Origin of the sequence: Aestuariibacter sp. GS-14 (genome assembly GCF_006494365.1) — a bacterium.
In the GTDB taxonomy this organism is placed as follows: domain Bacteria; phylum Pseudomonadota; class Gammaproteobacteria; order Enterobacterales; family Alteromonadaceae; genus Alteromonas; species Alteromonas mangrovi.
Genome location: NZ_VHIP01000009.1, coordinates 115,343 through 173,013 on the forward strand (window position 1 = coordinate 115,343; position 57,671 = coordinate 173,013).

At 47.5% G+C, this 57,671-nt stretch carries 43 protein-coding genes, 1 tRNA gene and 1 pseudogene (2 of these 45 running past the window's edge); 20 read left to right on the forward strand and 25 right to left on the reverse strand.

Going from position 1 to position 57,671, the window contains the following annotated elements; genetic code table 11:
- From FJ444_RS14955 to FJ444_RS14985, 7 genes are all read right to left on the reverse strand, one after another.
- Positions 1-695, reverse strand: partial view of an NADH:ubiquinone reductase (Na(+)-transporting) subunit B gene (locus tag FJ444_RS14955; protein ID WP_140959510.1) — the 5' portion only. Its footprint begins 508 nt before the window's first position; 695 of the gene's 1,203 nt are visible here — the first part of the coding sequence; the start codon lies at positions 693-695; its stop codon lies beyond the left edge, outside the window.
- Between the two features lie 3 nt (positions 696-698).
- A complete protein-coding gene (locus FJ444_RS14960) occupies positions 699-2,039 on the reverse strand; it encodes a Na(+)-translocating NADH-quinone reductase subunit A (protein ID WP_140959512.1) in 1,341 nt (446 codons plus the stop codon).
- Between the two features lie 483 nt (positions 2,040-2,522).
- Entirely contained in the window at positions 2,523-3,701 is a 1,179-nt protein-coding gene (gene fabV / locus FJ444_RS14965; protein ID WP_140959514.1) for an enoyl-ACP reductase FabV, read from the reverse strand.
- 97 nt (positions 3,702-3,798) lie between these two features.
- Positions 3,799-4,893, reverse strand: a complete 1,095-nt coding sequence (locus FJ444_RS14970; protein WP_140959516.1) for a TRAP transporter substrate-binding protein — start codon at positions 4,891-4,893, stop codon at positions 3,799-3,801.
- 10 nt (positions 4,894-4,903) lie between these two features.
- A complete protein-coding gene (locus tag FJ444_RS14975) occupies positions 4,904-6,286 on the reverse strand; it encodes a TRAP transporter large permease subunit (RefSeq protein ID WP_140959518.1) in 1,383 nt (460 codons plus the stop codon).
- A 1-nt stretch (position 6,287) separates the two neighbouring features.
- Entirely contained in the window at positions 6,288-6,818 is a 531-nt protein-coding gene (locus FJ444_RS14980) for a TRAP transporter small permease subunit (protein WP_140959520.1), read from the reverse strand.
- Positions 6,819-7,111: 293 nt separating this feature from the next.
- Positions 7,112-7,732, reverse strand: coding sequence for an FKBP-type peptidyl-prolyl cis-trans isomerase (locus FJ444_RS14985; protein WP_140959522.1), 621 nt, complete (start codon positions 7,730-7,732; stop codon positions 7,112-7,114).
- Between the two features lie 244 nt (positions 7,733-7,976).
- Between FJ444_RS14985 and ppc the strand changes: the two genes are divergently transcribed.
- Positions 7,977-10,598, forward strand: a complete 2,622-nt coding sequence (ppc, locus tag FJ444_RS14990; RefSeq protein WP_140959524.1) for a phosphoenolpyruvate carboxylase — start codon at positions 7,977-7,979, stop codon at positions 10,596-10,598.
- A gap of 99 nt (positions 10,599-10,697) precedes the next feature.
- Here ppc and mdh read toward each other — a convergent pair whose 3' ends face one another.
- Entirely contained in the window at positions 10,698-11,636 is a 939-nt protein-coding gene (gene mdh, locus FJ444_RS14995) for a malate dehydrogenase (RefSeq protein WP_140959526.1), read from the reverse strand.
- Positions 11,637-11,961: 325 nt separating this feature from the next.
- On the opposite strand from mdh, the gene argR reads away from it, so the two are divergent.
- Positions 11,962-12,426, forward strand: coding sequence for a transcriptional regulator ArgR (gene argR, locus FJ444_RS15000; protein WP_140959528.1), 465 nt, complete (start codon positions 11,962-11,964; stop codon positions 12,424-12,426).
- A gap of 214 nt (positions 12,427-12,640) precedes the next feature.
- On the opposite strand, the gene FJ444_RS15005 is transcribed toward argR, so the two are convergent.
- Complete coding sequence (locus FJ444_RS15005; protein ID WP_140959530.1) at positions 12,641-15,769, reverse strand: TonB-dependent receptor; 3,129 nt, start codon at positions 15,767-15,769, stop codon at positions 12,641-12,643.
- 532 nt (positions 15,770-16,301) lie between these two features.
- Here FJ444_RS15005 and FJ444_RS15010 point away from each other — a divergent pair.
- Both FJ444_RS15010 and FJ444_RS15015 read left to right on the forward strand, forming a co-directional pair.
- Entirely contained in the window at positions 16,302-17,120 is an 819-nt protein-coding gene (locus FJ444_RS15010; RefSeq protein ID WP_140959532.1) for a hypothetical protein, read from the forward strand.
- Positions 17,117-18,088 carry a hypothetical protein gene (locus FJ444_RS15015; RefSeq protein ID WP_140959533.1) on the forward strand — a complete coding sequence of 324 codons (972 nt, stop codon included), beginning with the start codon at positions 17,117-17,119 and terminating at the stop codon, positions 18,086-18,088. The genes FJ444_RS15010 and FJ444_RS15015 overlap by 4 nt, the downstream gene beginning before the upstream one ends.
- Positions 18,089-18,134: 46 nt before the next feature.
- Here the strand turns inward: FJ444_RS15015 and FJ444_RS15020 are convergent, their stop codons facing one another.
- Genes FJ444_RS15020 through FJ444_RS15030 form a run of 3 tightly spaced genes read right to left on the reverse strand, consistent with a single transcriptional unit; the run spans position 18,135 to position 23,677 of the window.
- Positions 18,135-19,160 carry a PAS domain-containing protein gene (locus FJ444_RS15020; RefSeq protein ID WP_140959535.1) on the reverse strand — a complete coding sequence of 342 codons (1,026 nt, stop codon included), beginning with the start codon at positions 19,158-19,160 and terminating at the stop codon, positions 18,135-18,137.
- A gap of 4 nt (positions 19,161-19,164) precedes the next feature.
- Positions 19,165-21,666, reverse strand: a complete 2,502-nt coding sequence (locus tag FJ444_RS15025) for a chemotaxis protein CheB (RefSeq protein ID WP_140959537.1) — start codon at positions 21,664-21,666, stop codon at positions 19,165-19,167.
- A 4-nt stretch (positions 21,667-21,670) separates the two neighbouring features.
- On the reverse strand, positions 21,671-23,677 hold the full coding sequence (locus FJ444_RS15030) for a bifunctional diguanylate cyclase/phosphodiesterase (RefSeq protein WP_140959539.1): 2,007 nt from the start codon (positions 23,675-23,677) through the stop codon (positions 21,671-21,673).
- A 410-nt stretch (positions 23,678-24,087) separates the two neighbouring features.
- Between FJ444_RS15030 and udk the strand changes: the two genes are divergently transcribed.
- From udk to FJ444_RS15045, 3 genes are all read left to right on the forward strand, one after another.
- Positions 24,088-24,711, forward strand: a complete 624-nt coding sequence (gene udk / locus FJ444_RS15035; protein ID WP_140959541.1) for a uridine kinase — start codon at positions 24,088-24,090, stop codon at positions 24,709-24,711.
- 10 nt (positions 24,712-24,721) lie between these two features.
- Positions 24,722-25,930: a NupC/NupG family nucleoside CNT transporter gene (locus tag FJ444_RS15040; RefSeq protein ID WP_140959543.1), complete on the forward strand. Its 1,209-nt coding sequence runs from the start codon at positions 24,722-24,724 to the stop codon at positions 25,928-25,930.
- A 97-nt stretch (positions 25,931-26,027) separates the two neighbouring features.
- Positions 26,028-26,867, forward strand: a complete 840-nt coding sequence (locus tag FJ444_RS15045) for an isopenicillin N synthase family oxygenase (RefSeq protein ID WP_140959545.1) — start codon at positions 26,028-26,030, stop codon at positions 26,865-26,867.
- On the opposite strand, the gene FJ444_RS15050 is transcribed toward FJ444_RS15045, so the two are convergent.
- Entirely contained in the window at positions 26,828-27,829 is a 1,002-nt protein-coding gene (locus FJ444_RS15050) for a M28 family peptidase (protein ID WP_140959547.1), read from the reverse strand. The two genes, FJ444_RS15045 and FJ444_RS15050, sit on opposite strands and share 40 nt — an antisense overlap.
- Entirely contained in the window at positions 27,826-29,001 is a 1,176-nt protein-coding gene (locus FJ444_RS15055; protein ID WP_140959549.1) for a tetratricopeptide repeat protein, read from the reverse strand. Before FJ444_RS15055 ends, FJ444_RS15050 begins: the two co-directional genes overlap by 4 nt.
- A gap of 164 nt (positions 29,002-29,165) precedes the next feature.
- On the opposite strand from FJ444_RS15055, the gene FJ444_RS15060 reads away from it, so the two are divergent.
- A complete protein-coding gene (locus FJ444_RS15060; protein WP_140959551.1) occupies positions 29,166-29,933 on the forward strand; it encodes a ParA family protein in 768 nt (255 codons plus the stop codon).
- Positions 29,934-29,937: 4 nt separating this feature from the next.
- Here the strand turns inward: FJ444_RS15060 and FJ444_RS15065 are convergent, their stop codons facing one another.
- Positions 29,938-30,576, reverse strand: a complete 639-nt coding sequence (locus tag FJ444_RS15065) for a LysE family translocator (protein WP_140959553.1) — start codon at positions 30,574-30,576, stop codon at positions 29,938-29,940.
- Between the two features lie 163 nt (positions 30,577-30,739).
- Here FJ444_RS15065 and grxB point away from each other — a divergent pair, with 163 nt between their 5' ends.
- Positions 30,740-31,396, forward strand: coding sequence for a glutaredoxin 2 (grxB, locus tag FJ444_RS15070; protein ID WP_181405187.1), 657 nt, complete (start codon positions 30,740-30,742; stop codon positions 31,394-31,396).
- A 74-nt stretch (positions 31,397-31,470) separates the two neighbouring features.
- Here the strand turns inward: grxB and FJ444_RS15075 are convergent, their stop codons facing one another.
- Positions 31,471-31,701: a hypothetical protein gene (locus FJ444_RS15075; RefSeq protein WP_140959557.1), complete on the reverse strand. Its 231-nt coding sequence runs from the start codon at positions 31,699-31,701 to the stop codon at positions 31,471-31,473.
- 152 nt (positions 31,702-31,853) lie between these two features.
- Between FJ444_RS15075 and FJ444_RS21805 the strand changes: the two are divergent.
- Positions 31,854-32,666: pseudogene (locus FJ444_RS21805) on the forward strand (nitrate- and nitrite sensing domain-containing protein); the annotation flags it as partial.
- Between the two features lie 129 nt (positions 32,667-32,795).
- Positions 32,796-33,806 carry a methyl-accepting chemotaxis protein gene (locus FJ444_RS21810; RefSeq protein ID WP_370298061.1) on the forward strand — a complete coding sequence of 337 codons (1,011 nt, stop codon included), beginning with the start codon at positions 32,796-32,798 and terminating at the stop codon, positions 33,804-33,806.
- Between the two features lie 29 nt (positions 33,807-33,835).
- On the opposite strand, the gene FJ444_RS21750 is transcribed toward FJ444_RS21810, so the two are convergent.
- The 6 genes from FJ444_RS21750 to FJ444_RS15110 all read right to left on the reverse strand — a co-directional run bounded on the left by FJ444_RS21750 (position 33,836) and on the right by FJ444_RS15110 (position 39,576).
- Entirely contained in the window at positions 33,836-34,351 is a 516-nt protein-coding gene (locus tag FJ444_RS21750; RefSeq protein WP_140959561.1) for a prepilin-type N-terminal cleavage/methylation domain-containing protein, read from the reverse strand.
- A 319-nt stretch (positions 34,352-34,670) separates the two neighbouring features.
- Positions 34,671-34,757, reverse strand: a tRNA-Leu gene (locus FJ444_RS15090).
- 63 nt (positions 34,758-34,820) lie between these two features.
- Positions 34,821-35,534, reverse strand: a complete 714-nt coding sequence (locus FJ444_RS15095) for a 3'-5' exonuclease (protein ID WP_255439208.1) — start codon at positions 35,532-35,534, stop codon at positions 34,821-34,823.
- Positions 35,531-37,363, reverse strand: a complete 1,833-nt coding sequence (locus FJ444_RS15100) for a DUF294 nucleotidyltransferase-like domain-containing protein (protein WP_140959563.1) — start codon at positions 37,361-37,363, stop codon at positions 35,531-35,533. The genes FJ444_RS15095 and FJ444_RS15100 overlap by 4 nt, the downstream gene beginning before the upstream one ends.
- Before the next feature lie 217 nt (positions 37,364-37,580).
- A complete protein-coding gene (locus FJ444_RS15105; protein ID WP_140959565.1) occupies positions 37,581-39,305 on the reverse strand; it encodes a sodium:solute symporter family protein in 1,725 nt (574 codons plus the stop codon).
- 4 nt (positions 39,306-39,309) lie between these two features.
- The gene (locus FJ444_RS15110; protein ID WP_140959567.1) at positions 39,310-39,576 is read right to left on the reverse strand and encodes a DUF4212 domain-containing protein; all 267 of its coding nucleotides are present in this window, start codon (positions 39,574-39,576) and stop codon (positions 39,310-39,312) included.
- A 255-nt stretch (positions 39,577-39,831) separates the two neighbouring features.
- On the opposite strand from FJ444_RS15110, the gene FJ444_RS15115 reads away from it, so the two are divergent.
- The 6 genes from FJ444_RS15115 to FJ444_RS15140 all read left to right on the forward strand — a co-directional run bounded on the left by FJ444_RS15115 (position 39,832) and on the right by FJ444_RS15140 (position 47,780).
- Entirely contained in the window at positions 39,832-43,263 is a 3,432-nt protein-coding gene (locus tag FJ444_RS15115) for a PAS-domain containing protein (RefSeq protein WP_140959569.1), read from the forward strand.
- A gap of 224 nt (positions 43,264-43,487) precedes the next feature.
- On the forward strand, positions 43,488-44,393 hold the full coding sequence (gene rimK, locus FJ444_RS15120; RefSeq protein WP_140959571.1) for a 30S ribosomal protein S6--L-glutamate ligase: 906 nt from the start codon (positions 43,488-43,490) through the stop codon (positions 44,391-44,393).
- Entirely contained in the window at positions 44,393-45,424 is a 1,032-nt protein-coding gene (locus FJ444_RS15125) for a succinylglutamate desuccinylase/aspartoacylase family protein (protein WP_140959573.1), read from the forward strand. Before rimK ends, FJ444_RS15125 begins: the two co-directional genes overlap by 1 nt.
- A gap of 2 nt (positions 45,425-45,426) precedes the next feature.
- Entirely contained in the window at positions 45,427-45,885 is a 459-nt protein-coding gene (locus tag FJ444_RS15130; protein ID WP_140959575.1) for a RimK/LysX family protein, read from the forward strand.
- Positions 45,886-45,960: 75 nt separating this feature from the next.
- Positions 45,961-46,812: a transporter substrate-binding domain-containing protein gene (locus tag FJ444_RS15135; RefSeq protein ID WP_140959577.1), complete on the forward strand. Its 852-nt coding sequence runs from the start codon at positions 45,961-45,963 to the stop codon at positions 46,810-46,812.
- 140 nt (positions 46,813-46,952) lie between these two features.
- The gene (locus FJ444_RS15140) at positions 46,953-47,780 is read left to right on the forward strand and encodes an ABC transporter substrate-binding protein (RefSeq protein ID WP_140959579.1); all 828 of its coding nucleotides are present in this window, start codon (positions 46,953-46,955) and stop codon (positions 47,778-47,780) included.
- Between the two features lie 38 nt (positions 47,781-47,818).
- Here the strand turns inward: FJ444_RS15140 and FJ444_RS15145 are convergent, their stop codons facing one another.
- Together FJ444_RS15145 and acs are read right to left on the reverse strand one after the other, a co-directional pair.
- The gene (locus tag FJ444_RS15145) at positions 47,819-48,466 is read right to left on the reverse strand and encodes a response regulator transcription factor (RefSeq protein WP_140959581.1); all 648 of its coding nucleotides are present in this window, start codon (positions 48,464-48,466) and stop codon (positions 47,819-47,821) included.
- Positions 48,467-48,478: 12 nt separating this feature from the next.
- Positions 48,479-50,425, reverse strand: coding sequence for an acetate--CoA ligase (acs, locus tag FJ444_RS15150; protein WP_140959583.1), 1,947 nt, complete (start codon positions 50,423-50,425; stop codon positions 48,479-48,481).
- Positions 50,426-50,701: 276 nt separating this feature from the next.
- Here acs and FJ444_RS15155 point away from each other — a divergent pair, with 276 nt between their 5' ends.
- The 3 genes from FJ444_RS15155 to FJ444_RS15165 all read left to right on the forward strand — a co-directional run bounded on the left by FJ444_RS15155 (position 50,702) and on the right by FJ444_RS15165 (position 56,625).
- Positions 50,702-51,856 (forward strand): DcaP family trimeric outer membrane transporter, encoded by a 1,155-nt coding sequence (locus FJ444_RS15155; protein WP_140959586.1) that lies wholly within the window; start codon positions 50,702-50,704, stop codon positions 51,854-51,856.
- 453 nt (positions 51,857-52,309) lie between these two features.
- On the forward strand, positions 52,310-55,138 hold the full coding sequence (locus FJ444_RS15160) for a PAS domain-containing methyl-accepting chemotaxis protein (RefSeq protein WP_140959588.1): 2,829 nt from the start codon (positions 52,310-52,312) through the stop codon (positions 55,136-55,138).
- Positions 55,135-56,625, forward strand: a complete 1,491-nt coding sequence (locus tag FJ444_RS15165; protein ID WP_140959590.1) for a chemotaxis protein CheW — start codon at positions 55,135-55,137, stop codon at positions 56,623-56,625. The genes FJ444_RS15160 and FJ444_RS15165 overlap by 4 nt, the downstream gene beginning before the upstream one ends.
- Before the next feature lie 16 nt (positions 56,626-56,641).
- Here the strand turns inward: FJ444_RS15165 and FJ444_RS15170 are convergent, their stop codons facing one another.
- On the reverse strand, positions 56,642-57,671 hold the 3' portion of the coding sequence (locus FJ444_RS15170) for an aldo/keto reductase (RefSeq protein ID WP_140959592.1). Its footprint extends 23 nt past the window's final position; 1,030 of the gene's 1,053 nt are visible here — the last part of the coding sequence; its start codon lies beyond the right edge, outside the window; it ends in the stop codon at positions 56,642-56,644.

Consider the following 57,671-nt stretch of genomic DNA (forward strand, 5'->3'; position numbering starts at 1 on the left):
CTCAGAGACGTGGCACCAGAATAACCATCAGCGGCTACCCAAACGCGGTCACCCGAGATTTGTGCAGGGTAAGCAAAGTACAGGAATGCACGGCCAGATAGAGCTGGGTTGAGGAAGTTACGGCCAGTACCGCCAAAGATTTCTTTCGCGATTACCACACCGAACGTAATACCCAGCGCAACCTGCCACAATGGAATAGTAGCTGGTAGCGTTAATGCAAACAGTACAGACGTTACGAAGAAGCCTTCGTTCACTTCGTGCTTACGTACTGACGCAAACAAGACTTCCCAGAAACCACCCACGATGAAAGTCACCGCGTAAATTGGCAGCCAGAAGCACGCGCCGTAGAACATCAGGCCCAGTGTGCCTGCGTTGGTAATGTCGCCGCCTAATGCCGTAAACAGGCCTGCCTGCCACGTATCAGGTAAGGTACCCGCGCCCGCAGCAATTGCGTCCTGCGCCTGGAAACCAATGTTGTACATCCCAAAGAACATAGCTGGGAATGTTGCCATCCACACCATGATCATGATGCGTTTTAAGTCGATACTGTCACGTACGTGAGTACCCACTTTGTTTACCTTACCCGGGGTATAGAAGATGGTCGCAGCGGCTTCATACAGCGCGTACCACTTTTCGTATTTACCACCTGGTTCGAAGTTCGGTTCGATCTTCTCTAAATACGCTTTTAAGCCCATGAATTAACCCTCTTTCTCGATAGTGGCCAAACAGTTGCGCAGAATCGGACCGTAAGTGTATTTGCCTGGGCACACATAGGTACACAACGCCAAATCTTCTTCGTCCAATTCCAGACAACCCAACGTCTGAGCACTGTCTGTATCACCAGAAATCAAATCACGCAGTAACAGCGTGGGAAGGATATCCAGAGGCATAACGCGTTCGTAATTACCAATTGGTACCATGGAGCGTTCTGAACCGTTTGTGGTTGTTGTCATATCAAACTGCTTGCTACCACTGAAGTGACCAGTGTAAGCACGCGTGATTGAGTGTTTGTCAGAACCTGGAGTAATCCAGCCAAACAGTACCTTTTCACGGCCTTCTTTCAGCAACGAAACCTGAGTGTGGAAACGTCCAAGGAAACCGTAAACACCTTGTGCGGTAGTACCATTCAGTACTGAACCAGACACGATGCGAACTTCACCGTCGGCAACTTCACCAGCAGTAAGTTCAGCCAGATCAGCACCTATTACAGTGCGAACCAAGCGAGGATTTTTAGCCGCAGGACCGCCTAGCGCAACAACACGGCTGTTGTCTAACTCGCCAGACGTAATTGTTGCACCAATGGCAATAACGTCCTGGTAGTTAACAGACCATACTGTTTTCTTAGCGCCTACCGGATCAAGGTAGTGAATGTGCGTACCAGCCAGACCGGCTGGGTGCGGGCCGTCAAATTCAGCTACATCGGTACCGCTGTCACCAGCCGACACTGTGCTGCCTGCCTTCTTGCACACATACACTTTGCCGCCAGACAGCACTTTCAGTGCTTTTAATCCGTTTGCGAAGTCGTCCTGACGTTCAGCAATAACAACCGCCGGGTCGGCAGCTAATGGATTGGTATCAATAGCGGTAACAAAGATAGAACTTGGCGTTGAACCAAGCTTTGGTGATTTACTGAAAGGACGCGTGCGCAATGCTGACCACAAACCGCTGTCGTTTAACAGCTGTTCAATGGTTTCACGGCTACTGCCAGCAATCTTATCAGCAGCAATAGCAGTGAAAGCTTCTGCTTCATTGCCTTCCGCTTTAACCACAACAGATTGCAGAACTCGTTTAGCACCACGGTTTACTTCTACCACTTCACCTGCAACCGGAGCAGTGAATTTCACACCAGGATTTTTCTTATCTTCGAAAAGAACCTGGCCTTTTTTCACCTTATCTCCAACCTGCACGTGCATGGTAGGACGCATACCCACATATTCTTCTCCCAAAATGGCAGCACGCGTCACAGACAGTCCATCCTGGATCTGTTGTGTCGGCGCTCCCGATATAGGGAGGTCGAGACCTTTTTTGATTTTTATCATACGTAATCGCACTACTCTAATAGAAATACCCTTTTGAATAGACAGTATCTTTACCGGAGAAGTAAAAATACGATTCAAAAACGTACTATGCTCACCCTACTGTACTATTGAAGGTCGTAACAAACCCTCAAAGCTCTTGTTCACTTCGCAATCAAGCTGATCTTTTATAGTTAGAATTTGCCAGTGTTAACAATTTTATTGTTGTTATTAGCGCATGGTTTTAACGCCTGTTAACTAGGCGAACGAGAAGATCTGAAAAGCTCCTCTACTTAATTTCGGAATTTTAGCATCATCCTTACAAGTTGCGCTACGCAATTCGCAGATTATGCACTATTTTTATCGGATTAAACTGTACAATCAACCTACCACCTTGGTCGTAAATTAAACCACACGGTCAAACTTCCGGCAAAATCACGGCAATTCCAGCATAAAGCAAACAAATAAGCCGTCATAAAGACGGCTTATATTAGTTATACAATGGTTTTACCAATTTACCATCGGATCGACATCGGCATCGTAATCCACACCGTTAACGTCAAAACCAAATAATCGCAGGAATTCATGGTGGTACCCGGCGTAGTCACTCAACTCATGGAAGTTGTCCTGAGTTACCTGATCCCACAGCCCTTTGATCACAGCCTGTGTAGCATCATTCGTTTCCTTGCCATCCATGCGGTAACGGTTTTGCGCATCCAGCACAGGCTCACTGCCGTACAGGCAGTCTTTGTACAAACCAGCGATTTGCTCAATACAGCCTTCATGTGTGCCTTCGTTTTTCATCACGCGATACAGCAAAGAGATGTATAGCGGCATAACCGGAATGGCAGAACTGGCTTGTGTTACCAGTGCTTTTAACGACGATACATGCGCCTCTGCTTTCAGTACCGATAACTTGCTATTGATTGCACTCGCTGCGCGATCCAGATCTTCTTTCGCTTTACCAATGGTTGCCTGACCGTAAATGGGCCAGGTGAGCTCTTTACCAATGTAAGTGTATGCTGTGGTTTTACAGCCTTCCGCCAATACACCGGCTTCAGCCAGCGCGTCCAGCCACAATTCCCAGTCTTCACCACCCATTACCTTAACGGTATTAAAGATTTCCTCTTCATTGGCTGGTTCAAGGCTCACATCGTGAACCAGATCTTTGTCGGTATCATAGGTTTTAGTGGTGTATGCCTGACCCACAGGTTTCAGCGTAGACTTATATACTTCGCCGCTTACCGGGTCGGTACGACGAGGTGCCGCCAAACTGTAGATCACTAAATCCACCTGACCTAAGTCAGCTTTGATTTTGTCGATCACTTCCTGCTTCATGTCTGCAGAAAACGCATCGCCATTAAGGGTTTCAGCATATAAGCCAGCTGCTTTTGCTTTGTTGTGAAAAGCGGCGGTGTTGTACCAGCCCGCTGTACCGGTTTTGCGATCGCTGGGTTCTTTTTCGAAACACACGCCCAGCGTTGCCGCACCATAGCCAAATGCCGAAGTAATACGCGACGCCAGACCATATCCGGTAGAACAACCCAGAACCAGTACCTTTTTAGGCCCCTGACCTAAGTCACCAAGCCCTTGAATATAATCGATTTGTTCTGACACAACTGCTGCACAACCCACTGGGTGCGCATTTGTACAAATAAAGCCACGTATTTTGGGCTGAATAACCATAGTCACACTATCCTTTATAATTTTAGCGCGTATTGTAATAAACCACCGGATGATAACAACTCTGAGCAGCTATCACCCGGTTTATATAACAATCTGATTAGCGATTGTTGTAATACGCTTGTTCTGACATGCCGTGGAATTTTTTCGCGCCGGCAAAGAAAGACTGGTAAGCATCGTAAATTCGTTTGAAGTCCGGATCAGCTTCCGCCTGCTCTGTCATCACTTTTGCAGACGCATTGCGCAGTGCCTCAAGCACATCCTGTGGTAATTCGCGTGCCGTTACACCATGTTCGTTAATGAGTTTGTTCATGGCAGCATTATTGCGCGCCGTGTATTCGTCGAGCATGTCCTGGTTAGCAGCGCGCATGGCTACTTTTACAATAGCTTGTAAATCAGCAGGCAAACTGTTCAGCGCTTGCTCGTTCACCAAAAACTCTAATTGGGTACCTGGCTCGTGCCAACCGCTGGTGTAATAGTAATCGGCAGCCCGGAATAACCCAAATGCCAGATCGTTGTAGGGGCCCACCCATTCAGTGGCATCAATGGCACCGGTTTGCAATGACGTAAAGATTTCACCACCGGTTAGCGTAACTGGAATGCCGCCCACGGCTTTGAGTACTTCACCGCCCAGGCCGGGAATACGCATTTTCAGCCCCTGAAAATCCTGCAAGCTGTTAATTTCTTTTTTAAACCAACCCGCCATTTGCACGCCGGTATTGCCGCCGGCAAACGGCACTACCCCAAACGGTTTATACAGCTCCTGCCACAATTCCAAACCGCCACCGTAGTGTAACCACCCATTCATTTCCTGGGCATTCATACCAAACGGAATCGCCGAAAATATTGGCGCAGCAGGCATTTTGCCCTTCCAGTAATAGGCGCCGGCATGCCCCATTTCCGCTGTGCCCTGAGCAACGGCGTCAAACACTTCAAAACCAGGCACCAGTTCACCGGCACCAAATACTTTTACGGTTAAGCGGCCACCCGACATTTCATTCACGTACCCGGCAAAGGTTTCCGGTGCCTGGCCTAACCCCGGAAAATTCTTCGGCCACGAGGTAACTAACTTCCATTCATAGGTTTGTTGCGGCGCAGCCTGCGCCACGCTGGTATCTGACTTGGCGTTGTCCTGGCAACCGCTCAGGCCTAACGCCATGCCCAGTCCCAGTGCTGCCAATAGTATTTTTTTCATTATTGTATCCTTAGCTGTAGAGCGTTTCAGGCAACCAGGTGGCCAGCTCAGGCCAAATGGCTAACCCTATTAATAGCACAATCTGAATAATGATGAAGGGAACAACACCACGATAGATATCAGACGTTAGTATGGCAGGCGGCGCGACCCCACGAAGATAAAACAACGCAAAACCAAATGGCGGGGTTAAAAATGAGGTTTGCAGGTTGAGCGCCAGCATGATCCCCAGCCATACAGGATCGACGCCCATCGCAAGCAGAACCGGCGCAACGATGGGCACCACTACAAACGTGATCTCAATAAAATCCAGAATAAAGCCCAGCGCGAACACCACCAGCATCACCACAAACATGGCGCCAAACACGCCACCCGGCAATTCAGTAAGGAAACCATGGATCAACTCTTCGCCACCAAAACCACGGAATACCAGTGAAAATACCGATGCGCCAATCAGGATCATAAACACCATGGCTGTCATTCGCGTGGTATCCATAGTGACGACTTTTAACTGCGCCAACGACAGTTGTTTCTTAAAGGCTGCCAGGATGATAGCGCCCGCTGCGCCAACACCCGCCGCTTCGGTGGGGGTGGCAAAGCCGCCCAAAATTGCCCCCAATACCACTACTATCAGCATTAATGGCGGAATTAATGCCGCCAGCAAGCTCTGTGATTGTTCAGACTGCCCTTGCGCTTCTGCTTTTTCGTCACTGACTTCGTTTCCTGACTGACCCGACTTCATGCCCACAATCATTACGTAAATTAAGTACAGCACTACCAGTAATAAGCCCGGCACTATGGCCCCTACGAACAGGTCACCCACCGATACTGAGTCTGGCGAAAAGATCCCCATGGATAATTGTGCTTTCTGATACGCACTCGACAACACGTCGCCTAGCAGAATAAGTGCAATCGACGGGGGTATGATTTGCCCAAGTGTACCCGTTGCGCAAATAGCGCCGGTTGCGAAGGCCGGTGAATAACCGCGCTTGAGCATGGAAGGCAGCGATAATAACCCCATGGTAACTACCGTTGCGCCCACAATTCCGGTACTCGCGGCCAGTAGCATCCCCACCAGCACCACCGACACGGCCATACCACTGCGGTATTTACCCAGCAATGATGCCATGGCCACCAGCAGCGACTCAGCTACCTTAGACTTTTCCAGCATTACCCCCATAAAAACAAACAAGGGAACGGCAATCAGGGTTTCGTTCGACACAATACCAAACAGGCGGTTTGGCATGGCTGTGAGGTAAGACGCGTCAAATCCACCGGCAACAGAGCCAATGGCTGCAAAGATCAGCGATACCCCAGCAAGCGTAAGCGCCACCGGATAACCCAATAACAACACTGCGCATACGCAGGCAAACAGAACTAATGCCAGCCATTCCATGCTATTCGGCCTCCCTGCTACAGCGCCAGCCTATAAAGCTTCGGCACAACTCACTGACCCCCTGTAATAGCAAAATACCAATGCCTATTGGGATCAGGGACTTCAGCACAAACACCAGCGGTAAGCCCCCTGGTTCCTTGGACGATTCTAACAACGCCCACGAGTCAGCCGCATAGGGCACTGAGTAATACAGTAAAAAACAACACACAGGAATGAGCAGTACCAGCGTTCCCCAGAAATTTACCCGGGCTTGTTGGCGTTCAGAGAAGCGGCGATAAAATACATCTACCCGCACATGTCCGTCGCACTGCAAGGTATAACCGAGTGCCAGTAAAAACACCGCAGCATGCAGGTAAGTAACAGACTCCTGCAGTGCAATCCAGCCCAACTGAAAACCATAGCGGAATATAACAATAAGCAGCATTACCGCCACCATTACCAGCGACAGTGCACTGCAGAGCACACAAATACGGCGGCTGAAAGTATCGATTGCCCGAATGACGGGCTCAAGCGTTGTGGAAGAAATGGCCATAACGAATAATCACGCAACAATTGAAAAAAACTTGTTAATAGTGGGCTAGACTAAAGCTATTTGGCTTCTTTGCCAACGGCTTATGGCAAGTCGCGTGGATATTTAGTGGGTTTTGTGAAAACCAAGGCTGAACAGACTGACAACAGTATGTGCCGGGGATAGGATTAGCGGGCAGAAAATAATGTTGCGCAAAGCCCGCTATAACGAGCGGGCTGGCAACAAGCACCTGATGCTGGCTGTAGCCTGAATCAGGCTAGCCAATGGATAGCCAATGGATAGCCAATGGCTAGCATTTAAGCAACGATGTCTAACAACTCAACATCAAATACCAGTGTGCTGTAAGGTGCAATCGCACCACCTGCACCTTGCTCACCGTAAGCCAGGTTGTGCGGCACGTATAAACGCCACTTCGAACCTACAGGCATCATTTGCAATGCTTCAGTCCAACCTTTGATTACGCCACCTACCGGGAACTCAGCAGGCTGACCGCGATCATAAGAGCTGTCGAAAACAGAGCCGTTGATCAGCGTACCATGGTAATGCGTGCGTACTGTGCTGCTTGCGGTTGGCTTAGCACCGTCACCGGCGGTCAGTACTTCGTACTGCAGGCCAGAACCGGTTACTACTACGCCTTCGCGCTTGGCGTTATCAGCCAGGAAGCTTTCACCCTCAGCAATAGCTTCTTTATGCTTTTCGGCTTTAGCGGCCTGCATTCGCTGATGAATAGCCCCAAATGCATCGCGCAGTGTATCGTTGTCTACCTGTGGCGCCTGGCCGGTAAACGCATCTTTTAAGCCGGCTACTACTGAATCCAGGTCAAGGCCTTCAAACGGATTCGATTGCAATTGCTGGCCCATTTGAAAACCAATTCCATAGCTGGCCTGGGTTTCTACTGTCTTAAATTGATCTGACACAGTCACTCCTGAAAGTAAATTACATAAAACGCGTAAATTTCAAACAATTTATGAAATATTCTGAAAAATTATAACACGTTCATTTTCATCGGGACGACAGTGTAACACACCCTTGCCCTGCCTGCCCGTGCCTTTGATTTAGTGAGCCTAAACGGTGCGTCGCTGTGGCATTTTATGCAAAATGTGATTAGACAAGCGCCCGCGGAAACAGTAATGTTATCGGCATTGTTATAGGGAGGGCACCATGCAATCACATTACGATGCACAGTTAAAAGACACTGTACGTTATTTAGGAAAGACCTTAGGCGAAACCATCAAGGCGCAACTGGGCACCGATTGGTTGGCTAAGATTGAAAAGATCCGCCTCGATGGCCGCGCGTCATACAAAGGCGACAACGATTGTAGTACAAGTCTGAAAGAAACTTTCAGAACCATGTCAGACAGCGAGTTACTGGTTGTTGCCCGTGCCTTCGCACAATTTTTGAATCTGGGTAACATTGCCGAACAGGAATACAATGCCGGTCTTAACGTAGAAGCCTCCATAGACTCCTTGTTTGCGCATCTGGACAAAGCAGAACTGTCTGCGCTGGAAGTAGAGCAAGCGGTTGCCAAACTGGATATTGATCTGGTGCTTACCGCTCACCCAACCGAAGTATTCCGTCGCACGCTGATTCACAAGCACAAAGAACTGGCGATTTGCTTAAAGAGTATTCACCACGAAGAACTTACAGATGCCGAGCGCAAACGCTTAGAGATTCGCATTGCCGATTTAATCAGTCAGGCCTGGCACACCGAAGAAATCCGTTCTGTGCGCCCAACGCCAGTCGACGAAGCGCGCTGGGGATTCTCGGTGATTGAAAATTCCCTGTGGGAAGCTGTGCCAGAGTTTCTGCGCGATTTAGACGAGCGCTTACAACAAGATTACAACGTTAGATTGCCGATTGACGCAGCACCTATCCATTTTAGTTCATGGATGGGCGGCGACCGCGACGGCAACCCGTTTGTAACCGCCAAGGTTACCGAAGAAGTATTGTTGCTGGCACGTCGTCGCGCAGCAAAATTGTTAACTATCGATCTCGATCGCTTACAGGTTGAATTGTCGATGAACGCGTGCAATGGCAAACTCAAGGCCGCCGTTGGTGAGCAATTAGAGCCTTACCGCGCGATTTTGCGCCCACTGGTAAAGCGCTGCGCTGATACACGCGATGGTATCTCCGACTTCTTTAATGGTCGCCCTTACGATTCAAGCGCATGGCTTCAGGACAACGATGAATTACTTGAGCCGCTAATGCTGTGTTATCAGTCGTTGTGCGAAAGCGGCCTGGAAGGGACTGCCAACGGCTATTTATTAGACACCATCCGCCGGGTTAAGTGTTTTGGTATTCATTTGCTGCGTCTGGATGTGCGCCAGGACTCACAGCGCCATGCCGATGTGCTGGCAGAAGTTACCCGTTATTTGGGACTGGGCGATTACGGACAGTGGAGCGAAGCCGACAAGCAATCTTTCCTGCTGCGTGAATTGAGTTCAAAACGTCCATTATTTCCACGTAACTGGCAGCCTTCTGCAGACGTACAGGAAGTGCTGGATACCTGTAAGGTTATCGCTAACCACAGCCGCCATGGCTTCGGTATTTATATCATTTCGATGGCAAGCGAAGCCTCTGATGTGATGGCCGTACAACTCCTGTTGCAGGAAATGGGCGTTGACTGGCCGATGCCGGTAGCGCCATTGTTCGAAACGCTGGACGACCTGAACAACTCCCCTACCGTTATGCGCAAGCTACTAAGCGTTGACTGGTATCGGGGTTACATTCAGGGTAAACAGTTTGTGATGATTGGTTACTCCGACTCAGCCAAAGATGCCGGTGCTATTGCTGCGGGCTGGGCTCAGTACGAGTCTCAGGAAGCACTGGTAGCGCTGGCAGAAGAGTTTGACGTTACGTTAACGCTATTCCACGGTCGCGGTGGTACAATCGGCCGTGGTGGTTTGCCTGCCCACGCTGCTATTCATTCGCAACCTCCTGGTTCATTGGACGGCGGTTTCCGTGTGACTGAGCAGGGTGAAACCATTCGCTATAAGTTTGGTATGCCATTGCTTGCCAAGCGCAGCCTGGGTATCTACACCAGTGCGATTATTGAAGCCATGCTGTTCCCGCCACCGGCACCTAAAGACGAATGGCGTCAGCTTATGAAAGACATGGCTGCCAAAGGCCGTGACTTCTACCGTGGCGTGGTGCGTCAGGATCCAGAGTTTGTACCTTACTTCCGTGTTGCGACACCAGAACAGGAACTGGGTAAGCTGCCACTGGGTAGTCGCCCGGCTAAGCGCAAACCGACTGGCGGCATTGAAAGCCTGCGCGCGATTCCTTGGATTTTTGCCTGGGCACAAACCCGTTTGGTTCTGCCTGCATGGTTGGGCAGTATGCGTGCCATTGATGCAGTAAGAAAAGAGGGTAACGAAGACACCCTGAAAGAAATGCTGCAAAACTGGCCATTCTTCAAGTCGCGTTTATCCATGTTGGACATGGTGTTCCAAAAAGCGGATCCGCGCATTAGTGAAGAATACGATAGTCGCTTAGTGCCCAGCGAACTCAAGCATTTTGGTGAAGCGCTGCGCGCTGAGCTAAAAGAATCGATTGCACTGCTGCTGGAAATTACCGGTCAGAAAACCATTATGGAATCAGACCCTACTGGGCGCGAGTCTATGAATATCCGCGCAGCGTACTTAGAACCACTGCATTATTTGCAAATTGAGCTGCTGTCGCGCATTCGTCAGTTAGCCGAAGATGAGCACGATGCCAATCTGGATAAAGCAATGATGGTTGCCATCAGTGGCATTGCGATAGGGATGCGAAACACAGGTTGATCTGTGTTTTCTTGGCTGGTTATCCCAATTAACTGGCCATTACCCACAAAAAAGCCGGTTTTCACCGGCTTTTTTATTGGGTTGGTATTGTATTGGCAATTACGCGTTTACAAACTCTACACCAATTTTGATATCGCCACGCAGACCTTCCAGCATGTCGTCTTTTGCTTTTTGCTCGAACGCACTCAGCGCACCATATGGCAGGATTTCTTCAACACCGTTTGCACCAAGGCGAACAGGGTGAGAGAAGAAGGCTGCGTCGTCGCTGTCGTCAGTTTGTACGTAAGTGTACTCAACCACGTTGTCGCCTTGCATTGCAGCAACCAGAGACAAGCAGAAGCGCGCTGCCGCCTGACCCATAGACAGCGTAGCTGATCCGCCACCTGCTTTAGCTTCTACTACTTCAGTACCTGCGTTTTGAATGCGGGTAGTTAATGAAGCCACTTCTTCATCGGTAAAGGTAACGCCTTCAACCTGAGACAGCAGAGGCAGAATGGTTGTGCCAGAGTGACCACCAATTACCGGAACGTGAGTGTTTGCCGGATCCAGGCCTTTCAGCTCAGCAACAAAAGTTTCTGCACGGATTACGTCAAGTGTGGTTACGCCGAACAGTTTGTTTTTGTTGTATACGCCTTTGGCTTTCAGTGTTTCAGCAGCAATGGCAACAGTGGTATTTACCGGGTTGGTAATAATACAAGTACAGGCTTCCGGGCAGTTATCAGCAATGCTTTCAACCAGCGCTTTAACAATACCAGCGTTGATATTAAACAGGTCTGAACGATCCATACCAGGCTTACGCGGTACACCAGCCGGGATCAATACGATGTCACAACCTTTCAGCGCATCTGCCAGGTTGTCTTTACCGTGACCGGTTACTTTAACTGCTGTAGGGATGTGGCTCAAATCAACAGCTACACCAGGAACAACTGGCGCAACGTCGTACAAAGACAGTTCAGAACCCGCTGGCAATTGTGTTTTTAACAATAATGACAGCGCCTGACCAATACCACCGGCAGCACCTAACACGGCTACTTTCATACCATTTCTCCTCATGGAAAGAATCACGTTTAATAACGGCTCGACACACTAATTCATGTCGACAAAAAACTCAATCACCTATTGGTCTTATGGAAGAAGATTGGGTGAATCACAGAGTTATATTCAAAATAACTGCATAAATATGCATTTTGATTGTTTTTTAATGCGCACTGTGGCACGATACCGGGTTTACGTTATATCGGGCGACGGCGCAAATAAACCGCAAAGCAAATTCGCCTGCAAGAGTATACACCAAGCTAACTGGCAAGCCGAAAAATAATTCCGAAGCCAGCAGTGACCACTTTAATTAAAACGACAGGTGAATATGGCTAACCAAAAACAAGAAGAACTGATTAAAGCATTTAAAGAAATTCTGAAAGCCGAAAGCTATGGCTCCCAGGGGGAGATTGTCGACGGCCTGAAGATTCAGGGGTTTAGCAATATCAGCCAAAGTAAAATCTCACGCATGCTGAGTAAATTTGGTGCGGTGCGCACCCGCAATGCGCGCGGCGACATGGTGTACTGTTTGCCACCTGAGCTGGGCATGCCTACCGCCAAAAGCCCGCTAAAACAGCTGGTACTCGACATTGTGCATAACAACGTAATGGTGATCATCCGCACCAGCCCGGGCGCAGCGCAATTAATTGCCAGACTGCTCGATTCACTCAGTAAAAAAGACGGTGTACTGGGTACCATTGCCGGTGACGATACGATTTTTATCGCGCCAGCGGATGTCAGTAAAATTGAAGATCTCAGGCAGCGGGTAGAAGACCTGTTTGAAAACGTGTGATGTTGATGAATACCAATACTCACAAAAGATTGGTAAAAGCCCGCATTGGATTCGTACAACTCGTTGGCTTGTAGTCTAATAAGCCGTTAGCTTAAACAGTAAACATCCAGTTTGGTGAGCTTAGGCCCAGAGCACAGTAGTCTTAAACCAGGCGCAGCAAGCACAAACAAAAAACCCCGCAAGCGCGGGGTTTTTTAGTATTAAGCGCTGTGGCTTAGAAACGGTAGTTAATACCTACACGGATTTCCCACAGAGACGCAGCAGTAGAGTAGCTGTCACGCTGGTCTGCACCGTAGAAAGTCTCGTACACGTACTGACCTGCATCATTTACAGACGCTTCAACTACTGACTCAGACACGAAGTTACCTTGTCTCAGTACGCCCCAGTCATCGTTCAACAGGTTGCCCAGGTTTTCGATAACAAAGAACGCAGACGCGCTATGACCTTCAGCAAATGCTGGCAGCTCCTGGCTTACGCGAACGTCAACTTTTGTCCACCAGTCGCCATTAGTTGAGTTACGACCTGCAATCTTGCCGCGGCTCAGGCCTTCGGCAGCGATAAACGCGTTAAATGCATCCAGGTCGAAGCCGTCTGCGTATACAACGTTCGCGTCGTTAGCAGTTGGCACGTACAACAACTGGCGGCCACCGCCTGTGTCGTCGTCGCCGTAGTAGGCATCGATGTTATCACCGAAGGTGTAGCTCATGCCACGGCCTTCGTTAGCCGATGCAAACACGCTGAAGCGGGTTGTATAGCCGTCGATAAACTCTTGCTTATAGCCTAAACGCAGCGTGAAACGGTGCGGGATGTTGTAGTTAGACGTCGCTACACCCGGATCGTTTGGATCGCTGGTCGCGAACTGAGAGTAGTTCGAACCGGCTACAGAACTGGTCATTGGGTTAACGTCGGTTGAATCGTTGTAAGCATACGCTACGCTCACATCCAGACCGAAATCGTATTCTTTAGACACTGCTAACGACAGCGTAGTGGCATCGCCAGAATCGCCTTTCACGTTGGTTAACAGGAATGTACTGTTTGAACCTGAGTAAACTGGACGACCATCCGGGCCGTACCCAGTAACTTCACGGGCGGGCTCAATGTAAGTAGCTGCGTCTTTCTTGTCGGTGTACAACAAGTCAGCCTGTACCAGGTAATCGCCAGGTGCCAGGTAGGTTAAGCCCAACGCGTACTTCCATTCGGTAGGAATTTCGAAGTTAGGATCCATCGCTACTACGAAGCTAGAAGACCCATTGGTTGGGTAGTTAGTAACGTAGTCGTACATTCCTTGTGGTGGAGCGTAAATCGGGTTGCCGTTACCAACCAGGTCCAGGTCCAGAATACTGGTGGTGCCAGACTGCCAGCCAGGAATACGGAATTCACGAGCAAATACCTGAGTAACACCGTCGTTAGAGTAAGCGTTAGATACCCAAACGTTAGGGTTACCACCAGAGTACAGACCAAAGCCACCGTGTACTTCCATGTCGTCGCTCACTACATAGTTAAAGCCAACGCGTGGTTGTAACAGGTCTTTACCATCCAGGTTGCCGGTATTGGCGAAACCGAATTTGTCTTCAAACGCCTGGTTGTATACCGGGCGGTCATCAGAAGACCACTTGTCGTAACGCAAACCAATTAACAGCGTCAGGTCGTCGTTAAAGTAAAACTCGTCCTGCGCATACAGAGTAGTAGTAGCAAAGCTGAAGCTTGCTGCTACGTCGTTTGGATCGTTAGTGCCCGCGGCGTTGTTGTAGTAAATACGGTTAGCTAAGCCCGCTTCAAAGTCAGCGATTGAGTTGAACTGATACTCACCGATGCGGTGCTGCATAAACAGGTTAAATACGTCTAAGTCTTCGTATTCAATACCCGCAGTAATCGTGTGATCACCTAACAGGTAGGTACCTGCTAACTTGAACGTCAGGTTATCCCAGTTCAGGTCGTTAGCCTGACGAGAGTCATCCGGGCCCAGATACACGGTTACACCGCTGTCTGTACGAACCTGTACTTCACCGAAGCCAGTTGCTGCATCAACAGAAATCTGACGGTTGTCCAGTTTGGTTTTACCAATGCGGAATTCGGTAGAGAAATCCGGCGTCCAGTCTGAGTAAACAGACGCTACGATAGTTTCGATTTCTGCGCCACGCTCATAGAAGTGACCGTCGTATGATAAACGGGTAGTACCGGTATCAGACTCAGAAATGGTGAAACCGTCGTTCCAGTTGTATACCAGAGTAGCACGGTGATCTTCGTTAATGTTCCAGTCCAGTTTTAACAACAGTTTTTCGTCTGTTACCGGAGAAGAACCTTTAAAGCCACCTGGGTTGTAGCCGTACACTTCCTGAGAAATACGAGAGATTTCAGCCAGCTCAGCTTCAGTCGCGCGGGCTAAACCTGCGTACTCGTGAAGACGAACGCCTTCTTTCTTCTCATAGGCACCAAACAGGAACAGGTTGTCTTTGATCAGAGGCATACCTACGGTGAAACCGTAGCGTTTTTCGGTGTAGTTACCGTTGTCGATATCGTCACCGTCAATTGAATCACCTTTCAGTGAATCAGACGTGAAGTCGTAGAACGCAGTACCGTGAATTTCGTTAGTACCCGCTTTAGTTACCGCGTTGATGTTACACGCAGTAAAACCGCCGTACTCTACGTCGAACGGTGCTAATTCAACAGCAACCTGCTCGATTGCGTCGTAAGAGAAAGGAATACTTTCAGTTGGGTAACCGTTTGAGTTCAGACCGAAGTTGTCGTTCAAACGCATACCATCCAGCGTTAAGCTGTTAAAACGCGGTGATGCACCCGCACACTGAATACCGTCCGAGAATGACTCATCGATATAAACACGTGGATCGGCACGAACCAGATCTTTAATATCACGGTTAATAGCCGGTGCGTTTTGCAGTTCTTCCAGACTGAAGTTAGAAGAAGGGCCTTTTTGACCAAACGCAATAGACGCGATTTGCGAAGCAGTTACTTCGATGCGCTCTACGTCTGCCTGAGTGGCCAGCTGGAAGTTGTTCAGATTCAGAGGCTCACTTAACGACAAATAAACGTCAGTAATTGTGGCGTCTTCGAACGTATCAGAATCCATCGTGATTTCGTATGGACCACCTACACGCAAACCCGACAGGCTGAACTGACCATTTGCGTTAGCAGTAATAGTTTTAACACTACCGGTAGGCACGTGCTTAACTGTAATTACTGTGCCCGCTGCTGGCGCACCCTGTGGGCCAACTACGCGGCCGTTGATACCTGATGATGTCTCCTGAGCCATAGCTGCAGCAGACAAACCAACAGACATCGCCACCGCAATCGCTACGCGATTGAACTTAGATTTTGTCATCATTAGTGTGTTTCCCATGCATTATATATTCATTAGGCGTTTGTCTTTATCGTTCGCCGGGAACTACTGTCGTAATAAGCGGTCTACGTATAAAGGCAATTTGTTTTTCTCACTGTCAGTATATCGCCAGTGATTTTAAGTTATCCGTAAAAGCGTAAATCGGGCCGAGATTGTTCATTATTATTGTTTCAGCAATATGACAAATCTGTTCCGGTTGCATTTCACAATGAACTGACAACGCTTGGTATTTTTATTTTTTCCTGAACAAACGGTCAAACTTTTACTGAGCTTATAGGAACTCTCGGCCCTGCTCACAAGCCCGGGTATATTTTTCGCACAACCACAACGAATAAACAGCGGTTAAGCCAATTCAAAGTTATTTATACAAAAATTTTAAAAACCAACAACTTATGCGCTTAAAGTAAACTTACTTGTTGCAATAAATAACATTAACTGGTCAAATTGGCTGAATAAATAAAACTAAGCGAAAATTCTTTTGCACCCGCTACGACTGAATAGAACAATTCGGACCTCATTGATCGCACTCATTTTTATATGTTGTGCGCTGGTTGGGTTTATCCGCAATTTTCAGTCAGCGCCCAGTATTCCACCGCAAACTGCCAGCCAGTTAACTTGTGAAAGCCCACTTTCGGGTAACCAACAGATATTTCATGTATACCTTACCGAACTGTCAATTGCAGAAATGGCATTGCCTCTTTTATGCAACAATAAGGTAGTACAAAGGCAGTTTGGCAATGTTGCCATCACCATTGGACGCAACGATTTCGATACGTTCCGCTATATTAATCACGGCGTGCCCGAACTTACGTTGGTAAAAAGTAACGTAGTACTGGCTTTTGGCGCAGACCAAATTTACCACTACGACGATATTGCCGCCCATCCGGACTACAGCGCGTATTTTATCGCCCTACGCGAAAAGCCCCGCCTAAATAAAGAGTTTTTACTGGGCAAGCGTATTGGTATTCTTGATTACCCCAGTAGCCGCTCAGGCCATATTGTACCCAAAACGGTGCTGCAACAGCTGGGATTAAATGACAATAATATTAGTTTGTATTACTACAATTCGCATCAGGAGTTACGCGGCGCATTGTTGGCAGGTGAAGTAGATATCATTGCCAGCTACTGGGGCAAAGGCGACGAAGAAATACTGTCACGCAATTACATTACATCTCTGGAAAGCAGCGTTCCCGGCATGCGCTGGTATTTAAAAATGCAAACCCACAACACCGACCTTCGCTGTGCATTGCAACAGGTCATTGCCGATATATCGGCAAACCACCCGCGTAAATACTATCGGGATGTTGAGCTGATTGGAGACTGCGCAACATCATGAAAGCCTATAACGTAAAGCCAGAAGACTGGTTTAAAGGTGCGGTACTGTTTTTAATACTGTTAGTGATTTTTCAGCTTGGTGCCTTTTTAGGTCAGGCGGCTGCGCGTCTGTATGCCGAACACGAAACCATCGATCGCTTACAAAGTCGTATCAGCCTGGATTTACAGTTTCTCGATGTGGGCAACAGCACACTGAATACGCCGCCTAATCAATATACGCTGAAAGACTACCTTGCCAGGCTAAACGCAACCCTGTCTAACCCTGATACCGGTATCGCCCTGGTATCTATACAATCGGTAAGTGCCGATAATACTTCAGCAAATTTTGACAATGCCCGGTTAACGCCAATTACATTGCAGAACTCCGAGCAAACAGTACAAATACAGATAGCTTCACTGCCGCTATACCGATATTTGGCCTTTAGCCCATTGGCCTTTTTCGCCGCAGCACTATTGGTGCCTGTGCTGATGAACATTAAACCAGCCAGAAAAATCATTCAGCCGGAGTCCCTGCCCCAACAACTACCCGAGATAGCACCTGAGCCAAAACTGGTGATCAACTTAAATGACAAAACCATTGGTAATGGGGTAAATGCCGTTACCGTGCAATTGCAAAACAAGCCTTTATGTTTCTACACCGCGCTCTTGCACTACTGTATCGACAACCCCGATGCCATGCTACTTCATCATAAAGATATTCCGCCAGAGCTTACCGCGCAGGCAAACAAGGCATTTGGCCGTTTGATGGATCTCGGACACACCAAGCGTAAGCGACCCGACTTCAACGCCAATTTAGACAAAACACTGAGTGAAATTCGCGCGGCATTAGATGAAGTATTTGCAGGATACAGTGAAGAGAAAAGCAAGTACTACCCACCGCGCGCCCAAGGTGAAGGTTCAAGGTCGAAACAGCACTCTTATGCAATGAGCGGGCTGGTATCGTCTGATATTGTGATTATTGGCGATTAATCCGCAAAATAACCATCTGGTACTAAATGACTGCACAACAAGCGGGTTAGCGTAATAACAACTCACAACAATGAGCAAAATCGCTGCATTCTTCACCGAGCGGATTGATCACTTTGTACGTCACATCCAGTTGCGGTTTTACCGTTAGCCATTTAACTGAATAAAGCTGTCTGTTGATGTTTTCAACCATTTCGGCCGCTGCTTCGACACTGATTTTAATACCTACACCACAAATTAAGTTTTCATTTATGCGCGTGAAACAATAACTGGGAGCCACCGCTTTTAATACGTTTAGCGTTTTGGTTGATATTTCGGCTACCTGTTCAATGGCATTGCGCGAACTAATATCAATCCTCAATGTGATAAGCTTGGCACCTATGGCATGAGCACTACGAATTAACGTGTTCACGGTTATAACGAACAAATTAGGGTTTAAAAAGCCAAAATCGTCTTCGGGCTGACACTCGCTGAGCCTACGCTCAACAAACCCCAAATGTGACTTGGTTACATTTAATTCATGTTCCAAATCATTAACGTACCGTTCCAGGTGTTCTGCTTTGTGTTGCGATGCGATTAGCGCCTGTTGCTTTTCCATTACCGGTGTAAGATCGGTGTGGGACCCCAAAAGCCGAATAGCTTGTCCTACGCTATTATAAATAGCGATACCACGACAACGGATCCACACTGTAGAGCCATCGCGGTGGTAATACCGTACAATTTGATCGTAGGGGAAATCGGGATTGGCTAAATGTAACTTCAGGTTGCGCCTGGCAACCTCCAGGTCTTCTTCATAAATTAGATCCTGCCATTCCGACGCCAGATGCTGTTTGGTGGTAGGATCAATTCCCAACGTTTTCCAGAACTTTGGGCTCATCCACTCATTATCGGTTTCAATTAAATCCCAGTACCACATGCCATCACTGGCGGCATCCTGGAAAAAATCAAACATCAGGACATCTTCATGTAATAAGTCGTGCAACTCATTCTCAAGGTAGTGCAACAAGCCTTCGCCGTTTGTGATTGCAGCAATATCCTGATCGTCCTTCTGAGCCTGCTCTTCCTTTGTATTCATCTCATCACACCTCGTCAAATGATATGATCACGCCTTTGTTTTGCTCATTCACTTTATAAGCGTTCACTGAAACACGCACTACCACATCGCCGACTGTCATCTCGTGTTCAGCAGAATCTAGTTTTCCATTTGCCACGTCAATTACCAGTGCCTCGAACTCTTCAATCGGGATCTTATAAGACAGGTCTCTGAAGTCGCGATTGATATCAAAATCAATGATATTAACAAACCGCCGGATGGCATTGGTATAACGTCTAATGCGCAGATCACTGCCCAAAAAGAGAACCGCCAGCTTAGTGGCGAGTAACAGGTTCTCCAAGTCATTATTAATATCAGTTAATTCACTGATTTTTTGCTGGTATTCGCTGTTTACTGTATACAGCTCTTCGTTAACCGATTGCAGCTCTTCGTTGGTAGACTGTAACTCTTCGTTAGCCGCCATCAATTCTTCATTGCTTGATTGCAGCTCTTCCCTGGTAGAATCCAGTTCTTCCAGTGCTTCTCGATAAAGTTTCTGACATTCAATAAGTGCATCATCCAGTTCGTGCAGTCGCTTTTCATTTTGCTCATCAGGTTGGTAGATTACATCTGAGTGTTCTGAGCTAAACGACGATTTAATGAACGATAATACCACATAAGGAGAATCGTCTTTATTCTCTGTAAAACTGAAACACTTGAGAGAATAGCGTTCACCATCAAGATTACAAACATCACTAAAGAGCAATGTCTTTCGTTCTCTAACGCACTGATGCACCGCACTAATTGCCGCACCAGTAACAACATCCTGCAAAATATCAGAAAGATCATTGGTGACCATGCCTGGTTTAAGTTTGGTGGTAAAGGTTGATGTATCACCATAACTGTAAACCACTTGCAGTTTGTTATTCACCACAAGTGAAGGCGGCACAAACTCATCGATGACCTGATTACGGCCAATAGCAATGTTGCGCCTTTCAGGCTCTGCGGTTTTCGACGCAGCTATAAACTGCCCAACGGTTGCCGGACGAACATATCGCGACTTTAAAGTAGGCGGATGGGATAACGTTGACGAGGGCACTTTCACATCACTGTTCTTCTGAAAAATCCGCGAACGCGAATCCACGGCATCAAAGTACACTGAAAAACTACCGGGTGTTTCCGCCGACCCCAACAGCAAATAGCCGCCTTTCTTCAGCGCAAAGTGGAAAAAGGCCATGACTTTCTGCTGAGCTGGATTCTGTAAATAAATGAGTGTATTTCGACAGCTTACCACATCCATATTAGAAAACGGCGGGTCCTGTATCAGGTTGTGGGTAGCGAATACCACCATGGAACGCAGTTGCTTAGTAACCTGATAGTTGTTGTCGAATAACTGATGAAAATACCGATTCAAATAGTCATTGGGAATTTCTGATTTAATACTGGGTGGGTACATACCACTTGCAGCATAAGCAATAGCGGATTGATCAATGTCGCTGGCAAAAACGGTGACTTTTCTGTCTACGCCTAACTCAAGCATGGCTTCGGCAAATAACATCGCAAATGAATAGGCTTCCTCCCCGGTAGAACATCCAGGACACCATACACGTATGTGCGCGTCAGACTTGCTGCTTTTTACCAGGGGTTTAACCGCATCTTCGTACATCTTTTCCCAGACCTCACTGTCGCGAAAGAACTGGGTTACACCAATAAGTAAATCCTGTTTGAGTAATTCAATCTCCTCAACATTAGTATTCATAAACTCCCAGTACTCCATCAGAGTATGTTTATTGTTTATACTCATTCGGTGTTCTATACGTCGGGATACCGTTGATTCTTTGTAGGCTTTAAAATCCAGCTCTGTTTTTTCATTTATGAGCTGCAGAATATCATCAACAATTTTAGTGTTTTTTTGAAGATGTTCGCGGAATTTACTGTGAGGCGCCATGGCAAGAGGATGATTGATAAAGCGTTTAATACTGGACGGGATGTCCTGAACCTTCAGCACAAAATCCACTGTGCCCGTGTTAATCGCATTCAGTGCCATACCATTAAACTGCGCTTCATCGGGCGACTGCGCAATCACTAAAGCGCCCATCTCTTTAAGGGCCTGTGCCCCACGGCTGCCGTCTGACCCTGTGCCCGACAGGATCACCCCTACAGCTTTATTCTGAAAATCTTCTGCCAGCGATCGGAATAACTCGTTAATTGGCAGGTTAATTCGGTTGTCTGGCGGCAAATCAGACAGATATACAGTACCTTCCGCAACCCGCATCAGTTTACCAGCCGGAATAAGATAAACCGTGTCTTTTTGCAGTAGTTCGCCTTCATTGGCCTGATGAACAGGCATGGAAGTATGCTTGCTCAGCAGTTCATCCATCATACTTTTAAAATCAGGGGATAGATGCTGAACAATAATGTACGCGGCCCCCAGGTCTCCCGGCAATTTCTCGAATAGTTGTTGCAGTGCTTCCAGCCCACCTGCTGACGCACCAATACCAACAACATAGGTTGGTTTGTTGCTATTCGCTACTTTATCGCTGTACATAACTTTATTGTTCCGTGTTGTATTCTTTCAAAAAGGCAATCAGTGCTTTCGGGGACATCGGCTTTGCCAGGTGAAAGCCCTGAAACAGGGTAAACCCCAATGCTTTACACAATTCCAGTTGCTCTGGCGTTTCAATCCCTTCCGCAAGTAAATTCAAATTCAGCGCATTACCCATACCCACCATGGCCGTCACCATTTTAGTGTACTTGTCAGACCCAATCAGGTGCTCCACAAAGTATCTGTCTACTTTCAATTCGTGGAACTGATATTCCAATAAACGCTTAAGTGAACTGTACCCGGTGCCGAAGTCATCCATCGAAATGAAAAAACCCATTTCTAACAGGTGATTTAAGTTTTTAGTAACCTGCACACTGTCAGACTCTAACAAAAGCTCAGTAATTTCAATGCTTACGTTAGAAAAAGGCACTCTATTTTCTAAACACTGTTCAGAAAGCCAGGTAGAAAAACTGAGTTGTTCCAATTGACTAATATCAATATTGATATTCAAATTGATGTCACCAAGACTGGGGCGAATACGACCAAATTCCTCCAGGGTTTTTACGGTAGTAATATGAAAAAGCGCCAGTTCTTCTCCGCCCTCATTGGCAGATTCGATAACGTCGCCAATGTGGCTGTGCAATGTGAGCTCTTTCGTTAATCTGGCCAACGCTTCAATTGAACTTATCTTACCGTTATCATTAAAAATCGGCTGAAAGTGGATGCATATACATTCTTCTTGCAAAATCCGGTTGAACTCCTGTTGCTTATTCTTTTGAACAAACAGTAGGTTTTTCAGTGAAGGGTCGTACACTTTAAACGCTTTGTTACCTGATTGGTGTTTTTTCACCAGATACATACACTGGTCTGCGGCATCCAGCGCTCGTTCAACTCTTGCTTCATTATTCAGATTTCTCAGTTCAGACAACGCAGGCATCCAGCAAATGCCTATGCTGCACTGAATATCCAGCTTCTGGCCAAAAATGAACATGCTGGAATTCACCACACTCACCAGCTTTCGGCCTAAATTGTAAATCTCAGTTAAATCTTTCTTGTCGGGAAAGCACAGCACAAACTCGTCACCGCCGAAACGGGATATCAACTCCCTGCCTTTGGTAACTGACATGAGTTTACGGGCGACATTTTCTAGCACTTTGTCACCAATTTTATGGCCATAGGTATCGTTGATGCCTTTAAAATCATTCAGATCGATAAATACATATGCGGCATATTCAAATTCCGGCCTGGTGAAGTCTTTGATTCGTTTAAGAAAAGCGGCGCGATTTAACAACCCGGTAAGATTGTCCTGTTCAATGGCTTTGGTGAGATCAGCCCGCAACAATCCGGTATCGGATAAATCATACAACAGCATGTACAGTGAATACGCACCAGACCCATTGTGCGGGTACAGGAAAACCTGCAATGTTAAGGTTTTCTCTCTGCCCAACGGCGTGGTAACTTTAAGCGACAAAGACAGAGGTTCGCTGTGCAATGCTATTTCATCGGTATAGGCCTTGAGCGCAGGCAGAATTGAATCACCGAATTGTTCCAGCCATCCCCTGTTCAGCATATCGGAATCCTGGGTACCCAGAATACGGTGTGCTACTTCATTACAATACGTTGCATGCAAATACTTATTGATATGCAAAAATCCAAAAGGCATTAAACGGGCTACTTCAGACATTAAATTGTCTGATGAGAAGAAAAGCACAGCCCAGCCCCCATCATTAGCGTCACTAATTGGCAGGCTATCTGCCCAACACACCAGCGCCCGGTGAATTAGCAAGGTATTCACAAAAATAAGATTAGGCTGACTTTTGACGCAATTTTGTAATTGATCGGCTATTGTTTCAGGGTACATAGTTGAGACCTTACTACCGGCGCCCAATCCGCTGAGAATTGTACCTTCGGGGTCGTAATACACTACATCATTGTGTGCATCCGCCAGTATTTTACTGGCGAAGAGTTGGTTGTTATCCATAGCCACCAACTCGCAGGCCTTTAAATTGATCATGTTAGTCGTTCACGCTTGCTGAAAGTCATAATTAACAAGAAGCAATATTTAAATTTATAAAAATCAATATATATATATTAGTTTTTTGCCTCCATAAATAAAGCATAGACAAGATTCGCTAATCTGGCGGATTCTTTTCATTAAAAAATAGAATAAGTCCTGCGCACCTTGGCTTACGCGAATTAGCAAGGGTCAATCAACATGTATTAATCAGCCAGATTTAGTGATAACCTGAACAAATGGTCAGTTTTTTACTCTCGACAGAAAGTGGTGAATCAGCGATATTAAGGGTAAACTAGTGCGTTATTCTGAAAAAATATAAACTGGCCGGTCCGGGCACCCACTCCCCTCTAGGGCAGTTGCCGCTAAACCAGCGTGATATTAATTACCTATAAACGACAGTAAAAACGATGCAACAACCTTTAATTATTGCTATTTCCGGCGCGTCGGGCTCCGGGAAGTCACTATTCACCGAAAATCTGATCAATGCATTTTCAGAGCAGGGGCGTCCTGTGCAAATTTTGCGTGAAGATCACTATTACCGCGCGCAAGACCACCTGGCCATGGGTGATCGGGAAAAGAACAATTACGACCACCCCAATGCGTTTGAGCATGAATTGTTAAAGGCACACCTGCGGGCACTGCGCAACGGCGAGCCAATTGATTACCCGCATTATTGCTTTAAAACCCATACACGCTTGCCACAAACTGAGCGTTTACAGCCCGCGCCAGTGATCATTCTGGAAGGCATCATGTTACTGGCCCGTGCCGAGTTACTGCCGCTATACGATGTGAAAATATTCATAGATACACCGCTCGATATCTGCCTGATGCGTCGTATGATGCGCGATATTAAAGAGCGTGGAAGAAGCATTGAATCGGTTGCCAAGCAATACGAGGCAACGGTAAAACCCATGTATCATCAATTTATAGAACCCAGCCGCTTTACGGCTGATGTTGTTGTTACCCAGGGTGGTAAAAATCAAATCGCACTGGATGTGATTAAATCGCACATTCAGCAAGCTCTTTTGTAAGGGAATACACATGATCAGTTTATTGGGCGTCGCCCTGTTGTTAGCCATTGCTTTTGCGTTTTCCAGCAACCGTCGCTCAATAAATTGGCGCACCGTTGGTGGCGCGTTTGCCATTCAGGCCTTAATTGGTGCGTTTATTCTGTATTTTGAACCAGGCATTCAGTTACTGCTGAAAACCACTGTATTCGTGCAAAATATCATCGATTACAGCCAGGACGGTATCAATTTCGTGTTTGGCCCGATTGGCGACAAATCGCTGGGCTTTATCTTTGCGTTCAATGTGCTGCCGGTCATTATCTTCTTTTCATCGTTAATTGCGGTGTTGTACCACCTGAAGATCATGAGCTGGGTCATTCGTATTATTGGTGGTGCTTTACAGAAAGCGCTTAATACCAGTCGTCCGGAATCCATGTCAGCAGCAGCCAACATCTTTGTGGGTCAAACAGAAGCCCCGCTAGTAGTGCGTCCTTTCATTCCAACCATGACACGTTCAGAGCTGTTTGCCATCATGGTGGGCGGTCTTGCATCAATTGCCGGTTCGGTAATGGCAGGCTATGCCGGGATGGGTGTGGAACTTAAGTACCTGTTAGCGGCCAGCTTTATGGCTGCGCCCGGTGGCTTGCTGATGGCAAAAATAATGCAGCCGGAAACCGATACCCCCAACAACGAGCTAACCGAGTCCCAGGAGCAGGAAAACCATTACGCTAACGTATTCGATGCAGCGGCAAGTGGTGCGGCCTCTGGCTTACAACTAGCGTTAAACGTGGGTGCCATGCTACTGGCTTTCGTAGCACTGATTGCGATGTTAAACGGTATTATTGGCTGGGTTGGCGAACTCGCCGGAGTGGAATCACTTACTATTCAGCAAATCCTTGGATTTATACTGCAACCACTGGCCTGGACGCTGGGTGTGCCTTGGGCTGAAGCACAAGCCGCTGGCAGTTTTATTGGCCAAAAACTGGTGGTGAACGAGTTTATTGCTTATCTGGATTTCATTGACGCCAAAGAAACCTTGTCACCGTTGAGTCAGGCCATTATTACCTTTGCGTTGTGCGGTTTTGCCAATTTGTCGTCTATTGCAATCCTGATGGGCGGAATTGGTGCGATGGCGCCAACCCGTCGCAAGGAAATCGCGCAACTTGGATTAAAAGCGGTGTTCGCTGCCACGCTATCTAATCTGATGAGTGCTGCACTGGCCGGGTTTTACCTTTCGCTGTAAAAGGCCGTACGCTTGATTTGTATCAACGGGAGGGCGTTGCCGCCTTCCCCAGCCGATTTATAATCGGCCGTTAAAAATAGATAGATAGGAAGACAGAATGAATTTAGTTGCCGTTGATTACCAGGCGGATAACGCTGCGGAGTTGTTTGCTAAATCGTTGCACGAAACTGGATTTGGTGTACTGAAGAATCACCCCATCCAGCAGCAGGTTGTAACCGACATCTACAAAACCTGGCAAACGTTTTTCGACAACGACGCCAAGTTTAATTACACCTACAACAAAGGCACTCAGGACGGTTATTTCCCGCAGTCTGTGTCGGAAGTTGCCAAGGGTTTCACTAAAAAAGATATCAAAGAGTATTTCCACTATTATCCGTGGGGTATTTGCCCGCCGGATCTCAAAGCCCAACTGGCCGATTACTACGAAAAGGCGACTAGTTTAGCGTCGGAGTTACTGAGTTGGGTTGAAGCAAACGCACCTGAAGAGGTAAAAGCAAACTTTAGTCAGCCATTGCCAGATATGATTAAAGACAGCAGCCAGACACTGTTACGCGTATTGCATTACCCCCCATTGAAGGGCGAAGAAGAGCCGGATGCCATTCGTGCTGCCGCGCACGGCGACATTAACCTGCTAACTGTGTTACCCGCAGCCAATGAACCTGGCTTACAGGTGCAACGCAAAGATGGTTCCTGGATGGATGTGCCCTGCGACTTCGGCACGCTGATCGTGAATATTGGTGACATGTTGCAGGAAGCCAGTGGCGGATATTATCCGTCAACTATCCACCGTGTAATTAATCCTGAGGGAGCCGATATGTCGCGCTCTCGAATTTCGTTACCACTGTTCCTTCACCCTCGTCCTGATGTAGTGCTCTCTGAACGTTACACCGCAGACGCTTATCTTAAGGAGCGTTTGCGCGAACTGGGCGTAGTGTAATACCCAGAACTTTCGGCAGGCTGGCCAACCGCGTCAGCCTGCATACTCTCTGCACATAAGGCATCCAGGCCTTTAGCATACTGCCACGACGCCTCCACCATTGTTGAATAAAAAGCAACGTTAATTCGCGAAGCCGTGTCTTTTGGTGTGTGATAGTAATTGTGTCTGCCAACCCCCAAAAACAAAAACGGTATGTCTTGCTCAGCAAATATTGCGTGGTCACTGACTTTTGTGCGATCAGTAGCCACCGGATAGCGACCTACCCGCAGTGCCGAATCAGTGCTGTTCATCCGCACCCCTGTGGCGATCTCAATGTCGTTAGCCAATCCGGCAAATTGCGGATGGCTGCTCACACCGCTCACCAATAGTTCGTAACGCCCACCTGGTTGAGACAACATATCCAGATTTAAATTGCCAAACACCTTCTCTTTATTAATGATGTTAGCACCTACAAACGCTTTAGCACCCAACAAGCCGTGCTCTTCGGCGTCAGATGCCAGAAAAATCCAATTGCATTGCATCGGCTGCCTTTTCGTTCGCAGGGCTATTTCAAGCATTGCCGCTACCCCACTGGCGTTATCATCAGCGCCATTAAATACACGCCGCCCTTTTCTGCCAAGATGGTCATAATGCGCAGTTACAACTATATACGGCGCATCCCGACCTGCATTCTCCCCCACAACGTTGATCCCATTTACCGGCCTGTCTTTTCTGTCGGGTAATGTAAAGGGTTGTGTATAGCCTGATAATGCGCTCAGTGGGGATATATTCAGGGTCTCATATCGGTCAATAATAAATTCCCGGCTTCGTCTTGCGCCTTCGGAGCCAGTTAACCTGCCTTCCAGTTCATCCGATGCAAGATAATGTACATCCTGAACCCAACGCGGTTGCTCGTCGGCACGAACCAGGCTGCAACTTATCCACATCAATAGCCACAACACAGACGACCAACTTAACTTCATTCAAAATCTCCTAGAGTCTTGTTATGTACTGATGTCAACGCAGCCAGTTTGGAGGTGTAACGGTTGATGTCCTGTTCATGACTGGCGTTGTTGATTGCACGTTCCAGGTACACTTTGGCGTCGCTGAGTTTGCCCACACTGAATGCTGACTTACCCAACGCCGACAGCACCAGATGGTTTTTACGGTCGAGTCGGTAAGCGCGCCGGTAATGTGCATGAGCAATGGCATAAAGACCGCTGTCGTAAGCTTCGTCGCCACGAATTAAATGAAAATACGGATTGCTTTCGCGCTGAGAGATTACTTGTGCTTCAAGTGCACTGGCCAGTAAATCCCGACCGGTGAACCGATACAGTACGGCCAGATTTTCCTTTGCAGTGAGATCGGTTGCATCCAGCGAGACAGCACGTAAATAGGCCTGTTCAGCCGCGTCATAGTGTTCGCTAAGGCGATAAAGCACGCCCAGGTTTACCCACCCTTCACGCATGGAAGGATCCAGTTCCAGTCCTTTGGCCATATAGGCAAAGGCATAGTCCAACTCTCCTGAAATTAAGCCGATTGCCGCCTTGTTGTTGTAAAACATCGCCAAGACGCTGGTTAACGGTACTTCAGTGGCTGGAAACTGTTGTGATTCAATACGCTCGTCAAAATCCACCACTCTGCTGGCAATCACTTTGCCGTTGAAAACCTGCTTCAACGTAACGTTGATATGTCCATTGAGGACGCTATACCCTTCTTTGCGCGACCAGTACTCAGGGATTTCCACGGTACTGAGTGTGGCTTCAAACCCTGCATGAGTGGCCAGGGCGTAAGTCATCAGCGTTAGCGATAAACAATTGGCCTCGCGCAGGCGAAACGTTTCTGAGACCGAATAATTGGCGTCACTGTGATAACTTAAACCTTGTTGCTGATGATGAAATACAGCGTCAATAAACCGATCAAGTGCAAGCGAATCATCGGCTATACCAGCGGCGCTAAGGGCAGTGACAAAACGCTCGGCGTCTGGCGAAAGCGTGAGAATCTGCGAAGTGGATTCCACATCAACTGATCTGGCATCAGGGAAATACTGCCAGTACACCGGATGCGTAACTGAAGTAGTGGTGTCTGGAGTGACACGGCATCCTTGTAGTCCGGCCATGAGTAAGATGAACACCAGAAAAAGAGACCTGCTCATACCTGTCTCCCAGTTATAAAGGTTCTGTTATTTTAGCTCAATTTACAAAAAATTAACATTTTAAGAACATTTTATATCGTTGCTTTTCGATCTGGATCTCTTATGCTGATATTGATTGCAAAATAATCAATCACCTGTACTCAGCGGCATAAGGAAAGGACAACATGAAACGGGTTGTGTTTAACCAAAAAGGCGGGGTTGGAAAATCCACTATCAGCACAAATCTCGCCGCAGAAAGCGCGCGCCGTGGCTTTAAAACGCTGTTAGTTGATTTAGATGCCCAGGGCAATGCAACGCATTATGCAGGCGTAGACATAAAGGACGGCACGCTTACTGTTGCAGATATGTTTAAGCAAATTGTTGGCTGGTTCAGCAAACCTCAACCGCCAACCGCGTTTGTACAACCCACCGCATTTGAAAACCTCTACGTACTGCCCGCCGATCCGGCTCTGGCTACCATTGAGCGGGAGCTGGAGTCGCGTTATAAAATGTTTAAATTGCGGGAGACATTGGATGCGCTAAGTAAAGAGTTTGATCGCATCTATATCGACACGCCGCCCAATTTTAACTTTTATTCGAAAGCCGCACTAATAGCCGCCGATGCCTTTTTAGTGCCGTTTGATTGCGACCATTTTTCCGCACAGGCGATTGAACGCTTGCTGGAGAACGTGATGGAAATAAAGGAAGACCACAATCAGGAATTAGCGTTTGCGGGTGTCATTATCAATCAGTACAACCCACAGGCTAAACTGCCTTCAGCGTTAATAGGTGAACTGGAAGAAAAAGGTTTACCCCTGTTCGCAACACGATTGAGCAGTTCAGTTAAAGTGAAGGAGTCGCATTCGGCGCGAGCACCACTGCCCTTTTATATGCCCAGCCACAAAATAACCAAACAGCTTGTGGCACTTTACGACGAAATTGAGGGCGTGTAACAGATTATCCTGCCTGCCACAGATCCCAAACCAGTGTTAGCCCAAGGCCAACAAATATCAGCCCGACTAATTGCTCCTGTCTCACTGCAATGGTTGGGCTGCGCGCCATCCATTTACCCAGTTGATGCGATAGCTGTACAACGATCAAATCGCAACATAGCGCAATAGCACTGAACATAAGCCCAAGCACCAGTAAGTCATTTACCAGCACGTCGCCCGTGGCCTTAGTAAACTGAGGCAAAAAAGCAATAAAAAACAATGCGGTTTTAGGATTACTGAGCTCCACCAGCAAACTCCGCTTAACAATTTGCGATGTGGTGGCTTGTACTGGTTTTCTTAAATGCGGTGCTTTGGCAAATCGCAGCGCACTTACACCCAAATAAATAAGGTACCCCGCGCCGAGCACTTTTATAAGAACAAACAGTACCGGTACGTAAAGTATGAGTGCGGCCAAACCAAACGCAGTGCTAATCGCGTAACTGGACGAACCAACCGCCATACCCAGTGCCGCAGCTGTACCACCCTGCTTACCAGAACCAAGTGTACAGGCCAGGATGTACAAATTAGAGGGTCCGGGTGACAAACTGATCATCAGCGTTGCCAGGATAAAGGTGGTGACGATTTCAAAAGTTAAGGTGATCACTATTAGCTCTTAAGTTGTTTTTGCGGGATACACAACCACGAATTTAGATTTTTCAGGATGCAATAGTGTATAGTCATCCCCTGTTTTGTCTCAAGCCAAACCGGAAAACTACCGCTGTATGTGTACGCGCCATGTCCGGCCTGGTGAAGCTAAGGATCATTCCATGTTTACTCTGTTTCAGTATCTGCATTGCCCTTATTGTGTGCGAGCCGATATGGTTGCTAACTATTCCGGTTTGCCTCATAAAAAAGTACTGCTATTAAACGACGACGAAGCAACCTGCATTAATTTGGTGGGTGTGAAGATGGTGCCTATTCTGCAAACCAGTGATGGCAGTGCAATGGGTGAGAGTCTGGATATTGTCGCCAAAATTCTTACCCTGGCACCTGAAGACAAGCAACTGTTGCCGGCTGGTTATGCAAGCACTGTAACTGAACACATTACTAAATACAGCAGTGCAATCAGCCGATTACTGTACCCTCGCAATCTGATGATTGCACAGCCGGAATTTGAAACTCAATCGGCCCGTGATTATTTTCAGCGTAAAAAAGAAGCCATGCTGGGTTGCAGTTTTAATGAGGCCTTTGCTAATTCTGAAACTTACCTTTCTCAGGTAAATGCTATGCTGGCTGAACTACCCGCATTAACGCCGCCCTCGGCTCGCGGTAACCAGCTGAGTTGGGATGATGTTTATATTTTCCCATCCCTGCGAAACCTAACTATGGTAAAAGGATTAAGCTGGCCTGCGGCAGTGAAGGATTATGTTGACGAGATTGCAAAGCTAACAAATATTCACTTATACAGCGATCAGGCCGTTTAACGTCTTAAAAAGGGTATTTTCACTCAACTTAGCGTTAAATACCCTTACAATCAATCTGTTACGCGCTATTGGTTTCACTGCTTTTCAGGTTTGGCCGTCTCTACCTGCTGTTGAGCCTGCTGTCTGGTCTGCTGGTACTCTTCGAAACTCATTTCGTAGCGCTTAAAGCAAGCTTCCTGATCCTGTGGCAATTCCTGTAAGCAGGCATGTTGACGGTTTTGCATCATCCCCTGGTACAGTTGCTTATTTGTGCATCCGGCCAGTCCTGCAATTGCGATCACCAAAGCGACTCTTTGTTTGTTCATGGTACTTTTTCCTTGTTAGCACAGTAAATTAGCGAAAGCGGTTACTTTGACTATACTTTAGTCCGTAAGACACAAACGTTAGGCAGAAGTTCGACCTATTCATTTTAAACGGAGAGATCATGTTCTGGTTGAAACGATTAACGATCATTCAAATGACACTACTTGCCACTGGTTTGCTAGGCGTATTTTGCGCCGCGCTTACCGTGTCGGTGCTAGTTGACGATGTGGAAAAACTGGAACATGCGAACACAGAACAGCGATTAGTTCTGCTGGTAGATGCGGTAGAGAAAATCGCTCACCAACACGCGGTAGAGCGAGGTTTAACTGCTGGTTTTTTAGGGTCAAAATCGGATGCCGCAAAAGCCAAAGTGATTGAACAGCGCCTGGTTGCAGATTACGCGGTTGCGACATTGCAGCAACTGGCCAATGAAGACTGGCCGGCAGAATTGGAGATTAAACGCAAGCTCAACGGCTTATTTACGGTACTGAAGGATAAATCAGCGGTAAGACGTGAAGTTGATAGTCTCAACGGCAAGCGTGCGTTTGGCTACTACAGTTTTGTGAATAAAGTAGCGCTCGATAGTGCCAACCAACTGCTATTGGGAGTGAGTAACCGGGATGTATCGGCCACTATTTCTAACGCATTAAAACTAGCCTGGTTAAAGGAGCGCCTCGGCCAGTTGCGCGGAAAGGTAAACGGTGTACTGGCTCAACGAGCAATCAACAGCCAGATTCTGCTGGAACTTGAAATTTATAATGAAAATATTGAATACCTGAGCAGCTCATTAGAAGACGCATTGGATGATAACAGCCTTGCTGAATTTAAACGCTTAAATCAGTCAACTGTAATGCAATCTATGCGCGAGGTATATCAACAATTACAACGTGAAAATGTCGACTTTAGCCAGTTACCCGCGGCTAGCGAGTGGTTTTCAACCGCCACCACTCAAATTGGTCAGGTAAAAAGTCTGCTGGACGAAACCTGGCGAAATGCACAAGCGCTATCCCAACGTCATGCTGACGCTACCCGCTTTCAGCTTATATTGGTCGGAGTCGTTGCGCTGGTAGCGTTATTCATTGCGGCTTTTATCATTGTGACCTTATTGCAGACACTTAGGAGTCAATTATCCCGCTTGACGCGCAATTTGCACAATGTTGCCAGGGAAGGCGATTTAACCATCGACGTATCCTTACCTTCAGACAATGAACTGGGCAGTATTGCAACCGCAATGAACCAAACCTTGCAAGCTATTCGCGACCTGATAACCGGTCTGGCTCAGTCTGTACAGGCCAGTACCCGGCTTGGCGACCAAGTAGCACATTCTGCCAAGACAATTAACGAGGAATCAGAGAATACACAGCAGCGAGCAGTTAGCATTGCCGCAGCAATTGAACAAATGACGGAAACCAGTAAAGAAATTGCCCGTTCAGCCATTGAGACACTTGAAGCCAGCAGACACCTTGACTCATTGGCCATTGAATCCATGAATGCAAATCAGTCTATACAACTGTCTATATCCGCACTTACCGCACAAATGGCAGACATGGAATCAGTAGCCAAGAATATGGGAGAGCAACTATCTGAAATCAGTAGTATTCTGGACACCATTAATTCCTTATCCGATCAAACTAACCTGCTTGCATTGAACGCCGCGATAGAAGCCGCACGAGCAGGAGAACACGGCCGCGGGTTTGCGGTGGTAGCCGATGAGGTTCGCCAGTTGGCCAACGCTAGCCGCAACTCGTCAGACAAAATATCGTCGTTATTGGATTCGTTACAACAAGTAAGCCTGAATGTTATCAACGGGATTTCGAAAAGTGCTGACGGAGCCAGAGCGTCACTAACCCTAACCAATCAGGGTGAAGAAACCGCTGCCAAGGTAAAAGCCAGCGCAACTCAGCTGGAAACTCAGGCAAATTCCATGTCAGCTGCTGCCGAAGAACAATCAATGACATCTGAGCAAATTGCTGCTGACGTTGTGAGTGTTCAGGATGCAGCCACCGAAGAAGTAAGGGTTGCAGAGATACTGAACAAGGTAACCTCGGATCTACAAGCCAATAACGCGATTCTTACCAAAACGATGGGGAACTTCCGGTATGAGTAGCGTATAGGCGCCAGGTAGTAAGGAATCGGTTAGCAGTCGTCGGTAACTAACGTAATGGTGCAGTTGGGCGAACCAAATGAATCGTAAATAATGTAGCAACCTTGATTAACCGGTGTGCCGCTGCTCGGCACGGTGTAACCAATCAGGGTATATTGATTATCTACCCTCGTAGCGATATCAGCACTTAAGCTATTTTGCATAAAGTCGAGCATTTGCATCTGCGTTCCAAGTTCAGCCTGGCTTTCGGGGCATAGATTTCGATAATCCACCTCTGCGGTACCAAATCCAAAATCAACCACATACGCCACCTGTCCGGCATTGGGATTAGTGCTTACCGCGCGCAAACCAACAACGCGTGCTTTAGCCTGCACCAGGGAAACGGTTGATTTCATCTGGCTGGCAATGGATTTAAGTGAAGCAACCTTCGCATCAGAACTGAAGTCGAGAAACCGTGGCGATGCCACCACCGCCAGAACACCTAAAATAACAATGACAATTATTAGCTCGATTAACGTAAATCCATTGTATCCTGTACGATTCTTCATCTAAACAACCCTGCCAGTAATAGTTAACATCCCTTTTATGCGTACAGGAAAAAATCACATGATCGCACACCAATATCCTACCACGATATTGCAGTACGCTAATTAGCCATTAGTTGAAATAGCAGCAACAGCACCCAAACGGGGAAGTCCGGTCACTCAATAAGACCTGGCAAAAATGAAGCGAGATCCGAGTGAGCAAACAATTTTGCTCACGCTCGCGAAACGGCTCGAGCTCTGCGAGAGACTGGGATAGTCCTCTGACTCACGTTATCTGCAAGGGTATTCTTTACAAAGGGATTTTTTTACTACTTAGAAAGGATGGTGCCCAGGAGAGGACTTGAACCTCCACGGCCGTAAGGCCACTAGCACCTGAAGCTAGCGTGTCTACCAATTCCACCACCTGGGCATCTTGCGCTAAGCTCTCGTTCAGCGCGGGCGTGAAGATACGCGGTATCCAAAATATTGTCAATCATTTATTTTCGACTTTTCCTAAATTTCTGCATCCCACTGCCTGGGTGTGGGTAAAATCCAGCAGAGACAGGGTGCCTTTGGGGTCCAGCTGGTAATATTGTGCAAACCATAGCTGTAATGTTGCCATCGCATCATCAAGCGCGTTGTGCGCTGGCGCTAAGGGTAAATTGTGGCGCTGACGGCACACGGTTAACGTTGCACTGTTGGGCGGCAGCACTTCGTGTTGCTTTTGTAACTGATACACCGCCAGTTTCAAGGTATCCAGTGTAATCACATTACTCACAGAAATATTGTTCGCCGCCATTACCCTGTCCAGCACTGCCATATCCAGTCCAGCGTTATGCAGCACCCACACATGCGTTTGCGCGTACCGGCTAAGTTTAACCAACGCCTCTTTCACATGTGCACCCTGGGCAATGGTGTCGGCGGTCAGGCCGTGGATAACCGGACTCTGCTCCAAGTCACCCGTTGCGCGTATCACATTATAATAGCAGGACGAGACCTCTATACTCCCCGCCTTGCCTTCAACCCAGCCCACTGAGGTGATTTTTGACCTTTTAGGATCAAGGGAAGTAAGTTCCAAATCCACAGCCAACAAGGGAACATCCCGAAGCATAAGGTGTTTTCTGTCATCGGGCAGCAGCACACCTCCGTTCATCCAGCGCTGAATTCTTCCCCACCACGATGGCGATGTTGTAGTTGCACCGCTCACGACATCCCTCCGGAGAATTTCATTACAGCCGCTTGCTGCGCGCGTTCTATCGCCTTAAAAGCAGCTTTAAGCTGATGTTTTTCTATGGAAGACAGATCGGTAACCGATACCAGATTGTCAGTGACTTTATTTTGTAACTGGTGACGCCAGCGCAAACGGGTTAAAAACAACCAGATATCACGCAGATTATTGGCATCTCGAGACGACAGCCCGGAACCGGCTGGTAAACTTGCCAGTCTGGCCTGCGTAGACGGCATGGTCAGGCCATTATCCAGCGCGTAGAGTCGCACCAAATTATTGATAATCGCAATAGCCTTAACTTTTAAATCGATAGCGTCCTTTACGGTGTGCCCTTTTTCGTACACAAATTTCTGGAACATCGATAGCGGCACAGAATCTGCGTTGGCCTGACGCGCCAGTGCCGCCAAAAACATCTTCTGCTTTAACAAGGGTGCCCTGGCTAACTGCATTTTGCGAAATAAGTCAGCATCACCGGCCGCAGCTCGCGCATCCAGAAAAATATTAAAGTACATAATGGCTTTATTGGTAGGCTGCTTAACCCATTGCTGGGCTTCGGCAATGGCGTCGTCCAGTGACAACCGCAATGCCGGATTACTTGCCATTATGTTACCCGGGCACAATTTAATCCCGCACTTACCCAATCCATTACACACGTATTCAGCCATACCGGCAAAATATTCGGCCTCCTGTTCATTGGGTTTGCGTGCCAGCAACAAACCATTGTCCTGATCCGATCCCATGGTCTGATCTTCCCTGGCCTGGGAACCATAGACAATCCAGGTATAGGCCATTGGCGCAGAGCCATGTTGCTGCTGATAAAAATTAATCAGTTTACGGGTCATCATGTCAGTCGCCTGCGCGAGTACTTTCCCCGCAATATCGTAGTCGCCCAGTCGCTTGGCGTGCGTAGCCAGATAATGTGGCAATTGCCACGACTGTCGCGTGAGTTCATACAGGTTTTGTGCTTTCGACAACTCACCAATAATAAATAACACGTTACCTTTTTGATGCCGGATAATATCGGATGCCGTAATCATCCCCATTGGTTGTCGTGTTACCCTGTCAATCACCGGTAAGTGATGAATATTGCGCTCACTCATCAGCGCCATAGCATCAAACATGGTGCGATTCTGCGTAATCATTGCAGGTTTGTCGGTCATAATGGCAGATACAGGTAAACCTGTATCAAGCGCCGTTGCCACCACCCGGTTGCGCAGATCGCGGTCAGTTACAATACCCGCCAGCTTTTCATTCTCGGTGATCAGTAGCGACGATACATTGTTTTCGCTCATCAACGCTGCTGCCTGCTGCACAGAAAGGCCAATATCTGCGATCACCGGCTGGCGTTCAATCACCTCACTGAGCGACTTGTAAAGCCACATTGAATTTGAATCTTGTACTGCCTGATTTTGCAGGGCATCGGTTTTGGTGCCTTCGAAAAAATTAGCCACTTCGGGCAGCAATAACAGCGACTTAAACGTCTCTGCCTCAAAACAGTACACCAGCCCGGGGCTATCGATATTCACACTGGAGGGATACGCCACACCATCAATAATACTGTGGAAGCCAAAGTAATCACCTTCGCTAAGATGCCGTTCAGGACCGTCTGAATCTTTTACCGAAAACTGACCGCTTTGGATAAGAAACAACCGCCCGGTATTTTCTTTCAGCAACTGCGTTTGATTTTCTGCCGCCAGATAGATCAACCTGGCGTGCTTGGCGAGATCCTGCAATACATCATCAGCCAGTCCATCAAACGGCGCGGATGTTTTTAGAAAATCCAAAACCTGCTGGGGTGTAGCGCTCATGGTTGCCTCCGGGCTAAACAGAAAAAGGTGACATCACTTCGTATGATAGCGCCTTTCATCTGCGGGCTTGCTGCCCTGGATCAAAAGCGTGTCAGCTGTTTACACAAAGGCTCTGATCTATGTAAAAGCCTTTGTGTAAATATTGGCGGGAAAAGCCATTTCTTAAGCGTAAAAAGGCCCATCCGAAGATGAGCCTTTACTTGAACGTTAATTAAGATTAGTGAGCTGACGCTTCACCGGCACCTTTAGGGAAGCGGATGCTTTCCACCAGGTCCTGAATTTCCTGAGGTGCTTCGTCAGTCATTTTGTATACGCCATAGGCAACTGCGAAGTTAACCATCATACCCAGTGTACCAATACCTTCTGGTGACACGCCTAACCACCAATTAGCAGGTACGTTAGCCGCAGGGTTGATAAACTTGAAGTAGATGATGTAGGCAGCGGTGAACGCGATACCTGCAATCATGCCTGCAACAGCTCCTTTATCATTCATGCGCTTGCTGAAGATACCCATAATAATTGCCGGGAAGAAGCTGGATGCCGCGAGGCCGAAGGCGAAGGCGACCACCTGCGCAACGAATCCGGGCGGATTAATCCCAAAGTATCCGGCAATAACAATGGCTACCCCTGCTGCCAGACGCGCATAGAATAGCTCGGCTTTATCGGTAATATTTGGCGCAAAGTTCCGTTTCAACAAGTCGTGCGATACTGAGGTCGAAATTACCAGCAACAGACCCGCCGATGTAGACAGTGCCGCAGCCACACCACCAGCAGCCACCAGAGCGATTACCCAAGCAGGTAGGTTCGCAATCTCAGGGTTAGCCAGTACCATAATGTCACGGTCAATGTTTACTTCGTTTTTGCTTGCAGGATCATTGATGTTACCCGCAGCGTAGAACATTTTTCCGTCACCATTCTTGTCTTTGAATGTAATCAGGCCAGTGCGTTCCCAGTTTGTGATCCAAGCTGGTGCGTCAGCATATGGCGTACCCTGCATATCCTTGCCATTGATTGTTTCAATCATGTTTACACGACCAAACGCCGCCAGTGCCGGAGCAGTAGTGTAAAGGATTGCGATGAATACCAGTGCCCAACCGGCACTCTTACGCGCGTCACGTACTTTCGGTACAGTGAAGAAGCGAACGATTACGTGTGGCAGACCCGCAGTACCTACCATCAGTGCAAAGGTAATAAAGAATACGTCGATAGTGCTCTTAGTACCGGATGTATATTCAGAGAAACCAAGTTCAACAGAGAGATTGTTGAGTTTATCAAGCATGTAGACACCCGACCCATCGGCCAGTGTGGCACCAAATGCGGTCTGTGGCAGAATGTGACCTGTTACCATCATAGAGATGAATACCACAGGTACGATATAAGCAAAAATCAGTACGCAGTATTGTGCAACCTGAGTATAGGTAATGCCTTTCATACCACCTAAAACGGTGTAGAAGAACACAATTGCCATACCAATCACCACGCCTGTGGTGATGTCTACTTCCAGGAAGCGACTGAATACCACGCCCACACCACGCATCTGACCAGCAACGTAGGTAAAACAAACGAAGATGGCACAGAATACTGCTACGGTACGTGCAGTTTGTGAGTAGTAGCGATCACCAATGAAATCCGGTACAGTAAATTTACCGAACTTACGTAAGTAAGGTGCAAGACACAATGCCAGCAGTACATAACCACCGGTCCAGCCCATCAGGTACACCGCGCCGTCGTAACCCATAAAGGAAATCAGACCGGCCATGGAAATAAACGATGCGGCTGACATCCAGTCTGCTGCGGTTGCCATACCGTTAAGGACAGGTGGCACACCACCGCCGGCAACATAAAATTCGTTGGTTGAGCCAGCGCGGGCCCAAATCGCAATGGCGATGTAGAGGGCAAACGAGGCGCCAACGATGATAAAAGTTAATAATTGTACATCCATTGGATTACTCCTCGTCTACGCCGTATTTTTTGTCTAACGCGTTCATTTTGGCCATATACACAAAAATGAGTACAACAAACACGTATATTGCACCTTGCTGTGCGAACCAGAATCCCAGCTTAAAGCCGAAGAACTGGATATTGTTCAGCACATCTACAAAAAGGATGCCAGCGCCAAAAGACACGACAAACCAGATTACTAACAATTTGGCGAGAAGGGAGAGGTTCTCCTTCCAATACGCCGTTTTGTCGTCATCACTCTTAAATGCCATCTTTCCGTCCTCGTAAATAGGTTAATTCGATGTATTTTTTTTACATTTTCCTAACGACAAGCTTCTCAGGCGACTTTAGCGTTTTAGACTTCTGTTTAGAATCGCCAAAATCGCCTAAAAACCGCATAATTAGGAGCTTCGGATATACTCTAGACGCGCAATATCAATCTAGGAATGAGACCATGGTCGTAGGTCAGGTATCAGAGGGTTGCGTATAATGTCATCAATATTGTTAAAAACCTGTTAGGACAAGGCATGACGTTCGGTTGGGTTACACTGGCACTTTTGTATTTATTTTTGTTATTTAACATTGCCAGTTGGGGCGATAAAAACTCCCCGACCGCAAGGTGGATAACGTCTCACCCGGTGATCTATTCGTTAGCGCTGGCCATCTATTGTACGGCGTGGACATTCTTCGGTGCCGTCGGGCAAGCGTCCAGGGACACGTGGATATATCTGCCCATATTACTGGGGCCAGTGCTGGTCTATATTTTGGGATATCGTTTCATATATAAACTTACTTTGGTAAGTAAGAAGCAGCACATCAACACCATTGCCGACTTTATTGCTTCGCGCTACGGAAAACGACAAGCAGTAGCACTCCTCGTTACTATCATCGCACTACTCGCCACCATTCCCTATATCGCTCTGCAGCTAAAAGCGATTGGCGCAACATTCAAACTGCTTACCAATCAACCTAACAGCCAGTTTATTATTGTTATTTCAACCGCGTTTATAGCGTTGTTTGCGATTTACTTTGGTACCAAACAGACCGATGTAACCGAGTATCGCCGCGGACTAATCCTGGCTATTTCGTTTGAATCCACCATTAAACTGCTGGCGTTAGTGTTGGTGGCGTATGTGGGATATCAGGCCTGGTACAACCTGGAAAGCACGCCCATTCTGGCGAATTTTGTTACCGAGCAGGCCCTGTCGCAGTTCGGATCGTTTACTTTCTTTGCTCAAACCATCATGGCGGCTGCCGCCATTATCTGTTTACCACGCCAGTTTCATGTTGCCATTGTAGATAACCTTAGCCTGAACCACTTAAAAACCGCCCGCTGGCTGTTTCCGGTTTATCTTTTGATAACCGCTGCAGTGATTCCTATTATTGCCATGGCCGGACAAGCGGTATTCAGCGGACAGGATGTCGAACCCGATACCTATGTGTTATCACTCGCCATGCACTCTGAGTCCCTGCTATTGCAAATCATTGTGTTTGTGGGTGGTTTGTCGGCCGCTACAGCAATGATTATCGTTGCCACCCTGACACTTAGTACCATGTTAACCAACGACGTAGTATTACCGCGCCTGCTGGCGGTTAAACAACATTCAGCAACCTATGGTGATTACGGCAAGCGCATTCGGTTAATTCGTCGAATAATCATTGGCATTATTTTGCTACTGGCATTTTTCTACCACCAGCAAATGACCGGCAGTCGCTCGCTCCACTCCATTGGTTTGATCGCGTTTTCGCTGGTGATCCAGCTGTTGCCTGCGGTAATTGGCGGACTCTACTGGAAACGCGGGCATGCGCATGGCGTATATGCCGGACTCATGGTGGGCCTGATCACCTGGGTACTGTGGCTGGTATTGCCTATAGTTAACAGCACCATGTCGGAATACGCGCAAAGCGAACTGCTGAGCCAGGGCGCAATTATAAGTTTGATCACTAATTTAATTGCCTATGTGCTGTTTTCCTGGTTTGCCCCCGCCCGACTCATCGACCGCATTCAGGCGGAAGCATTTGTATCGCCCGCGGATGTGCGCAATACACCGGTAAAAAGCCATAGTATTAACGTAACCATTGCCGATTTGATTACCCTGCTGTCCACTTTTATGGGCTCCGGGCGCTGTCAGCAATTGGTGAATGAGTATCAGCAGTTGCACCACTGTACGGTTGAACGCACCGAGCCGCCTGATGAAGCCTTTATGGCGTTCTGTGAACGGGCCCTCGGCGGTGTTATTGGCGCCTCCAGTGCCAAGGCTTTAATCGATTCGGTTCTGCGAGGTAAAAAGCTCGACTTTACTGAAGTGATTAACTTTTTCGACGACACTACACAGGCCATGCAGTTCAATATGACTGCACTGCTTACGTCGCTGGAGAACATGGATCAAGGGATCAGTGTAATAGACAAGCACCTGAATCTGGTTGCCTGGAATAAACAGTACGCCGCATTGTATACCTATCCGGAAGAATTACTGGTCGTGGGCACCCCCATTGAAAAACTGATGCGTTATAACGCCCAGCAAGGCGAGTTCGGACGCGACGACATTGAAGCCGAAGTAGAGAAACGCCTGGAGCATTTGAAATCGGGCACACCGCATCGCTTTACCCGTCAACGCAGTGACGGCCGGGTAATTGAAATGGTGGGTAATCCGCTACCAGGCGGCGGCTTTGTAACCAGCTTTAATGACATCACTGGTCACGTTGAGATTCAACAGGCTCTGGAAGAGTCTAACATTGACCTTGAACACCGCATTAAAAAGCGCACGGAAGAGGTTCACTCGATTAACGCCGAACTGCGCCTGGAGATTGAGCGGCGGCGCGACATCGAAAAAGAGCTGATCCGTGCCCGAAAAGCCGCCGAAGATGCAAACGCCAGCAAAACCCGCTTTCTGGCACTGGCCAGTCACGATGTATTGCAGCCGTTAAATGCTGCAAAACTGTATGTCTCTGCGTTACAGGAGGCGCCTCTACCTGAATCCGTTGTCAGTATTGTCAATAAACTGAGTCATTCGGTTACCTCGAGTGAAGCGCTGATAGCCACTCTGCTGGATATTTCACGTCTTGATCAGGGTGAATTAAAACCCAATCCGGAACCCGTTGATATTCGCGCGTTATGTGGCCCCATCGTAGATGAAACCGCGATGCGAGCCAAAGAGAAAGGTCTCGAACTCAGAACCCGGATCCCCGAATGCTGGGTGTATGCCGACAAAACCTTTTTGTATCGAATATTGCAAAACTTGCTATCAAATGCCGTTAAATACACCGAAAAAGGCAAAGTTTTGTTATCGGCAAGAAAACGCAATGGCAAAATATTGCTGCAGGTACGTGATACGGGCATTGGTATATCCGTGGAGCAACAGGCGCTCATTTTCAGCGATTTCTATCGCACTAATGAAAGTGCAGAACACGGTATAGGCCTGGGACTGGGTGTGGTACGCCGACTGAGCCATCAAATGCAATGCAAAATTCACGTCGACTCCGAGGTAGGCCGTGGCAGCTGTTTCTCACTGAGTTTTCCTATTGCTCAGCCTCAGGCAAACCAGCCGCAAACTCAGGGCAGTCCAACGGCATCCTTTGGCAGTTTGCGGGTATTATGCGTGGATGACCAACAGGAAAACCTGGATGCCATGCAGACCCTGTTGGAGCGCTGGGGGATCAGTGTGGTACTTGCCGATAACTGGGACGACGCCATTAAACAAGCCGATATTTTCTCACCGCAAATATTGCTGATGGATTATCAGTTAGGCCACGGTGTAAATGGGCTGGATCTCATTGATGCCATCCGGCAACATCTGGATGTCGTCTTGCCCGCCTCGCTCATTACCGCCACCCACGACGAAGACGTGGTTCAACGCTGTAAAGAGCAGGGAGTAAACTACCTGAGCAAACCGCTGAAGCCCGCCAAATTGAGGGCGTTATTAAAAAGTATGACGCGACACATCAAGGCTGCACGCTAACGTATTGGCGTGCAGATTTGTTGATTTGAACATTAACTTAATCAATTGAAATAGTAGTTGTTATTTCGGCGTTTTGCGTTAGCTTTATCTTAAAGAGCATCCGAGCGATTTGGGTAATACCCTATAAAAATCCCTCACCGTCACGATAAATATTATTCGGTTTACATTCTTGATGAAGCAGGCAGAGTACACCGTTTTGATTTTCCCTGCGAACAGGTCAGTTTATGCGCATTGCCATTTTATCCCGTAACCCCAGTCTGTATTCTACCCGTCGTCTGAAAGAAGCCGGCGAGTTGCGGGGCCATACCGTCGATATTATCGACACCATGCACTGCTACATGGATATCACCAGCAGTAATCCATCTGTTCGATACAATGGCAGTAAGCTACCCAAATACGATGCCGTTATTCCCCGCATTGGTGCCTCGGTCAGTTTTTATGGCACCGCCGTTGTACGCCAGTTTGAAATGATGGGTACATACAGCATTAACGAGTCTGTTGCCATCAGCCGGTCACGCGACAAACTGCGTTCGCTTCAATTATTGTCACGTAAAGGCATAGGTTTACCGCGCACCGGCTTCGCACACCATCCGGACAAAGTAGACGACGTAATTCAGAATGTAGGTGGTGCCCCTGTCGTTATTAAACTGCTAGAAGGCACTCAGGGCATTGGCGTGGTGCTGGCTGAAACACAAAAAACGGCTGAAGCGATTATTGAAGCCTTTATGGGTTTGAATGCCAGTATTTTGGTACAGGAATACATTAAAGAAGCCGGTGGCTCCGACATTCGCTGTTTTGTGGTCGGCGGCAAGGTGATTGCAGCAATGAAACGCCAGGCAGCGCCCGGTGAATTCCGTTCGAATCTGCACCGCGGCGGCTCTGCCAGTCTGGTACGTTTGTCACCTGCTGAACGCAAAACGGCGGTTGATGCTGCCCGCACACTCGGCCTTAACTGCTGCGGAGTAGATATTCTGCGTTCAAATCACGGTCCGGTAGTAATGGAAGTGAACTCATCCCCCGGGCTCGAGGGCATAGAAGGCGCGACCAATAAAGATGTTGCCGGAATGATCATTGAATTCATCGAAAGCTCGGCCAAGCCGAACAACACCAGAACGAAAGGGAAGGGTTAATGACCATAGCACCATTGGAAATTGGTGGAAAAAAGATTGCACCGGGAGAAACCAAGAAAATAGCATTGGATATGCCTCCCCTGTATACCGCCACCAGCATGAATATCCCGGTATTTGTAAAGCGCGGCAAGCGCCCGGGGCCGACCATGTTTGTGAGCGCTGCCTTACACGGTGATGAACTTAACGGCATTGAAATTGTGTCTCGCCTGATTAAGTCTAAAGCGATCAATAACCTGAAAGGCACACTGATTGCGGTTCCAATGGTCAATGTGTATGGCGTGCTTAACCAATCCCGTTATTTACCGGATCGACGTGATTTAAACCGCAGCTTTCCGGGCAGTCGCTCGGGCAGTCTGGCGGGTCGTCTTGCCTACCTGTTTTACAAGGAAGTTGTGAGCAAATGCGATTTTGGCATCGACTTACACACAGGCGCGATTCACCGTAGCAACCTTCCCCAGGTCCGCGCAAATCTGGACGATCCCGAGGTGCTAGCTATGGCAAAAGCGTTTGGCGTTCCCGTGTTGCTGAATGCCGATCTCCGTGATGGATCTTTGCGTGCGACCGCCGGTGAAGATGGCATAAAGATCCTGCTTTACGAAGCAGGCCAGGCGTTGCGTTACGACGAATTTTCAATTCGCGCGGGCGTGAAAGGCATTTTAAATACCATGCGACACATGGGCATGTTGAGCCAAGGGCGCAGCAAAGGCGTTAACATTACCCCCTTTATTGCCCGCGCAAGTGGCTGGGTAAGAGCACCGGAAAGCGGCTTTATTACCCATTCTGCGCAGCTGGGTGACCATGTGGTTAAGGGCGACAAGCTGGCGGTGATTGCTGATTCCTTTGGTACTTTTAAAGCCAATATTATCAGCCCGGCCGAAGGCGTTGTAATAGGTAAGCAAAATATTCCGCTTACCCAGGAAGGCGAGGCTATCTATCATATTGCTTACTTCAAAGCGCCCGATACGGTAGCGGAACAAGTAGAATTATTACAAGACAATCTGGTTTCAACTGAATCAACATTGGTACTGTAACTATGGCTGGTATTAAAAAACCGAAGCAATTAATCGGCGCGCTGGAATGCGCTAACTTGCCTGAATTGGGCATTTACAACTTAACGATGCGCGTAGATACTGGCGCAGCAACGTCGTCACTACACGTTGATAATATTGAAGAATTCAAGAAAGATAATGTTCGCTGGATTCGCTTCGACATTCACCCAGATATACATGACGTTGCCAAAACCGTTCGCTGCGAATACAAAGTACTGAGTCAGAAAAAGGTGAAAAGCTCTACCGCGACCAGAGAAAAGCGCTACGTGATTAAAACCCGGTTTGAGCTGGGTAAACGTGCCTGGAAAATAAAGCTCACATTAACAGACCGTTCGGAAATGACCTATCTGATGCTCCTTGGCCGTCAGGCCATGGCGGGCAAGTGTATTGTCGATCCGGATCTTGAGTTTTGCGTATCAAGCCCGAATGCTCAGCCAAAATAATCCTGTATAATCGAAGCAATCCGTACTAGGCTGGTAACATTGATGGCAGAAGCATCGCAGAAGTGGTTTTAGGTAATGCGGGTACTGTTTGTTTTTTTGATTAGCCTGTTACTGGTTCCTGGACTTTCTGCGCAGGATGCCAAAATGCCACTGCGTGACATGGTGCGCATTCCCAGCCCCGCGCCCGGTACCTCAGATATCTACAACTACGTTGTTAGCGTACTTGAGCTTACCTTACAGGTAACTGAGCGTGAATACGGCAGGTTAACTGTGTATTCGAATCCGCAAACGACTCCCCAACAAAGACAACTCATGAATCTTGCTAACGGCAACACCGACATCGCCTGGTCAATCACCAGTGCAGAGCGGGAGTCCCAGTATCTGCCTGTTCGGGTGCCGTTTATAGGTGGCCTGTTTGGATATCGCGTGTTGCTGATTCACGCCGACGATGAGCGTTTTAACTATGCCCCCACGCTGGCCGAACTAAAGGCGATGACCGCGATACAGGGAGCCAATTGGCCAGATACCCAAATACTGCAATTTAATGAATTTAACGTAATTGGTTCTTACGAGAATGGCCTGAAATTACTGCATCGGAAAATGGTAGATTATTACCCAAGAGCAGTGCACGAGTATAGCCAGGAGTTAGCAGAAAATCCGCAGTACAAACTTAAGCTGGCGCCACATGTTGGCCTGAAATACCCAAATCCGCTATTCTTTTTTGTAAATAAAAACAATCTGGAGCTGGCAGAGCGATTAACCAAAGGCCTCACAATGTTACACAATAATGGTCAGTTAAATGCATTACTGTACAGTCAGCCGTTTTATCGCGATGCGGATACTGCGCTTTCTGGTAGAGAGATCCACGTTCTCAGAAACCCTCTGCTCACCAAAGAAACACTTGATGCCTTGTCGCGTTTTCAATAGCCGACACGGTATAGTTTGCCTGCCACATAGATAATTACTCAGCCTTCGCTATACTCAAACAAGACAACTGCGCAAGGGTCTGTTTTTGCATGTATAAACACCTGTTTATATTAACCTTATGTATTTTAATACTGTCGCCAATGAGGCTTGAAGCGAGCGAGCCTACGCGCGATAGTGTTGTGTACATCCCCAACTATGAGCCCGGTACTACCGACATTTATCAGTACGTTGTTACGTTATTAAATTTGGCCATGGCGCTTACGGAACCGGAATTTGGGCCGGTTCAGATTATTGCAAACCCTGCTCCCACGCCACAGCAGCGGCAATTTTTGAATCTGCGTAACGGTCAGACCGACATTATGTGGTCGGTAACCACGTATGCCAGAGAGCAGGAAAACACGGTAATACGTATCCCTCTCACTGGCGGCATGTTCGGCTATAGGGTGATGCTGATTAAAGAGGGTGATGAACGCTTTCGCGAGACTATTGAACTGCCGGATCTTAAGCAACTCAGCGCCGTTCAGGGCAGTGATTGGCCTGATACAGAGATCTTAAGGTATCACGGTTTTAGCGTAACACCCAGCGTATACACCAGTGCCTTCAAATTACTGGATCGTGGAATGGTGGATTATTTTCCCCGAGCGGTTCACGAAATTTTTGAAGAATTAAGTACTCATCATTCTCTGAATCTTACCACTGAACAATACATTGCGTTGCAATACGACAACCCCATGTTCTTCTTTGTGGCTGCGCGCCGCCCCGAGCTGGCTAAGCGGCTTGAAATTGGCCTGAACCGGCTTTACGAAAACGGCGATTTGCAGCGTTTGCTCACGTCGCAGCATTTTTATATTCAGGCAAGAAATCTATTAAAGGGAAGAACGATATACCCTTTGAACAATCCACTGCTCAGTGAACAAACCCGCCAGGCAATGAAACGATACCAATCACCACTAGCCAGTGCCTTGTAATCAATTAAACAGATAGTGTGATGTTTTTATATCGCTGACTACTGCTGAACAGGAGGTTCGAGCTCAAGTTGAGAGGCAATAAGGACAGCCTGTGTGCGGTTATTAATACCCAGTTTTTTGAATATTGCCGTTACATGCGCTTTAACTGTGGCTTCGGCAATGTCCAGATTGTACCCTATTTGCTTGTTCAGCAGGCCATCGCGCATATAACACAACACTTTGTACTGTGATGGCGTGAGGCTGGATACCTTATCGGCCAGTTCTGAAAACTCCTCGTCAACATCCTGAATTTTCTCACTAATGGACTCGGGTAACCAGATGTCGCCATCCAGGATAGATTGCACGGCTTTAGCAATATCTTCAGCGCTGGTCGTTTTGGGAATGAAACCGAGGGCGCCGACCCCTACGATTTTGGAAATGATAGTGGCATCTTCTGTGCCTGACACAACCGCTACGGGTAAATCAGGATACAACTTGCGAATATGCAATAAGCCAAACAAATCGTTGCTGCCTGGCATATGCAAATCCAGTAACAACAAGTCGACATCCTGCTTTTGCAGAATGTCGGCTGTTGCGGTGAGATCCCCGGCCTCAAGTAAGGTGAGATCGGGTAGTGATAACGATAACGCGCCCTTCAACGCATCGCGGTATAAAGGGTGATCATCGGCAATTAGCAGCGTTATCATTATCTCTCCGTATTACTTGTTAAGACGCTCCTCGATGAGTGTATCAACAACCGACGGATCCGCCAATGTTGAGGTATCACCCAGTTGGTCATGCTCGTTTGCTGCGATCTTACGCAGGATACGGCGCATAATTTTACCGGAGCGCGTTTTTGGCAGCCCACGAGACCATTGGATCATGTCTGGTGTAGCGATTGGGCTTAACTCAGTCCGCACCCAGGCACGGATTTCTTTGGTCAACTCTTCGTCAGGCTCTACGCCTTCATTAGGCGTAATGTATACATAGATACCCTGCCCTTTGATGTCGTGTGGATACCCTACCACTGCCGCTTCAGCAACTTTGGGATGAGCCACCAGTGCACTTTCGATTTCGGCTGTACCCAAACGGTGACCAGACACGTTCAGCACGTCATCTACGCGACCCGTGATCCAGTAGTAACCATCTTCGTCACGACGCGCGCCATCACCTGTAAAGTATACGCCTTTATATGCACTGAAGTAGGTGCTGATAAAGCGTTCATGGTCACCGTATACCGTACGAGCCTGACTTGGCCAGCTGTCTTTGATCACCAGGTTACCCTCACTCGCGCCTTCCAGCTCATTGCCTTCGGCGTCGAACAGCGCTGGCTGAATACCAAACATAGGGCGTGATGCTGAACCAGGTTTAAGTGCAGTAGCGCCCGGCAGCGGCGTGATCATCATGCCGCCTGTTTCGGTTTGCCACCAGGTATCCATAATTGGGCAACGGCTTTCACCGATAACGCGGTAGTACCATTCCCATGCTTCAGGGTTAATGGGTTCACCCACTGAACCCAGCAGACGCAGTGACGACAAATCACAACCTTCCACAGGAGCATTGCCGTGTGCCATCAGTGCGCGAATGGCTGTTGGCGCAGTATAAAGTGAGTTTACTTTATATTTTTCAACTACCTGTGCTATACGACGCACATCAGGGTAAGTAGGTACACCTTCAAAGAATACCTGAGTTGCACCATTGATTAGCGGGCCATACACCATATAACTGTGACCAGTGATCCAGCCTACGTCAGCAGTACACCAGTAAATGTCGTCCTCGCGATAATCAAACGCATATTTAAAGGTCATTGCCGTGTACAACAAGTATCCACCGGTGGTGTGTACTACGCCTTTAGGCGTGCCGGTTGAACCCGATGTGTATAAAATAAACAGCGGGTCTTCTGCATTCATTACCTCAGGTTCGCACTGGGCAGAACAATCTTCTACCAGGCTATCCCAATACACGTCTACACTGTCGTTAAAAGCTACATTACCGCCAGTCAGTTTGTGCACAATCACGTTTGTAATCGATGGGCATGCGCCTTTCGCTAAGGCGCGGTCAACGTTGGCTTTTAGTGGCACACTGCGACCAGCACGACGGCCTTCGTCACAGGTAATGACTACCTTTGCTTCGCTGTCGTTAATGCGGTCGGCAATGGCATTAGGTGAGAATCCGCCGAAGATAACAGAGTGCACCGCACCTATGCGCGCACATGCCAGCATGGCATACGCCGCCTGAGGCACCATTGGCATGTATACCGCTACGCGGTCGCCTTTGCCAACACCCAGCTTTTTCAGGCCATTTGCTAATTTACATACTTCGTAATGCAGTTGCTGATAGCTTATAGTTTCACTGTCTTCTGGTGAATCGCCTTCCCAGAACAATGCTGTTTTCTTGGCATGTTTTGCCAGATGTCTGTCGATACAGTTGTAGCTGGCGTTGATCTCACCATCTTCAAACCATTTAATCGACACCGAATGCGGATCAAATGTGGTATTTTTTACTTTTGTAGGTTTTGTGTACCAATCCAGCGTACTGGCATATTCACCCCAGAACCCGTCCGGGTCATCGACAGACTGCTTGTACATTTGCTCATATTGTTCCTGTGTCAAATGAGTCGACGCTTTGATACTTTCCGGAACCGGATAAATCTTGCTGGCAGTCATATGAATTGCCTCCAATTTTCAAATAAATTACAGAGATATGTATTGGTTGATCAATGTAGCTTTTCCTGACCAAAGCAAAATGAGACTTTGGTCTTAGCGAGCGCTAAATTTCTATTTAGTTAAGTGGTGCTACTCCTTCCGTGTTACGACTTTCGTCTTATAGACCATCCGCTTATTTGCAATTGTTCTAAACTCATCCAAATTAAGAATCGTTAACTGCATTTTTACACTTTTTTTACCAATCAGCCAATTCCTGGACAAATGGGACGAGAAAACATGAAACACACATTAAAAAAAGTTACCGGCGCTGTGACGCTGGCATTAACTGGCTTTGCAATGGCTTCGGCCAATGCAGCTACCATTGGTTCAACCGATGTTAAATTTACCGGATACGTAAAAGCCGATGCAATATACAGCGATTACTCAAATGGTGAAGGTCATCCGTTAAACCGTGATTTCTATGTACCGTCTACAATTGCAGTGGGCGCAACCGATGATGGTATGAGCGGCCGTTTCGACGGACACGTGCGCCAGTCGCGTTTCCGTTTCGCTACTGAAACCCCTACGGATGATGGCGATAGCATCACCGGTGTACTTGAATTTGACTTCATGGTAACAAAAGGCGATTACGACAACGAGCGTATCAGTAACTCATACCTGCCTCGTATGCGCCATGCATTCCTCAAATACAAAAACTGGTTGGTTGGTCAAACCTGGACCACCTTTATGGACGTGAATGCACTGCCTGAATCACTTGACTTTATCGGTACCACAGACGGTGTGATCTTCGGTCGTCAAATGATGGTTCGTTATACCCAGGGCGGTCTTGAAGTAGCGCTGGAAAACCCTGAAACCACCGTAGTGGGCGTGGGTGCCACAGACGACAATACCGTGCCGGACATTATAGCTGCCTACACCATGAAACAAGATTGGGGCCACGTTAAGGTAGCCGGCATGTTCCGTCAACTCGCTTATGAAACAGAAAGCATTGATGCGTCTGATTCTGCGGTAGGTATTTCGATAACCTCTAAAATTAAAGTGGGTGCAACCGACGACGTTCGCTTGTCTTTCTACACAGGTTCGGGCATAGGCCGCTATGCAGCACTGAATGCAGCGCAGGGTGCAGTATATAATGCTGCAACTGGCGAACTGGAAGCCATTGACTCTACCGGATACGCTATTGCATATCGCCATGTTTGGAGTGACAAGGCTCGCAGTAGTGTGATGTTCTCTGCGTTTGATGTTGACGTAGACACCGCCACTATGGGTGATTATACATCAAAGACTTACAGCGCCCGGATCAACTACCTTTACTCGCCTACTAAAGCAATTACCGTGGGTGGAGAATATGCATACGCAAAACGTGAACTGGAAAGCGGTATCGACGGTGACATGAGTCGCGTACAATTTTCTGCAAAATATGCATTTTAGTACTACGCTTAATTAGACAGCTTCCTTCCTTCGATTTGGGCTGTCTAGTTATGTTCTGTTGTTCCCAAGTTGGCCACGAATTTCGTGGCCTTTTTTTAACCCGGTTTAGCCTAAGGTATGAAAACCCATACCTGGTTATGAATTAACAAACCGTCTGAAGATACTAGTTTGGCCTGATCTTGACGTTATAAAACTGTTCGCCGGCACAAAAACTATAGCCAGCATAACGTGTTATAAATTGTTCAGTAAACAAACAAAATGATCACTGAGAGCCTCCTCTTTTTTACTGATCACCCACTCAATCTTAAGTAGCATGGCTAAATTCTGCGCAAGGTGTATGTTGCCTGCACACAGTGCGCCGTTAGTTGATTTTTGACCTACGTAGCCTACTGTTTAAGAAAGTACCGCAAGGGTTCGCAGCTGAACTATCAGCATTGTTTGAGAGTAAATTTAATGGTTCAAAGTATCGTTTCACCGGCCGATTCGGTAATCACTGCGGAAGTGACTGCAGCACAACATGGCAAATTCATTTCAAATCTCATGTTACCGGACCTCCTGCACGATTCGTTGTGTATTGGTGTTTTCGATTGTCAGGGAAATTTGATTGAAGCCAACAAGGCTTTTTCTCTGTTCTGTGGAACTGCAGAAAGCGCGTTGGTAAACTTTGATGAATACTTCTGTGCAGACGATCAGACCGATTTCGAAACCCTTTGCGAATCTCTGCCTCAAAGGCTCTATCTCAGACGCAAAATCGATTTAAAATCCAATACTAAAAGCTTGCTATCCTCATTAACAAAATCGTCAGCAGACATCGGTAGCAATATTATTCTAATGGGCATGGACACTAGCGACTGCGTTACTACCACGCGATTTTTTACCAGTACTTTCGATGACGATTCCGCGACTCATGTACAAGCGGTATTTGACACCAACGGCAAGCTGGTAAGATTTAACAACCGTCTGTGCGTATTACTGGGATATACCGCCGAGCAAATTAAAAACAAGTGTTTTGACGACCTGTGCCACCCTTCAATGCTTAATACCAAACACTATGAAACCCTGTGGGCACCGCTTAACACCGACCAGGACATTAAACAGGACTATACCTTTGTAAATGCATCCGGGCAGGAAATATGGATACGCAGTTATTTTTCCTCGGTAAATTACGGCGCAAGCGATATGCCGTATATTTTATTTCGCGGCGACGATATTACCGAACAACACAACCACAGTATGGCTATGCAGGCCAAACTGGAGGCGATCGATAAAACTCAGGCGGTTATCTCTTTTTCTAAGGATGGAATCATTAACGAAGCAAACTCGCTTTTTTGTACCACCATGGGTTACCAACTCTCAGAAATCCGCGGTAAGCACCATAAACTATTTGTGGATGAAAAATTTGCAACCAGCCAAGAGTATCAAGCTTTCTGGCGGGCATTACAAAATGGAAAACCTCAACGCGGCGAGTTTTTGCGCTTCAATGCGAGTGGAGATGAAGTATGGTTGTTTGCCACCTACACGCCGGTAACTAATCTCGACGGTGACGTCATTAGTGTTATTAAGTTTGCAACCAATATTACAGAACAAAAGAAACAGGAACGCGAAATAGCAGTGCTCAATGCAGCGATGAACGCCAGCCAATGCATTTGGGAGCTCGATGCTAATCGCCAGTTAATTTCTACCAATGAACATTTTCAAAGAGCCATTGGCTACACCGCCACGGCTTTGAAAAACGCCGATGAAAACAAACTCATCTTTAAAGAAGATATGCAGGACGCCGTGTATGCGGAAGCTTGGCGAAAATTGCATTTAGGTGATACGCAGCGATTGATGCTGAGAAGACGTCACAGCGACGGCCGTGAAGTATGGATAGAAGCCTTGCTACAGCCAATTAAAGATGCGAGGGATCAGCTCCAACGCGTGCTTTGCCTGGGCCTTGATGTCACCGAAGAGCAAACATTTCAAATCGAACTGGAAGGCAAAATTGGTGCAATTGATCGTTCACAAGCCATTATTGAACTGAATCTCGACGGGACCATTCTCAACGCGAACCAAAACTTTTTGAAACTAATGGAGTACTCGCTTAACGAGATTAAAGGCAAACATCACCAGATGTTTGTTAGTCCGAAAGAGGCTGGTTCATCTGAATATCAGGCATTCTGGCACGCATTGGCTCGTGGAGAGTTTCGATCAGGAGAGTATTGCAGGATTGGAAACGGTGGCAAGGAAGTGTGGATCCAGGCCACGTATAATCCGATTTTCGACAAAAACAACCGCCCGGTTAAAGTGGTGAAATTTGCAACTGATATCACCACCCAAAAATTGCTTTCCTCACAACACAAAGCCACAGTTGAGGCCATCAACAAGAGTTTGGCCTGTATTGAATTCGACTTAGAGGGCAAAGTATTACACGCCAATCACAACTTCCTGAGTGCGATGGGTTATACCCTGAAGGAAATCCAGGGCGACCACCACAGCTTATTTTGTACACCTGAGTACACCCGCAGCGAGGAATATCGTTCATTCTGGCTAAACCTGAGTGAAGGCCAATTTTTGTCTGGCCGTTTCCACCGGGTAGGTAAGTACCAGCGAAATGTGTGGATTCAGGCTTCATACAATCCAATTTATGACCTGAATGGCAAAGTCATTAAAGTCATTAAGGTAGCCTATGACATCACCAAGGAAATGGAGATGGAACAGCTGATTACAACCAATACTCAAATAATGAACCAACAACTCGCCAAAATGATTGGGTCGATAAAGCAGGTCACTAAAGTGTCTGAAAACGCCAACGCGGTAGCGAAGAAGTCGGCATCCTCTGCGGTGAGTGGCGTGTCTTTGGTGCAGGGGATGCAATCTGCAATCAGCGAAATACAGGACAACTACAACCGGATTTATGAAATTGTTAGCCGGATCAGCGAAATTGCCAACCAAACCAATCTGCTCGCCTTTAATGCTGCCGTTGAAGCAGCGCGGGCCGGTACTCATGGCGTTGGGTTTTCAGTGGTTGCGTCTGAGGTGAGAAAACTTGCAGAACGCTCCAGTCATGCGGCGCAGGAAATTAATAACATGGTGCTTGATGCCCGTAAGAACATCGACGCCAGTGCCCGGTTAAGTGATAACACCGCAACGGCATTTACCTCCATCGAATCTTCGGTAGAAGAAACGAGCCAGTCGCTACTTAAAATTGTTGAACTGGCCCAGGTTCAGGAAACCAACACTCACGAGCTGGAAGCGATATTGCAAAAACTCAAGTCGTTTGAAGGTAACGCTTCAAAATGAGTAACACCTGTAAATTTGGGATTTTTGAAATAGACGGCGGACTCTTTGCCGTTGATGTTCAGCATGTGAGTGAAGTGGTTCCATTCCAGCTTTGCAGCGGATTTTTTTCGGCCAGTGATGCGGTGATAGGTAGCCTTGACCTGCGCGGTTGGCCGGTCCCCGTGATTGACCTGTTGGCGCACGTAAAGCAACGTGCTTCAGCATTACAACCTGAGTCTGTACTGGTGCTGCGCAACGAGGGGCAGCTGCTAGGCGTTGCTATTCGCAGTGTGGTGGGTATGCAGGACATGAACACCGAAAGCATTGCTTCATTTGGCAACCCGGATGCTGTTATGTGCGGCAGCTTTATGGCTTCGTCATTAAACAAATCAGTAACGCTGTTATCTGCCAGTAAGTTAATGTCAGATCCGGCTTTACCAGCGGTACCTGCGCCACCGCAAATTGTTGCTGAACAGAGCGGGAACGGTGCGTCTGACAAACGTACCATTATGTTAGTGACAGTTCGAAACCGTCTGGTTGCCTTTTTCGCCGAGGATATATTTAGTACATTAACAGAAACAAATGTCGTAGACCGGGCACACCACAGTGAAAGCTTCCTAGGTGAGGTTGAACACCAAGGCAAGCGCATTCCCATTTTAGATCTGGGTAATCTGGTATTTGAACAACCCAGGGCGGATGATGTGGCTAAACTGCCATCGGTTATCCTGCACATCGGTGACGCGCAAGTTGGCTTGTGTGTAGACAGCATTGTTGAAGTAACGGAGATAGAGCACTCCCATTGTATTGCCAATATGGCTAACCACTACACCGGAAAAAAGTGGGTAGACAGTTTGCTACCAGTAACATCGGTACAATCTGAATCTTTGGCGCTAGTGAATATCAACGCCCCACTGATCATGCTGATTAGCGCGAATTCAATCGGCCACCTCGACGAAATTAAGGGCACCGCAATGCTGTGCCGTGAGATGTCGGGCAAGCTCACCAAAACACAATTACAACGAGATTTATCGAAAGAAAAGCAGGGCCTGTTTTTTGATATTGGCTCACCAGTGATCTCTGATATGAGTAATATTAGCGAAATTTTGAGCTGGGAAACGCCCATGATCCCACTAACGGATAATGGCTATCTGCTTGGCATGATCAAAGTAAATAATGAAGCTGTCCCGGTTTATGATTTTCGCCCCTTGTTTAACAAGGGATCCGATTACGTTGACACCCCTTCCCAGGACACGCAATTGGGTAACGATTCAAAACGTCTTCTGCTTGTTCGTGATGACCAGGGTGCGTTTGCATATTGCGTTAACAAATTACTCGATGTGGTAACGTTTCAGTCATTGGAGCAGTCATCCGTGTCTATAGAATCGGAACAGGATATTCACGATGAACTCGACACGGTTTCCTTTTTGCTAGGTGAAAAAAGGCACTATGCCAAGCAAATGACGTCTCAATTTTTGCGGCGACAGATTTCGTCGCCGCTGGTAACTTAATAACGGCGACCAAGGGTTAGAATGGCATAGGATAACGCTTCATGACCAACTGAATCTGGCGTAGCGTGTCGTCGCTTAAACGCATGTCAAATGCCGCCAGGTTTTCTTTTAATTGCGCAATCGTAGTACCGCCAATAATGGTAGACGTAACGCCAGGTACCTGATTTACCCAGGCAAGTGCCAGTTGCGAAGGTGTAATCTGAGCACGCTGCGCCACTTCCACATACCTGGCGGTTGCTTCATGCGCGGTTTCTGTATTACGGAATAACCCCTGACGCTGCACAAACGTCCATCGACTCCCCGCAGGACGCGCATCATTCAGGTACTTGCCCGACAACATCCCGGTGGCTAATGGCGACCAAGGCAGGTAGGCCACGTTTTCAAACGCACAGGTTTCAATTAAATAGGGCCAGTCCTTGATATGTAGCAAGCTGAATTCGTTTTGAATAGACACCGGCTTTGGCACGCCCAGTTCATTACACAAGTTCAGGTAAGTATGGATACCCCAGGGTGTGTCATCAGAGAGTCCCCAATGACGAATTTTACCGCTTTCAATGGCTTTTCCTATGCCTTGCACGATATCCCGCATGCCAGCGCGCTCCTTGGCGACATCGGTATCATTGGGGTTCGTGCGCCACGGCCAGTGCTTGGCAAAATGCGGCGACGTGCGATTTGGCCAGTGCAACTGATACACATCGATATAGTCGGTTTGTAAACGCTGTAGCGATGCATTAATGGCCTGTTCAATTGTAACTGCAGAAATCTCAGAACCCTCGCGAATATAACGAATACCACTGCCTGCAATTTTGGTCATCAGTACAATATCGTTACGCTTTTGCGGGTTGGCTGCCAGCCAGTTGCCAATAAGCCGTTCAGTATCGGCATAGGTTTGCTCATTGGGAGGAATAGGGTACATCTCAGCCGTATCAATAAAATTAATACCTTCGCTGTGTGCCCAATCAAGCTGTTCGCTGGCGTCTTGTTGTGTATTCTGAATACCGAATGTCATGGTGCCCAGACACACGCGGGATACGCGTAAATCGCTG

Coding starts and splice junctions, on each gene's coding strand:
- FJ444_RS15040 (WP_140959543.1), top strand. CDS start 24,722: ATGATCAGTTTATTGGGCGTCGCCCTGTTGTTAGCCATTGCTTTTGCG.
- FJ444_RS15045 (WP_140959545.1), top strand. CDS start 26,028: ATGAATTTAGTTGCCGTTGATTACCAGGCGGATAACGCTGCGGAGTTG.
- FJ444_RS15020 (WP_140959535.1), bottom strand. CDS start 19,160: ATGAATACAAAGGAAGAGCAGGCTCAGAAGGACGATCAGGATATTGCT.
- FJ444_RS15160 (WP_140959588.1), top strand. CDS start 52,310: ATGGTTCAAAGTATCGTTTCACCGGCCGATTCGGTAATCACTGCGGAA.
- acs (WP_140959583.1), bottom strand. CDS start 50,425: ATGACTGCCAGCAAGATTTATCCGGTTCCGGAAAGTATCAAAGCGTCG.
- FJ444_RS15125 (WP_140959573.1), top strand. CDS start 44,393: ATGACCATAGCACCATTGGAAATTGGTGGAAAAAAGATTGCACCGGGA.
- FJ444_RS15005 (WP_140959530.1), bottom strand. CDS start 15,769: ATGATGACAAAATCTAAGTTCAATCGCGTAGCGATTGCGGTGGCGATG.
- FJ444_RS15130 (WP_140959575.1), top strand. CDS start 45,427: ATGGCTGGTATTAAAAAACCGAAGCAATTAATCGGCGCGCTGGAATGC.
- FJ444_RS21750 (WP_140959561.1), bottom strand. CDS start 34,351: ATGAAGAATCGTACAGGATACAATGGATTTACGTTAATCGAGCTAATA.
- fabV (WP_140959514.1), bottom strand. CDS start 3,701: ATGGTTATTCAGCCCAAAATACGTGGCTTTATTTGTACAAATGCGCAC.
- FJ444_RS15110 (WP_140959567.1), bottom strand. CDS start 39,576: ATGGCATTTAAGAGTGATGACGACAAAACGGCGTATTGGAAGGAGAAC.
- FJ444_RS15105 (WP_140959565.1), bottom strand. CDS start 39,305: ATGGATGTACAATTATTAACTTTTATCATCGTTGGCGCCTCGTTTGCC.
- FJ444_RS14970 (WP_140959516.1), bottom strand. CDS start 4,893: ATGAAAAAAATACTATTGGCAGCACTGGGACTGGGCATGGCGTTAGGC.
- FJ444_RS15155 (WP_140959586.1), top strand. CDS start 50,702: ATGAAACACACATTAAAAAAAGTTACCGGCGCTGTGACGCTGGCATTA.
- FJ444_RS15165 (WP_140959590.1), top strand. CDS start 55,135: ATGAGTAACACCTGTAAATTTGGGATTTTTGAAATAGACGGCGGACTC.
- FJ444_RS15075 (WP_140959557.1), bottom strand. CDS start 31,701: ATGAACAAACAAAGAGTCGCTTTGGTGATCGCAATTGCAGGACTGGCC.
- FJ444_RS15145 (WP_140959581.1), bottom strand. CDS start 48,466: ATGATAACGCTGCTAATTGCCGATGATCACCCTTTATACCGCGATGCG.
- FJ444_RS15055 (WP_140959549.1), bottom strand. CDS start 29,001: ATGAGCAGGTCTCTTTTTCTGGTGTTCATCTTACTCATGGCCGGACTA.
- mdh (WP_140959526.1), bottom strand. CDS start 11,636: ATGAAAGTAGCCGTGTTAGGTGCTGCCGGTGGTATTGGTCAGGCGCTG.
- FJ444_RS14980 (WP_140959520.1), bottom strand. CDS start 6,818: ATGGCCATTTCTTCCACAACGCTTGAGCCCGTCATTCGGGCAATCGAT.
- FJ444_RS15030 (WP_140959539.1), bottom strand. CDS start 23,677: ATGATCAATTTAAAGGCCTGCGAGTTGGTGGCTATGGATAACAACCAA.
- FJ444_RS15050 (WP_140959547.1), bottom strand. CDS start 27,829: ATGAAGTTAAGTTGGTCGTCTGTGTTGTGGCTATTGATGTGGATAAGT.
- ppc (WP_140959524.1), top strand. CDS start 7,977: ATGCAATCACATTACGATGCACAGTTAAAAGACACTGTACGTTATTTA.
- FJ444_RS15140 (WP_140959579.1), top strand. CDS start 46,953: ATGAGGCTTGAAGCGAGCGAGCCTACGCGCGATAGTGTTGTGTACATC.
- FJ444_RS15025 (WP_140959537.1), bottom strand. CDS start 21,666: ATGTACAGCGATAAAGTAGCGAATAGCAACAAACCAACCTATGTTGTT.
- udk (WP_140959541.1), top strand. CDS start 24,088: ATGCAACAACCTTTAATTATTGCTATTTCCGGCGCGTCGGGCTCCGGG.
- FJ444_RS15060 (WP_140959551.1), top strand. CDS start 29,166: ATGAAACGGGTTGTGTTTAACCAAAAAGGCGGGGTTGGAAAATCCACT.
- FJ444_RS15135 (WP_140959577.1), top strand. CDS start 45,961: ATGCGGGTACTGTTTGTTTTTTTGATTAGCCTGTTACTGGTTCCTGGA.
- FJ444_RS14975 (WP_140959518.1), bottom strand. CDS start 6,286: ATGGAATGGCTGGCATTAGTTCTGTTTGCCTGCGTATGCGCAGTGTTG.
- FJ444_RS15100 (WP_140959563.1), bottom strand. CDS start 37,363: ATGAGCGCTACACCCCAGCAGGTTTTGGATTTTCTAAAAACATCCGCG.
- grxB (WP_181405187.1), top strand. CDS start 30,740: ATGTTTACTCTGTTTCAGTATCTGCATTGCCCTTATTGTGTGCGAGCC.
- rimK (WP_140959571.1), top strand. CDS start 43,488: ATGCGCATTGCCATTTTATCCCGTAACCCCAGTCTGTATTCTACCCGT.
- FJ444_RS14960 (WP_140959512.1), bottom strand. CDS start 2,039: ATGATAAAAATCAAAAAAGGTCTCGACCTCCCTATATCGGGAGCGCCG.
- argR (WP_140959528.1), top strand. CDS start 11,962: ATGGCTAACCAAAAACAAGAAGAACTGATTAAAGCATTTAAAGAAATT.
- FJ444_RS15015 (WP_140959533.1), top strand. CDS start 17,117: ATGAAAGCCTATAACGTAAAGCCAGAAGACTGGTTTAAAGGTGCGGTA.
- FJ444_RS15115 (WP_140959569.1), top strand. CDS start 39,832: ATGACGTTCGGTTGGGTTACACTGGCACTTTTGTATTTATTTTTGTTA.